The 55411-nt window shown below is 61.0% G+C and carries 55 protein-coding genes and 1 tRNA gene (1 of these 56 cut by a window edge); 24 read left to right on the top strand and 32 right to left on the bottom strand.

Annotated features, from left to right (window positions below; all coding sequences use genetic code 11):
- On the bottom strand, nt 1-1288 hold the 5' portion of the coding sequence (locus Q1A91_RS20435) for a CoA-acylating methylmalonate-semialdehyde dehydrogenase (protein WP_299882068.1). Its footprint begins 212 nt before the window's first position; 1288 of the gene's 1500 nt are visible here — the first part of the coding sequence; it begins with the start codon at nt 1286-1288; its stop codon lies off the left edge, out of view.
- Between the two features lie 117 nt (nt 1289-1405).
- Between Q1A91_RS20435 and Q1A91_RS20430 the strand changes: the two genes are divergently transcribed.
- The 3 genes from Q1A91_RS20430 (at nt 1406) to coaD (ending at nt 3362) form a co-directional block, all read left to right on the top strand.
- The gene (locus tag Q1A91_RS20430; RefSeq protein ID WP_299882066.1) at nt 1406-2299 is read left to right on the top strand and encodes a LysR family transcriptional regulator; all 894 of its coding nucleotides are present in this window, start codon (nt 1406-1408) and stop codon (nt 2297-2299) included.
- A gap of 58 nt (nt 2300-2357) precedes the next feature.
- A complete protein-coding gene (locus Q1A91_RS20425) occupies nt 2358-2792 on the top strand; it encodes a CBS domain-containing protein (protein WP_299882065.1) in 435 nt (144 codons plus the stop codon).
- Nucleotides 2793-2870: 78 nt separating this feature from the next.
- Entirely contained in the window at nt 2871-3362 is a 492-nt protein-coding gene (gene coaD / locus Q1A91_RS20420; RefSeq protein ID WP_299882063.1) for a pantetheine-phosphate adenylyltransferase, read from the top strand.
- Between the two features lie 60 nt (nt 3363-3422).
- Here the strand turns inward: coaD and gap (Q1A91_RS20415) are convergent, their stop codons facing one another.
- The 3 genes from gap (Q1A91_RS20415) to gap (Q1A91_RS20405) form a co-directional block, all read right to left on the bottom strand.
- Nucleotides 3423-4430: a type I glyceraldehyde-3-phosphate dehydrogenase gene (gap, locus tag Q1A91_RS20415; protein WP_299882061.1), complete on the bottom strand. Its 1008-nt coding sequence runs from the start codon at nt 4428-4430 to the stop codon at nt 3423-3425.
- Between the two features lie 110 nt (nt 4431-4540).
- Nucleotides 4541-4684, bottom strand: a complete 144-nt coding sequence (locus tag Q1A91_RS20410) for a hypothetical protein (RefSeq protein WP_299882058.1) — start codon at nt 4682-4684, stop codon at nt 4541-4543.
- 62 nt (nt 4685-4746) lie between these two features.
- Complete coding sequence (gap, locus tag Q1A91_RS20405; RefSeq protein WP_299882056.1) at nt 4747-5748, bottom strand: type I glyceraldehyde-3-phosphate dehydrogenase; 1002 nt, start codon at nt 5746-5748, stop codon at nt 4747-4749.
- Nucleotides 5749-5971: 223 nt separating this feature from the next.
- Between gap (Q1A91_RS20405) and Q1A91_RS20400 the strand changes: the two genes are divergently transcribed.
- Complete coding sequence (locus tag Q1A91_RS20400; protein ID WP_299882054.1) at nt 5972-6943, top strand: DUF808 domain-containing protein; 972 nt, start codon at nt 5972-5974, stop codon at nt 6941-6943.
- Here Q1A91_RS20400 and Q1A91_RS20395 read toward each other — a convergent pair.
- Together Q1A91_RS20395 and tkt are read right to left on the bottom strand one after the other, a co-directional pair.
- Complete coding sequence (locus Q1A91_RS20395; protein ID WP_299882052.1) at nt 6928-7116, bottom strand: hypothetical protein; 189 nt, start codon at nt 7114-7116, stop codon at nt 6928-6930. The two genes, Q1A91_RS20400 and Q1A91_RS20395, sit on opposite strands and share 16 nt — an antisense overlap.
- Nucleotides 7117-7371: 255 nt before the next feature.
- The gene (tkt, locus tag Q1A91_RS20390; protein ID WP_299882051.1) at nt 7372-9387 is read right to left on the bottom strand and encodes a transketolase; all 2016 of its coding nucleotides are present in this window, start codon (nt 9385-9387) and stop codon (nt 7372-7374) included.
- 249 nt (nt 9388-9636) lie between these two features.
- Here tkt and Q1A91_RS20385 point away from each other — a divergent pair, with 249 nt between their 5' ends.
- The 4 genes from Q1A91_RS20385 to Q1A91_RS20370 all read left to right on the top strand — a co-directional run bounded on the left by Q1A91_RS20385 (nt 9637) and on the right by Q1A91_RS20370 (nt 11243).
- On the top strand, nt 9637-10140 hold the full coding sequence (locus Q1A91_RS20385) for a hypothetical protein (protein ID WP_299882048.1): 504 nt from the start codon (nt 9637-9639) through the stop codon (nt 10138-10140).
- Entirely contained in the window at nt 10140-10541 is a 402-nt protein-coding gene (locus Q1A91_RS20380; protein WP_299882047.1) for a cell division protein ZapA, read from the top strand. Before Q1A91_RS20385 ends, Q1A91_RS20380 begins: the two co-directional genes overlap by 1 nt.
- An 88-nt stretch (nt 10542-10629) precedes the next feature.
- A complete protein-coding gene (locus Q1A91_RS20375) occupies nt 10630-10815 on the top strand; it encodes a hypothetical protein (protein ID WP_299882045.1) in 186 nt (61 codons plus the stop codon).
- Nucleotides 10812-11243: a response regulator gene (locus Q1A91_RS20370; protein ID WP_299882044.1), complete on the top strand. Its 432-nt coding sequence runs from the start codon at nt 10812-10814 to the stop codon at nt 11241-11243. Before Q1A91_RS20375 ends, Q1A91_RS20370 begins: the two co-directional genes overlap by 4 nt.
- A 96-nt stretch (nt 11244-11339) precedes the next feature.
- Here Q1A91_RS20370 and grxD read toward each other — a convergent pair whose 3' ends face one another.
- Genes grxD through Q1A91_RS20355 form a run of 3 tightly spaced genes read right to left on the bottom strand, consistent with a single transcriptional unit; the run spans nt 11340 to nt 12284 of the window.
- Complete coding sequence (gene grxD, locus Q1A91_RS20365; protein WP_299882042.1) at nt 11340-11702, bottom strand: Grx4 family monothiol glutaredoxin; 363 nt, start codon at nt 11700-11702, stop codon at nt 11340-11342.
- Complete coding sequence (locus Q1A91_RS20360) at nt 11699-12043, bottom strand: hypothetical protein (RefSeq protein ID WP_299882040.1); 345 nt, start codon at nt 12041-12043, stop codon at nt 11699-11701. Before Q1A91_RS20360 ends, grxD begins: the two co-directional genes overlap by 4 nt.
- A gap of 4 nt (nt 12044-12047) precedes the next feature.
- A complete protein-coding gene (locus Q1A91_RS20355; protein WP_299882036.1) occupies nt 12048-12284 on the bottom strand; it encodes a BolA/IbaG family iron-sulfur metabolism protein in 237 nt (78 codons plus the stop codon).
- 155 nt (nt 12285-12439) lie between these two features.
- Here Q1A91_RS20355 and Q1A91_RS20350 point away from each other — a divergent pair, with 155 nt between their 5' ends.
- The 3 genes from Q1A91_RS20350 to Q1A91_RS20340 all read left to right on the top strand — a co-directional run bounded on the left by Q1A91_RS20350 (nt 12440) and on the right by Q1A91_RS20340 (nt 16432).
- Complete coding sequence (locus Q1A91_RS20350) at nt 12440-13408, top strand: XdhC family protein (RefSeq protein WP_299882034.1); 969 nt, start codon at nt 12440-12442, stop codon at nt 13406-13408.
- Complete coding sequence (locus Q1A91_RS20345; protein ID WP_299882032.1) at nt 13405-14388, top strand: molybdopterin-binding protein; 984 nt, start codon at nt 13405-13407, stop codon at nt 14386-14388. Before Q1A91_RS20350 ends, Q1A91_RS20345 begins: the two co-directional genes overlap by 4 nt.
- A gap of 160 nt (nt 14389-14548) precedes the next feature.
- A complete protein-coding gene (locus Q1A91_RS20340; protein WP_299882030.1) occupies nt 14549-16432 on the top strand; it encodes an OmpA family protein in 1884 nt (627 codons plus the stop codon).
- A 74-nt stretch (nt 16433-16506) separates the two neighbouring features.
- Here the strand turns inward: Q1A91_RS20340 and infC are convergent, their stop codons facing one another.
- Nucleotides 16507-17055, bottom strand: a complete 549-nt coding sequence (gene infC, locus Q1A91_RS20335) for a translation initiation factor IF-3 (RefSeq protein ID WP_367278701.1) — start codon at nt 17053-17055, stop codon at nt 16507-16509.
- Nucleotides 17056-17274: 219 nt separating this feature from the next.
- Between infC and Q1A91_RS20330 the strand changes: the two genes are divergently transcribed.
- Nucleotides 17275-18162 carry a translation initiation factor 3 gene (locus Q1A91_RS20330; protein WP_299882028.1) on the top strand — a complete coding sequence of 296 codons (888 nt, stop codon included), beginning with the start codon at nt 17275-17277 and terminating at the stop codon, nt 18160-18162.
- Between the two features lie 89 nt (nt 18163-18251).
- On the opposite strand, the gene Q1A91_RS20325 is transcribed toward Q1A91_RS20330, so the two are convergent.
- The 6 genes from Q1A91_RS20325 to cysG form a co-directional block, all read right to left on the bottom strand.
- Nucleotides 18252-19094 carry a ferredoxin--NADP reductase gene (locus Q1A91_RS20325; RefSeq protein ID WP_299882026.1) on the bottom strand — a complete coding sequence of 281 codons (843 nt, stop codon included), beginning with the start codon at nt 19092-19094 and terminating at the stop codon, nt 18252-18254.
- 88 nt (nt 19095-19182) lie between these two features.
- Nucleotides 19183-19593, bottom strand: a complete 411-nt coding sequence (locus Q1A91_RS20320; RefSeq protein WP_299882024.1) for a DUF934 domain-containing protein — start codon at nt 19591-19593, stop codon at nt 19183-19185.
- Entirely contained in the window at nt 19590-20384 is a 795-nt protein-coding gene (locus tag Q1A91_RS20315) for a phosphoadenylyl-sulfate reductase (RefSeq protein ID WP_299882022.1), read from the bottom strand. The genes Q1A91_RS20320 and Q1A91_RS20315 overlap by 4 nt, the downstream gene beginning before the upstream one ends.
- Nucleotides 20374-22038, bottom strand: a complete 1665-nt coding sequence (locus Q1A91_RS20310) for a nitrite/sulfite reductase (protein WP_299882020.1) — start codon at nt 22036-22038, stop codon at nt 20374-20376. Before Q1A91_RS20310 ends, Q1A91_RS20315 begins: the two co-directional genes overlap by 11 nt.
- A complete protein-coding gene (locus tag Q1A91_RS20305; protein WP_299882018.1) occupies nt 22038-22349 on the bottom strand; it encodes a DUF2849 domain-containing protein in 312 nt (103 codons plus the stop codon). Before Q1A91_RS20305 ends, Q1A91_RS20310 begins: the two co-directional genes overlap by 1 nt.
- Nucleotides 22349-23746: a siroheme synthase CysG gene (gene cysG / locus Q1A91_RS20300; RefSeq protein WP_299882016.1), complete on the bottom strand. Its 1398-nt coding sequence runs from the start codon at nt 23744-23746 to the stop codon at nt 22349-22351. Before cysG ends, Q1A91_RS20305 begins: the two co-directional genes overlap by 1 nt.
- Nucleotides 23747-23890: 144 nt before the next feature.
- Here cysG and Q1A91_RS20295 point away from each other — a divergent pair, with 144 nt between their 5' ends.
- Entirely contained in the window at nt 23891-24352 is a 462-nt protein-coding gene (locus Q1A91_RS20295; RefSeq protein WP_299882014.1) for an Lrp/AsnC family transcriptional regulator, read from the top strand.
- Nucleotides 24353-24585: 233 nt separating this feature from the next.
- On the opposite strand, the gene Q1A91_RS20290 is transcribed toward Q1A91_RS20295, so the two are convergent.
- A complete protein-coding gene (locus tag Q1A91_RS20290; RefSeq protein ID WP_299882012.1) occupies nt 24586-25767 on the bottom strand; it encodes a cytochrome P450 in 1182 nt (393 codons plus the stop codon).
- Here Q1A91_RS20290 and Q1A91_RS20285 point away from each other — a divergent pair.
- Nucleotides 25766-27520 carry an ATP-binding protein gene (locus Q1A91_RS20285; RefSeq protein WP_299882011.1) on the top strand — a complete coding sequence of 585 codons (1755 nt, stop codon included), beginning with the start codon at nt 25766-25768 and terminating at the stop codon, nt 27518-27520. The genes Q1A91_RS20290 and Q1A91_RS20285 overlap by 2 nt on opposite strands.
- On the top strand, nt 27517-28746 hold the full coding sequence (locus Q1A91_RS20280) for a sigma-54 dependent transcriptional regulator (RefSeq protein ID WP_299882009.1): 1230 nt from the start codon (nt 27517-27519) through the stop codon (nt 28744-28746). The genes Q1A91_RS20285 and Q1A91_RS20280 overlap by 4 nt, the downstream gene beginning before the upstream one ends.
- An 89-nt stretch (nt 28747-28835) precedes the next feature.
- Here the strand turns inward: Q1A91_RS20280 and Q1A91_RS20275 are convergent, their stop codons facing one another.
- The 8 genes from Q1A91_RS20275 to Q1A91_RS20240 form a co-directional block, all read right to left on the bottom strand.
- Nucleotides 28836-30407: an ABC transporter substrate-binding protein gene (locus Q1A91_RS20275; RefSeq protein ID WP_299882007.1), complete on the bottom strand. Its 1572-nt coding sequence runs from the start codon at nt 30405-30407 to the stop codon at nt 28836-28838.
- Between the two features lie 19 nt (nt 30408-30426).
- Nucleotides 30427-31521 carry a DUF917 domain-containing protein gene (locus tag Q1A91_RS20270; RefSeq protein ID WP_299882005.1) on the bottom strand — a complete coding sequence of 365 codons (1095 nt, stop codon included), beginning with the start codon at nt 31519-31521 and terminating at the stop codon, nt 30427-30429.
- Nucleotides 31521-32612, bottom strand: a complete 1092-nt coding sequence (locus tag Q1A91_RS20265; RefSeq protein ID WP_299882003.1) for a DUF917 domain-containing protein — start codon at nt 32610-32612, stop codon at nt 31521-31523. The genes Q1A91_RS20270 and Q1A91_RS20265 overlap by 1 nt, the downstream gene beginning before the upstream one ends.
- A complete protein-coding gene (locus Q1A91_RS20260; protein ID WP_299882001.1) occupies nt 32605-34149 on the bottom strand; it encodes a hydantoinase/oxoprolinase family protein in 1545 nt (514 codons plus the stop codon). Before Q1A91_RS20260 ends, Q1A91_RS20265 begins: the two co-directional genes overlap by 8 nt.
- Nucleotides 34150-35850, bottom strand: coding sequence for an ABC transporter ATP-binding protein (locus tag Q1A91_RS20255; RefSeq protein ID WP_299881999.1), 1701 nt, complete (start codon nt 35848-35850; stop codon nt 34150-34152).
- The gene (locus Q1A91_RS20250) at nt 35847-36728 is read right to left on the bottom strand and encodes an ABC transporter permease (protein ID WP_299881997.1); all 882 of its coding nucleotides are present in this window, start codon (nt 36726-36728) and stop codon (nt 35847-35849) included. Before Q1A91_RS20250 ends, Q1A91_RS20255 begins: the two co-directional genes overlap by 4 nt.
- Nucleotides 36725-37747, bottom strand: coding sequence for an ABC transporter permease (locus tag Q1A91_RS20245; protein ID WP_299881995.1), 1023 nt, complete (start codon nt 37745-37747; stop codon nt 36725-36727). Before Q1A91_RS20245 ends, Q1A91_RS20250 begins: the two co-directional genes overlap by 4 nt.
- Before the next feature lie 80 nt (nt 37748-37827).
- Complete coding sequence (locus Q1A91_RS20240) at nt 37828-39315, bottom strand: LuxR family transcriptional regulator (RefSeq protein ID WP_299881993.1); 1488 nt, start codon at nt 39313-39315, stop codon at nt 37828-37830.
- Between the two features lie 339 nt (nt 39316-39654).
- On the opposite strand from Q1A91_RS20240, the gene Q1A91_RS20235 reads away from it, so the two are divergent.
- The 3 genes from Q1A91_RS20235 (at nt 39655) to Q1A91_RS20225 (ending at nt 42782) form a co-directional block, all read left to right on the top strand.
- Nucleotides 39655-40653: a DctP family TRAP transporter solute-binding subunit gene (locus Q1A91_RS20235; protein ID WP_299881990.1), complete on the top strand. Its 999-nt coding sequence runs from the start codon at nt 39655-39657 to the stop codon at nt 40651-40653.
- A gap of 71 nt (nt 40654-40724) precedes the next feature.
- Nucleotides 40725-41405, top strand: a complete 681-nt coding sequence (locus Q1A91_RS20230; RefSeq protein ID WP_299881988.1) for a TRAP transporter small permease — start codon at nt 40725-40727, stop codon at nt 41403-41405.
- Between the two features lie 3 nt (nt 41406-41408).
- Nucleotides 41409-42782: a TRAP transporter large permease gene (locus tag Q1A91_RS20225; RefSeq protein ID WP_299881986.1), complete on the top strand. Its 1374-nt coding sequence runs from the start codon at nt 41409-41411 to the stop codon at nt 42780-42782.
- A 100-nt stretch (nt 42783-42882) separates the two neighbouring features.
- On the opposite strand, the gene Q1A91_RS20220 is transcribed toward Q1A91_RS20225, so the two are convergent.
- The 4 genes from Q1A91_RS20220 to Q1A91_RS20205 all read right to left on the bottom strand — a co-directional run bounded on the left by Q1A91_RS20220 (nt 42883) and on the right by Q1A91_RS20205 (nt 45010).
- On the bottom strand, nt 42883-43212 hold the full coding sequence (locus Q1A91_RS20220; RefSeq protein ID WP_299881984.1) for a TfoX/Sxy family protein: 330 nt from the start codon (nt 43210-43212) through the stop codon (nt 42883-42885).
- On the bottom strand, nt 43209-43571 hold the full coding sequence (locus tag Q1A91_RS20215) for an iron-sulfur cluster assembly accessory protein (RefSeq protein WP_299881982.1): 363 nt from the start codon (nt 43569-43571) through the stop codon (nt 43209-43211). The genes Q1A91_RS20220 and Q1A91_RS20215 overlap by 4 nt, the downstream gene beginning before the upstream one ends.
- Nucleotides 43572-43703: 132 nt before the next feature.
- Nucleotides 43704-44066 (bottom strand): SUF system Fe-S cluster assembly protein, encoded by a 363-nt coding sequence (locus Q1A91_RS20210; protein ID WP_299881980.1) that lies wholly within the window; start codon nt 44064-44066, stop codon nt 43704-43706.
- Between the two features lie 95 nt (nt 44067-44161).
- Nucleotides 44162-45010 (bottom strand): hydratase, encoded by an 849-nt coding sequence (locus Q1A91_RS20205; protein ID WP_299881978.1) that lies wholly within the window; start codon nt 45008-45010, stop codon nt 44162-44164.
- Nucleotides 45011-45131: 121 nt separating this feature from the next.
- Between Q1A91_RS20205 and Q1A91_RS20200 the strand changes: the two genes are divergently transcribed.
- Entirely contained in the window at nt 45132-45956 is an 825-nt protein-coding gene (locus Q1A91_RS20200; protein ID WP_299881976.1) for a nucleotidyltransferase domain-containing protein, read from the top strand.
- Nucleotides 45957-46121: 165 nt separating this feature from the next.
- Here Q1A91_RS20200 and rimK read toward each other — a convergent pair whose 3' ends face one another.
- The 3 genes from rimK to Q1A91_RS20185 all read right to left on the bottom strand — a co-directional run bounded on the left by rimK (nt 46122) and on the right by Q1A91_RS20185 (nt 48740).
- On the bottom strand, nt 46122-47501 hold the full coding sequence (gene rimK / locus Q1A91_RS20195; protein ID WP_299881974.1) for a 30S ribosomal protein S6--L-glutamate ligase: 1380 nt from the start codon (nt 47499-47501) through the stop codon (nt 46122-46124).
- Nucleotides 47502-47571: 70 nt separating this feature from the next.
- Nucleotides 47572-47847, bottom strand: coding sequence for a hypothetical protein (locus Q1A91_RS20190; protein ID WP_299881972.1), 276 nt, complete (start codon nt 47845-47847; stop codon nt 47572-47574).
- Nucleotides 47847-48740: an SPFH domain-containing protein gene (locus Q1A91_RS20185; protein WP_299881970.1), complete on the bottom strand. Its 894-nt coding sequence runs from the start codon at nt 48738-48740 to the stop codon at nt 47847-47849. Before Q1A91_RS20185 ends, Q1A91_RS20190 begins: the two co-directional genes overlap by 1 nt.
- Before the next feature lie 137 nt (nt 48741-48877).
- Here Q1A91_RS20185 and tgt point away from each other — a divergent pair, with 137 nt between their 5' ends.
- The 5 genes from tgt (at nt 48878) to Q1A91_RS20160 (ending at nt 55128) form a co-directional block, all read left to right on the top strand.
- Entirely contained in the window at nt 48878-50005 is a 1128-nt protein-coding gene (gene tgt / locus Q1A91_RS20180) for a tRNA guanosine(34) transglycosylase Tgt (RefSeq protein WP_299881968.1), read from the top strand.
- A 236-nt stretch (nt 50006-50241) separates the two neighbouring features.
- Nucleotides 50242-52653 carry an endopeptidase La gene (lon, locus tag Q1A91_RS20175; RefSeq protein ID WP_299881966.1) on the top strand — a complete coding sequence of 804 codons (2412 nt, stop codon included), beginning with the start codon at nt 50242-50244 and terminating at the stop codon, nt 52651-52653.
- A 192-nt stretch (nt 52654-52845) separates the two neighbouring features.
- Complete coding sequence (locus Q1A91_RS20170; RefSeq protein ID WP_299881964.1) at nt 52846-53280, top strand: HU family DNA-binding protein; 435 nt, start codon at nt 52846-52848, stop codon at nt 53278-53280.
- Between the two features lie 79 nt (nt 53281-53359).
- A tRNA-Val gene (locus Q1A91_RS20165) sits at nt 53360-53434 on the top strand.
- Nucleotides 53435-53526: 92 nt separating this feature from the next.
- On the top strand, nt 53527-55128 hold the full coding sequence (locus Q1A91_RS20160) for a DUF6538 domain-containing protein (RefSeq protein ID WP_299881962.1): 1602 nt from the start codon (nt 53527-53529) through the stop codon (nt 55126-55128).
- Nucleotides 55129-55411: the final 283 nt, after the last annotated feature.

The following is a 55411-nucleotide window of genomic DNA, read 5'->3' as shown; positions in this document are numbered from 1 at the left end:
GGTTGGCGAAATCACGGGCGGCGTCGCCGTCACGGGTGAAGATCGCGGTGCCGTTGCCATATTCGTGGTCCATGGCAAGGCCAATCGCCTCCTCGTAGCTTTGCGCGCGCACGCAGGTCAGGACGGGGCCAAAGATCTCGTGCTTGTAGATGTCCATGTCCTTGGTGGCGCGGTCAAACAGATGCGGGCCGACGAAATAGCCGTCCTCATAGCCTTGCAGTTTGAAATCACGGCCATCAACGACCAGTTCCGCACCCTGATCGACCCCGGTCTGCACCAGACGTTCGATGTTGGCCTTGGCCGCTGCGGTTACAACAGGGCCGTAATCCACGTCATTGCCGGAGGTATAGGGGCCGACTTTCAGGCTTTCGATGCGCGGAACCAGTTCCTTGATCAGCCGGTCGGCTGTCTCGTCACCCACGGGCACCGCAACGGAGATCGCCATGCAGCGTTCCCCTGCCGCGCCATATCCCGCACCCACCAGCGCATCCGCCGCCTGCGCCATATCAGCGTCGGGCATGATGATCATGTGGTTCTTGGCACCGCCGAAACACTGGACCCGTTTGCCCTGCGCACAGCCTGTGCCGTAGATGTATTCGGCGATCGGGGTGGAGCCGACAAAACCGATGGATTGGATCACCTCATCATAGAGGATCGCATCCACCGCTTCCTTGTCGCCGTTCACGACTTGCAGGATGCCGGGGGGCAGACCGGCTTCTTCCATCAGTTCAGCCAGCATCAGGGGCACGGAAGGGTCACGCTCGCTTGGTTTGAGGATGAAGGCGTTGCCACAGGCAATGGCGGGGGCAAACATCCACATCGGGATCATGGCAGGGAAGTTGAAGGGCGTGATGCCTGCGGTGACACCCAGCGCCTGGCGCATGGAGTACATGTCGATGCCGGGGCCTGCGCTGTCGGTGTAGTCGCCTTTCAGCAGTTCGGGCGCGCCGATGCAGTATTCGACCACTTCCAGCCCGCGCTGCACGTCGCCTGCGGCATCCGGCAGGGTCTTGCCATGCTCACGGCTCAAGGCTTCGGCCAGTTTGTCCATGTTGTCGTTCAGCAGACCGACGAATTTCATCATCACCCGCGCGCGGCGCTGCGGGTTGGTCGCAGCCCATGCAGGTTGCGCGGCCTGGGCGTAGGCGACGGCCTGTTTGACCTCGTCAACTGAAGCCAGCGGGCATTTGGCCTGCACTTCGCCGGTGGCCGGATTCATCACATCGGCAAAGCGGCCGGAGGTCCCTTTGACGTGTGCGCCGTTCATGTAGTGGGTCAGTTCTTGCATCACTCTCTCCCTATGATTTGGCGCACGATAGCCTTGCAAAAACCCCGCAGGTAGGGGCAAGAAGTCAAAATGGTTTTGCATTTTTGCAAAGCATCAAAGGTATTGTACGGGGATGCCATGCAGAATTGGGATGATCTGAGGCTGTTTCTGGCCGTCGCGCGCGAACAAAGCCTGTCGGGTGCGGGCAAGGTGCTCAAGCTTGATCCGGCCACGTTGAGCCGGAGGGTGGCCCGGCTGGAGGCGGGGCTGGAAACGGTTTTGTTTGTGAAATCCCCGCAAGGCTACGCGCTGACCGACGCCGGTGCGCAACTGCTGGAGCGGGCGGAAGCGGCTGAACAGGCGATGCGGCTGGCGGTGTCGGGGGTTGCTGCGCCGTCCGATACGCTCAGCGGTTTGATCCGGATCGGTGCGCCGGATGGCTGCGCCAACTTCCTGCTGCCGCAGGTCTGTGCCCAGATTGGCGCGGCGCACCCCGATCTGGAGATACAGGTCGTTGCCCTGCCACGGGTGTTCAACCTGTCCCGGCGCGAAGCGGACATGGCGGTTGCGGTATCTGCGCCGACGGCGGGGCAACTGCTGGTGCAGAAGATAACGGAGTATCATCTGCATCTTGCGGCATCTGACGCCTATCTTGCCCGACATGCACCGATTTCCACCACGCAGGACCTCGAAGGGCATCGGCTGGTCGGATACATCCCTGACATGATCTTTGACCGGGAACTGGATTATCTGTCGGATCTTGGTCTGGGGCGCGTGGCGCTCAGCTCGAACTCAGTGGCGGTGCAGGCGCAGATGCTGCGGCAGGGGGCGGGGATCGGCGTGGTGCATGACTTTTCGCTGCCCTTCATTCCCGGTGTCCAGCGGGTATTGCCGCAGGAGGTCTGCCTCAGCCGGGCGTTCTATTTGATCCGCCATCAGGGCGATCAGCAGAACCTGCGCCTGCGCCGCTTTGCAGAAATCCTGTCGGCGGCGATCCGGGCTGAAGTTGCGCGTTTGGAAGCAAAGACTTGACAGAACTCACCCTTGCGCCGACGCTGATACAAGGTGGGGTGGAAAGAAAGGACTGGCCATGCTGGTGTCGCAAATTCTCAAATCAAAAGCGTCCGATCAGGTTTATACATCGCAACCAACGATGTTGATCTCGGAAGCGGCCAACATCCTGTCTGAGAAACGGATCGGGACGCTGGTTATTTCCCGTGACGGCAAGAGCCCCGATGGCATCCTGTCAGAGCGCGACATCGTGCGGGAACTGGGCGCGCGGGGGGCAGGGTGCCTGACCGACACGGTGGAAAAGCTGATGACGACCAAGCTGGTGACCTGTTCCGAAGAGGATCGGGCTGATGCGGTGTTGCAAAAGATGACCGATGGCCGGTTTCGGCACATGCCGGTGCTCAGGGACGGTGCCTTGGTCGGGCTGATCTCGCTCGGGGATGTGGTCAAGGCGCGGCTGGCAGAGCTGTCGATGGAAAAAGACGCGCTTGAAGGCATGATCATGGGCCACTAGGCCCTTTGGCTGCTTGCGCCTTGGGGCATGGCATGATTGCTTGCCCGGCACATACGGAACCAGATTCAGGACAGCCCCATGCGCGTTGGACTTTACCCAGGCACCTTTGACCCCATCACACTGGGACATATGGATATCATCCGGCGCGCGACGCGGCTGGTGGACAAGCTGGTGATCGGCGTTGCCATCAACCGCGACAAGGGCCCGCTCTTCAGTCTGGAGGAGCGTGTCGGCATGATCGAGGATGAATGTACCGCGCTCAGCGCCCAGACCGGGGTGGAGATTGTCGCCCATCCGTTCGAGAACCTGCTGATCAACTGTGCCCATGATGTGGGGGCGCATATGATCATCCGTGGCCTGCGGGCCGTTGCGGATTTTGAGTATGAATATCAGATGGTTGGGATGAACCGCCAGCTGGACGATTCAATTGAAACGGTGTTCCTGATGGCGGAGGCACAGCATCAGGCGATCGCCAGCAAGCTGGTCAAGGAGATCGCGCGGTTGGGCGGTGATGTGTCGAAGTTTGTCACACCGCGCGTCAACACAGAGGTCCGTGCGCGGTTTGATTGAGGCATTTGGGGGTAGGCCTGAGATGGGTGCAAGCACCCATCCTACGGGCGCTCGGACCCCTCACCCGCTGTCCGCCCCTGCCATGACCTGCGCCGTATCCAGCATGCGGTTCGCAAACCCCCATTCATTGTCATACCACGCCAGCACGCGGATCAGGTTGCCCTGCTGAACCGCCGTCTGGTCCAGCGCAAGGCTCGCGCTGTGGGGATCGTGGTTCAGGTCTGTTGACACCAGGGGGCGGTCGATCACTTGCAGCACGCCGTTCAGCGGCCCGGCAGCGGCGCGGGCCATTGCGGCGTTCACTTCGTCTTCCGTCGCGTCTTTTGCCGTTTCCACCACCAGATCAATGCAGGACACATTGGGCGCAGGCACCCGGATCGAGGTGCTGGTGATCACCCCTTCCAGATGCGGGAGTACCTTATCGAGCGCGCTGGCCGCACTGGTGGAGGTTGGCACCATCGACAAAGCCGCCGCCCGCGCGCGGTAGAGGTCGTCTTGCGCGCGATCATGGGTCGGCTGGGTGCCGGTGTAGCTGTGCACGGTGGTCATATGCCCGCGCTTGATCCCGAAGTTTTCATGCAGGACATGCGCCACTGGGGCCAGACAATTGGTGGTGCAGGAGGCGTTGCTGATCACGGTATCCGCAGGTGTGATCAACCTGTGGTTCACCCCGTAGACAATTGTTTTCACGTCCCCTTTGCCGGGGCCGGAGATCAGAACCTTGCCCGATCCGTTTTCGAGGTGCTGGGCGGCATCGGTGGGCCTGGTGAAATGCCCGGTGCATTCCAGCGCGATGTCCACATCGTCCCATGCCAGTTTCGCGGGATCCTGCGTTGCGCTGAGCCGGATCGGGCCACGCCCGACATCAAGGGTGCTGCCCTCCACCGTGACGGGGGCCGCAAAACGTCCGTGGACACTGTCGAACGCCAGCATATGGGCCATCGTCTCTGGCGTGGCGAGGTCATTGATCGCGACGATCTCAACCCCTTGCAGGTTGCGTTCCACCAGTGCCCGAACGACCATGCGTCCGATGCGGCCAAATCCGTTGATGCCCAATCTGAGGGTCATGTCACCCACCTTTTGATCAAATTATGATCCAAAGAACGCCCATCACATCGGTCTGTCAACGGGGGCGATGCCAGAATATAGTATCAATACAATGTTTTAGGGCAGAAAGCTCACCGCCAGAAGGCGAGCCATTCCAGCAGTTCCAGCATCTTGCGGAAGAGGAACATCAGATGGTCAGAGCCGTAGATCATCACATCCACCACCAGTATCGCGCAGATCAGCACAATCAGGGTAAAGGCAATGCGGTTGGTCACGGGGCAGGCACCATTGATAGGGACTGCCCCGATATGACAGGGCCGTGCGGGGGGTGCAAGGCTCAGCCGAGCTGGCCCATGGCCACAGCGACATCGGCCATCCGGACAGAGAATGCCCATTCATTGTCGTACCAGCCCAGCACGCGCACGGTGCGGTCGGAGACAACAATGGTCTGATCCGGCGCAAAGATGCAGCTTTCTTCGGTGTGGTTGAAGTCGATGCTGACCTTTTGCTCAGGATCGTAGCCCAACACGCGCTTCATCTCACCCTCAGCGGCGGCTTTGGCGGCGGCGTTGATCTCCTCCACGGTGACCTTGCGGCACGCCTGAAAGGTCAGATCCACGGCAGAGACGTTGGGCGTGGGCACCCGCATCGCGGTCCCGTCGAGCTTGCCCTTGAGCGCGGGCAGCACTTCGCCCAATGCCTTGGCGGCGCCGGTTGACGTGGGGATCAGCGCCATGGCGGCGGCGCGCGCGCGGTAGAGGTCGTTGTGGCGGCGGTCCAGCGTGGGCTGGTCGCCGGTGTAGCTGTGGATCGTGGTCATCAGACCGCTTTCGATGCCCACGGCCTCGTGCATGACCTTGGCCAATGGGGCGAGGCAATTGGTGGTGCAGGAGCCGTTGGAGATCATCGTGTCAGAGGCCTGCAACGTGTCGTGGTTCACGCCGTAAACGATGGTGCGGTCGATGTTCTTGCCGGGGGCGGACAGCAGCACACGTTTGGCGCCCTGTTCGATATGCACGCCTGCCTTGTTGCCGTCGTTGAACTTGCCGGTACATTCCAGCACCACGTCGCAGCCGGTCCAGTCGAGCTCTTCCAGATTGTAGGTCGACATGACTTCGATGTCGTTCTGGCCGAGGTTCATATAACCATCATCCAGCGTGATCTCACCGGGGAAGCGGCCATGCACGCTGTCGTATTTCAGCAGATGCGCGGCTGTTTCAATCGGGCCGGTCGCGTTCAGTTTCACAACCTCGATGTCATCACGCCCGGAGGCGGCGATATGGCTGAGCGTGCAGCGGCCGATGCGGCCGAAACCATTGATACCAACTTTGATCGTCATGGGATGTCCTATGGGGTTGCAGCCGGGGCCAGCGGGCCGGGGCCGGGCAGTCTTGCCGCTCTATAGCGGGGGGCATGTGGAAGGATAAGGGGGAAAACTGCGTAAAATCGGGATGTTAGCGATAAACCTTCCTGTTAGCGGTAAAGGTCCAATGAACAGGTTGGCTTGCGGTATCGGTTGGATATGCTAGCAGCGGGGTAACGAGGACCAAAAAGGACTGGGTATGAGTGGCTTGATTGCGTTGCTGGATGATGTTGCAGCGATTGCCAAGGTTGCGGCGGCGTCAGTTGATGATGTGATCGGGCAGGCGGCGAAGGCGGGCTCCAAGGCCGCGGGTGCGGTGATTGATGATGCTGCTGTGACCCCGAAATATGTTCAGGGTTTCGAGGCCAGTCGCGAACTGCCGGTGATCTGGAAGATCACCAAGGGGTCGTTGCGCAACAAACTGGTCTTCCTTTTGCCGATAGGGCTGCTGCTGGCCAATTTCGCGCCCTGGGCCATCGCACCGCTGTTGATGCTGGGCGGTGCATACCTGTGTTTTGAAGGGGCGGAGAAGGTCGCGCATGTGCTTGGCATGTCGCACGGCCACGAAGACCACCCCGGCAAGGCAGAGACCATTGACGATCCGGCCCATCTTGAAGAACAGAAAGCCGCGGGTGCAATCAAAACCGATTTCATCCTGTCGGCGGAGATCATGACAATCTCTCTGGCGGCGATCCCGCCGAGCAATTTCTGGATGGAGGCCGCCACGCTGGCGACCGTGGCCGTGATGATCACTGTTGTGGTCTACGGGTCTGTGGCGCTGATCGTGAAGATGGATGATGTCGGGCTGGCGCTGGCCAACAACGGCCGTCTTGGCCTGACCCGCGCGGCGGGGCGTGCGATCGTGCGCGGGATGCCCGGCTTTCTAAAGCTGCTGACGATTATCGGCACCGCAGCGATGCTTTGGGTGGGCGGGTCGATCATTGTGCATGGGCTTGAGGAAATGGGCTTTGGCACATTGGGCCATCTGATCCATGACGGGGCCTATGCGGTGGGGCATGCGGTGTCACCTGCGCTGGAAGGCGCAGTTGAATGGTTCTCCAAAGCCGTGATGGATGGTGTGCTTGGTCTGGGCATCGGCCTGTTGCTGATCCCGGTAGGTGAAAAAGTCATAACGCCGATCTGGCGCGCGGTTTTTCACAAAGGCGCGTGATCACGCTCTCGGGTGGTGTGGACAACGGCCATCGACAACAGCGCAAGCAACACAAGCTGGCCGGTGATGACATAAACGGCAAAAGCCACAGGGGCTGACCCGCCCATTGCAAGGCTCAATGTCGCGCAAAGCAATGCGCTGATCATGCCGACAAAAAGATATCCGATTGACATATCTACCTCCTTCTTTCCCGCGTGGGACCCTTTTGGTCTTCTCACCTATCGGGAGAGCAACTGCATCGCTCAACCATAGGGTGTCACTTCGACATTTCCAGAGAGAATATGAGGTTCGAATTAATTTTCGTTAAATTTCGCAAGACTTCGCTGATCGGCAGGTCAAACTGGAAACAAAATGGCCCTTTCGTTTCCAAAAACGAAAAAGTCCCGCCCTTTTTGCAAAGACGGGACGTTTACAGGGCGTTAACCGGATCAGAGCAGGGCGCGGGCCTTGTCTGCGATGTTCTGGGCAGTGATGCCGTATTTTTCGAACAATTCGCCTGCGGGGGCTGAGGCACCAAAGCTTTCCATGCCGACGAAATCCGCCTTGCCGTACTTGCCGCGTTCCCCCAGCAGCCAGCGGTCCCAGCCTTGCCGGACACCGGCTTCAACCCCGACACGCACGGCACCTCCGGGCAGGATCCGCTTGCGGTAGGCATCATCCTGCGCGGCAAACAGCTCCATGCATGGCATGGACACGACGCGCACGCCGATGCCATCGGCTTGCAGGATGTCGCGGGCTTCCATCGCCAGATGAACTTCTGAACCGGTGGCGATCAGGATCACCTGACGTTTGCCGTCGGCATCAGCCAGCACATACGCGCCCTTGGCAGAGAGGTTGGTGTTCTTGTGCTCTGTCCGCACGGTCGGCAGGCCCTGACGGGTCAGGGACAGCACCGATGGGGTCTCCTTGGAAGAGAACGCCAGTTCCCAGCTTTCCGCCGTCTCGATGGTGTCGGCAGGGCGGAAGACAAGCGTGTTCGGTGTTGCACGGCTGATCGCCAGATGTTCGACAGGCTGGTGGGTCGGGCCGTCTTCGCCCAAGCCGATGGAATCGTGGGTCATCACGAAGACCGTCGGGATTTTCATCAACGCGGCCAACCGCATGGAGGGCCGGGCGTAGTCGGTGAAACACATGAAGGTGCCGCCATAGGGCCGCACGCCGCCATGCAGCGCCATGCCGTTCATCGCAGCGGCCATGCCGTGCTCCCGAATGCCCCAATAGACATAGCGACCACCGCGGTTGTCCACGTCAAAGACGCCCAGATCAGACGTCTTGGTGTTGTTGGATCCCGTCAGATCGGCAGAGCCGCCAACGGTTTCGGGCAGGATCGGATTCAGGACTTCAAGCGCCTTTTCGGAACTGGCGCGGGTGGCCAGCTTTGGGGCTGCTTCCGACATCTGTTTCTTGAAAGCCTTGACCGTCGCGCTGAGTTTCTTGGGGGGATCGCCCGCCAAGGCACGGTTGAAGGTCTCACGCTTGTTGCGGGACATCTTGTCAAACCGTTCTTCCCAGGCGCGCCGCTCGGCGGTGCCACGCTTGCCGATCTCTTCCCAGGCTGTTTTGACATCTGACGGGATCTCGAACGGGCCGGTCTTGACGCCATACGCTTCTTTGGCGGCCTGCAACTGGTCAGGATCGGTCAGCGCGCCGTGGCCTTTGGAGGTGTCCTGTGCTGCGTGACCCAGGGCAATGTGGGTCTTGCAGGCGATCATCGTCGGCAGGTCGGACCCTTTCGCTTCGGTCAGGGCTGCGTCAATTTCGTCGGGGTTGTGGCCGTCAATTTCAATCGTGTGCCAGCCTGCGGCGGCAAAACGCCCAACCTGATCGGTGCGGTCAGACAGGGTGAGGGGGCCGTCGATGGTGATGTTGTTGTTGTCCCACAGCACGATCAGTTTGCTCAACTGGTGCCGACCTGCCAGCGTGATGGCCTCCTGGCTGACGCCTTCCATCAGGCAGCCGTCGCCCGCGATGACATAGGTGTGGTGGTCGACAATCTTCTTGCCGTAAGCCGCGCGCTGGATTTCCTCCGCCATGGCGAAACCGACAGAATTGGCGATGCCCTGGCCCAGCGGTCCGGTTGTCGTTTCAATCGCATCGGCAAGGAAGTTTTCCGGATGGCCAGCTGTGCGGGCGCCCATCTGGCGGAAATTCTTGATCTCTTCCAATGGGAACTGGGTGTCGCCCACCAGATGCAACAGCGCATAGATCAGCATCGAGCCGTGACCGGCTGACAGGATGAACCGGTCCCGGTCTGGCCACAGCGGGTTGGCCGCGTCGAATTTCAGGTGCCGTTCAAACAGGACCGTCGCCACATCGGCCATGCCCATCGGCATGCCGGAGTGGCCGGAATTGGCGGCTGCAACCGCATCCAGTGTCAGCGTGCGGATGGCCGTGGCCTTGGCCCAGTGGTCGGGGTGGTTTTTGCGCAGTTCGTTCAGATCCAAGGGTCACATCCTTTGCGGAGAGCTTTGCGGGATAGGCGATTTCCCCGTCCATACCAGCGATTGGACAAAGTGCAAGCCGAAGGCGGCATCGGCGATGTCTTGCTGGATCAACTTCGCCGTCCAACCTGCTGATCTAAAAGGGGCGCATTTGTCGCGCGGCTTGTTTAGGATAAAGTACACGGCGGACGCCACGCGATTCGTGCGGGGCGATCCGTGTCAAAGCTGCGTGCAGGAGTATCGGACCGGGTTATGAGTGACATCGACGAATTACAAAGCCGCATCACGGCTGCGATGGACCGTATCGCCAAAGGCGTGGATGCCGCGCGGGACAAACCGCCCGCGCCGGATCCCGAAACGGTGCGCGCGCTGGAGGATGAACGCACGGCCAATGCGCAGCTGCGCGAACGGGTCTACGCGCTCAAAACCAAGGCGGATGAGGAACTGGCGAGCCTGCGCACGCAGGTTGAGGATACAGGCGGCCGTATTGCTGCGCTGGATCTGGAGTTGCAACGCCTGCGCAAGGCAAATCAGGAGCTGACCGATGCTTGTGCTGCCCTGCGCGAAGCCAATCAGGAAGGTGTGGGGGAGCCGCATCTGATCAACACCGCCATGCTCGCGGAGCTTGAAGGGCTGCGGGCCGCCCGCGCCAGCGATATTGCAGAAGCGGACGCCATTCTTGCCGCCCTGGAACCGCTGGTGAAAGAAGCGGCAGATGCGCCCTCTGAACCCACCCCCGCGAAGGAGAGCGACTGATGCCCGAGGTTCGGATTACAATCGGTGGCCGCCAGTTCGAAGTGGCCTGTCAGGATGGCGAGGAAGGGTATCTGCACTCAGCCGCGAAGATGCTGGATGACGAAGCGCAGGTGCTCTCGGATCAGGTTGGTCGCATGCCCGAAGCGCGGATGCTGCTGATGGCAGGCCTTCTGTTGGCCGACAAGGCAGCCTCTGTCGAGGATCGCATAAACGAAGTGCGCTCCCAGCTTGCGGAGCGGGAGGCGGAGCTTGCAGGGCTGCGCAATGCGGGCCCCGAAGCGGAGCGGGTCGAAGTGCCGGTTGTGCCGCAGGAGGTCAAGGACACCCTGGCAGAACTGGCGGCACGGGCCGAGGCTTTGGCCGCGCAGGTCGAGGAAAACGCGGACGGTGATGCAGGCTGATCCCAGCGTTTAGACGTTTCTTAAGCTGTTGCACCTATGGTCCTTGCCGGACGGCTCATAACTGGGCGTAGCCGGGAGGGTCAGTCATATGGTGCAGGTATTGAGGTTTTTGGTCGCGTTGGGCGACAGCGTGTTGGCGCAATTCAAGCGGCTCGTGGATCTGATCGAAGGGGCCACGGTGCCCGATGATCTCATCCCGTTGCGTCAGACGACGGCGGCACGGCGCGGTTCTGACGTGCAGCGATCAGCGGGACAAGACGGTCCTTTCTCATGAACATGCGCGCACAGCCACCCAAGACGCGGATCAAGCGCCTGATGATGATCGATGACAATGAGATTGATCAGATGATGTACCGCAGGGTGATCAAACGATCGGGCATGGTGGACGAAGTTGTCGGCTTCCTCTGGGCGTCAGAGGCGTTGGAATATCTGATGGACCCTGCCTCTCCGCCAGTTGATCTGATCCTGCTGGATGTGAACATGCCGCGCATGGATGGGTTTGAATTCCTGCAAGCGGCCTCGGACGCGGTTGGGCCGGATTTCGCGCCAGTGGTGGTGATGCTGACCACGTCGCTCAACCCGCGGGACTATGACCGGGCGATGAAGTATGACGCGGTACGGGAGTTTTTGCACAAACCCCTGTGCCTTGAGCATATCACCCATCTTGCCACGCTGCTGGACGAACGCGCGACCTCTACCTGACAGCGGGCCGCGCCATGCAAAATGCCGGGTGCATCGCATCCCGGCATTTCCGTTGTCTATCGCGCTGGCCAATGCCAGTGCGGCTGTCCAATCAGATCAGGCGTTGGCTTCGCGGATCTTGTCCGCGGCGTCCTTGTCGAAGGTCACGCCGTTCTCTTCCAGCAGCGTGTCAAGCTCACCCGAGATGGTCATTTCCGTGATGATGTCGCAGCCGCCGACAAATTCGCCCTTCACATAGAGCTGCGGAATGGTCGGCCAGTCGGAGAATTCCTTGATCCCCTGTCGGATGGTTTCATCGGCCAGCACATTCACATCGGAAAAATCCACGCCCATGTAGTTGAGCACCCCAGCCACGCGGGAGGAGAACCCGCATTGCGGCATTTCCTTGGTGCCTTTCATGAAAAGCACCACATCATTGGCGGTAATCTGTTCTTTGATCTGGGTTGTTGCGTCGGTCATGTTTTGTCCTTGTTGCGTTGGAATGCGGCATGGAAACGCCGGGCATAGGTTTCGTCATCAGCCAGCGGCTGAACATCGGTGCCGGCGCTTTCCAGGCTGGAAATGCCCCGTCCACGGGTCAGGCTCGTGTGTGCCCGCTCAAGACTTTCGTTGCGGCGTTGCGTGCGTTGCACGGCTTCAAGGTCCAGCGCCTCTGTGCCCAGGGGGCGCGGGCCAGCCTGCATGCGTTCAGGCTGGCGGGAAGACAGCGACCGGTAGGTGCCTGCCTGCGCGCGGTACTGGGCAATGGAGATACCCACTACAGCGACAAGCGCAATGCCGATGATCCAGCCCCAGAACATGGGCCTATTCCGGCGCGCGGGTGGTCAGGGCCAGCGCGTGCAACTCGCCATTGCTGCCGTCCATCTTGCCTTTGAGCGCGGCATAGACGGCGCGTTGTTGCTGCACCCGGTTCATGCCTTTGAAGGAGGCATCGACAACCATGGCAGCCATGTGCACGCCATCGTTGCCTTCGACGGTGATTTCAGCCTCCGGAAAGGCGACGCGGATCAGCTCTTCGATCTCGCTGGCTTGCATGGGCATGGCGGGCTCCGCTTGGTTGTGTTGCTTTGGCTCAGATGTAGTGGGGCTGGCAGGTCTGTGCAAGCGATAGCGGCGCATTGTCTGCGGGCTTTGATGTTGAGGCTTGGTGCTGCGCACTCTACGCTGTGCGCAGGCGGGCCAGTGGGAGGAAACGCATGCAACAGATTGATCAGGCACCGGAACAGGCATTGGCTTGGGCTGATGCCGGGCAGGGTGCAGCGCTGGCGACGGTGATTGAAACCTGGGGGTCTGCGCCGCGCCGGGTTGGCGCGCAACTGGTTGTGGCGGGCGACGGCGCGATGGAGGGCTCCGTCTCTGGCGGCTGTGTCGAGGGCGCGGTGGTGCTGGAGGCGCGGGATGTGATCGAAAACGGCGGCACACGGGTGCTGGAATACGGGGTAAGTGACGGGGATGCTTTTGCGGTTGGTCTGGCCTGTGGTGGTACCATCCGCGTGTTGGTCGAACCCATCGGCGATGGCGGCATGCCGGTAGAGATGTTGCGGGAACTGGTCGCGGCCCGCGCCGCCCGCACGCAGATCGCTTATGAAGTGGCGCTGGACGGCAGCGCGCGGGCATTGGTGCGTGAGGGCCACGCGGACCGGTTTCGCATGGACCGTTCCGGCGTGACCGAAGACGGCGCGACCTTCGTGGCCATTCACAACCCGCCCTTGCGGTTGGTTGTCGTTGGCGGTGTGCACATCGCGCAGCATCTGGTCAGCATGGCGCAGGGTGCGGGCTTTGATCCGCTGGTGATTGACCCGCGCGAAGCCTTTGGCGCAGCGGCCCGCTTCCCGCAGGCCCGCGTGATCAACGACTGGCCTGATGACGCCATCAACGAAGTGGGCATTGATGCGCGGACGGCTTTGGTCCTGCTGACCCATGACCCCAAGCTGGATGATCCCGCGCTTGAGATCGCCTTGCGCTCGGACGTCTTTTATATCGGGGCGCTTGGCAGCAAGCGTACTCATGCAGCCCGTGTTGAGCGTTTGACAGGGGCGGGATTCTCCGAAGCGCAGATCGCGCGCATCCATGGCCCGGTTGGCCTTGATATCGGGGCGGCAGGTCCGGCAGAGATCGCCGTGTCGATCCTTGCCCAGATGATCCAGACATTGCGCAAACCATGAAGTTCGGTCCGGTGCCCTTGGCGGAAGCGGAAGGCGCGGTTCTGGCCCATTCGGTGGCTGTCGCCAGCGGTCGGTTGCGCAAGGGCCGCGTCCTGACCACGCAGGACATTGCTGCCTTGCAGGAAGCGGCATTGGATGTGGTGATCGTCGCGCGACTGGAACCGGGAGACGTGGATGAGAACACCGCCGCCCAACGGCTGGCGGAAGCGGTTGCGGGGCCGGGACTGCGGCTGAGCACGGCGTTTACGGGCCGGGTCAATCTGCTGGCCGAAGGGCCGGGTGTCAGCGTGTTGGATGTGGCGGCGCTGGAAGCGGTGAACGCGATTGATCCGATGATCACCATTGCGACGGTTCCGCCCTATCAGCAGATGCGCGATGGCGGGATGGTCGCAACGATCAAGATGATTTCCTACGCAGTGGCGGGGGCGCATCTGGAGGCAGCCTGCACGGCCGCCGGACAAGGCGCGATCCGGCTGGCAGCGCCGCAACTCAAAACCGCGACGCTGATTGTAACAGACATCCCCAAGGGCCCTGGTGACAAGGGCCGGATGGCCATCGCGGCGCGGCTGGAGGCGTTGAACGCGACGCTGGAAAAGACCGTGGTCGTGCCCCATGAGGCTGGCGCTCTGGATGCAGCGTTGCGGGCGGCAGGTACCGATCTGGTGCTGATCCTGACCGGGTCGGCGACCTCCGACATTGATGATGTCGCGCCTTCGGCAGTGCGCGCGGCGGGCGGCGTGGTCCACCGGTTCGGGATGCCGGTTGATCCCGGCAATCTGCTGTTTCTGGCGGATCTCAATGGGGTGCCCGTGATTGGCCTGCCGGGCTGCGCCCGTGCGCCCGCGTTGAACGGGGCCGATTGGGTGTTGTCGCGCATTCTATGCGGTTTACCGGTAAGTGCCGGTGATATTGCCGGGATGGGCGTGGGCGGGTTGCTCAAGGAGATCCCGACGCGGCCGCAACCCCGTCGACCACGGTGAAGGGGCGGGGCTTTGCAGGGTCGGCGGAAAGCTGCCAGATGAGGGGGCGTTTCGGCAAGCGGAAGCGGGCTGTTATTGAATAACGGAACCTGTTCCACCCAGATGCGTTCAACTGTGTACCCGCGCCAGTTGGCGTGTGGCTAAGATAAAGGACGTATCGATGAAAAAGGTTCTGCATTCCACCACGGCACTGGGCGTCAGCATTGCCCTTGCGATGCCTGGCCCGATTATGGCTCAAACCGAGGTTCCCGGCTGCGCTGCACCGGGAGAGGAAGCTGTGTTTCCCTGCGTGCTGAATGGCGAAACGGTAGAAAGCGCGGAAGGGCTTGCCTTGTTGCAGGATGCCTTGACGGATGAGGCCGCAGCAGAGGCGCAAGCGCAAGCGGCTGAGGAAGCGGCAGCGGCGGAGCAGGCTGCGGCAGAAGCGCAAGCGGCTGAGGAAGCGGCAGCGGCGGAGCAGGCTGCGGCAGAAGCGCAAGCGGCTGAGGAAGCAGCGGCGGCGGAGCAAGCTGCGGCGGAAGCGCAGGCGGCCGAGGAAGCGGCAGCGGCGGAGCAGGCTGCGGCAGAAGCGCAGGCGGCAGAGGAAGCGGCAGCGGCGGAGCAGGCTGCGGCGGAAGCGCAGGCGGCCGAGGAAGCGGCAGCGGCGGAGCAGGCCGAGGAGGCCCCAACCGAAGACGCGGAAGCGGCACCTCAAGCGGAGGAGGCTCCCGCAACTGCTGACGCCACGCCAACTGACGAAAGCGTAACAGAGCAAGCGGCAACCGAGCAGCCAACCGCTGAAACCACGGAAGAAACCGCCGCCGCAGAAGCAGCAGCGGCAGAACAGGCCGCGGCAGAAGCGCAGGCGGCTGAAGATGCAGCAGCCGCGCAGAAAGCGGCAGAGCAGGAAGCGGAGCGCGCTGAGCGCAAGGCGGCCCGCAAGGCAGAGCGCAAAGCCGCGCGGCAGGAAGAACGCCGCGCAGAGCGCCGCGCCGCCCGCAAGGCAGAACGCGAAGCCATTGCCGCCGCTGCCGCCGAAGTGGCCAGCGGAGAGGCGCAGTCGGATGTCGTGACAGAAGAAGTGACGGCGGACGAAGTCCGGTCCTCTGACGAGGAATTTGAGACAACCGTCACCGGGCAGGATGCCGCACCAGCCACGGCCGAGGCCGCACCCCAAAAGGACGACGGACTGAGCAAGCTGGAAAAGGCGCTGCTGCTGGGGCTTGGCGCAGTGGTTGTGGGGTCCGTGTTGAAGAATGGCGATCGGGTGGTCAGCAATTCCGGTGACCGGATCGTGGTCGAAGACCCCGATGGCGCGCTTCGGGTGCTCAAGGACGAGGACGCATTGATCCGCCGTGCTGGCGACGAAGTGCGCACGGAGACGTTCTCGGACGGGTCAAGCCGCAGCTTTGTAACCCGGCCCGATGGGTCGCGGGTGGTGACCATCCGGGGCCGCGATGGATCGGTCCTGCGGCGGATCAACATCGATCCGCAGGGCAATGAATACGTCCTCTTTGACGATCTGGTTGAAGAAGAAGCGGTTGTTGTCTCCGAACTGCCGCCGGTTGAGATGCGCAGCGCGGTTGTGGGGGACGCAGATGAAGCGGCTCTGCGCGCGGCCCTTCAGGCGGAACTGAATGCAGAGCGGGACCGGACTTTCTCTCTGCGTCAGGTGCGTGAGATTCGTGAGGTCCGGTCTCTGGTGCCGGAGCTGGAACTGGATGCTGTGCGATTTGAAACCGGTTCGGCTGCCATCCGGCCCGAACAGGCCCGTGCGCTTGCCCGGATCGGGACCACGCTGCGTGATCTGGTGCAGGAAGACCCCAGCACCGTGATCCTTGTCGAAGGGCACACGGATGCTGTGGGCAGTGCGACCTACAATCTCGCGCTGTCGGATCGCCGTGCCGAAACCGTGGCGCTGGCGCTGGCGGAGTATTTCCGGGTGCCTGCGGAGAACATGGTGACCCAGGGCTACGGCGAAAGTGCGTTGAAAGTGATCACAGACGCGGATGAGCCCGCCAACCGGCGCGCCGTGGTGCGCAACATCACGGGCCTGCTGCGGTAGGACTTTTAAAGGGATGAAGCGAGAAAGCCCCCGACGCTGTGCGGGGGCTTTTTTGTTGTGACGGATCGTCCGCGCTATTTGTTGGGCAGGGGGCCGATCAGCATGACCATCTGGCGGCCTTCCATCTTCGGGAAGTTCTCAACCTTGCCATGCTCCTTGGTGTCTTCCGCCACACGCTCCAGCAATTCGCGGCCCAGGTTCTGGTGGGCCATCTCACGGCCCCGGAAACGCAGGGTAACCTTCACCTTGTCGCCGTTCTCCAGAAACTTGAAGACGTTGCGCATCTTGACATCATAGTCATTGGTATCGGTGTTGGGCCGGAACTTGACCTCTTTGATCTCAATGATCTTTTGCTTTTTGCGCGCTTCGGCCTCGCGCTTCTGGGTCTCGTATTTGAACTTGCCGAAATCCATGATCTTGCACACGGGCGGATTGGCATTGGGCGAGATTTCAACCAGGTCCAGCCCGGCGTCCTCTGCCATGTCCATGGCACGGGCGGGGGTGACAACGCCGACGTTTTCGCCTTCGGCGCCGATCAGGCGGATTTCGTTGGAACGGATAGCACTATTGACGCGCGGGCCGGTATCCCGGGTTGGCGGCGCGTTGTGAGGTCTGCGAGCGATGATGGTCGTCCTTTGATGGTTTCGAAAACAGGAAGTTTCAAAATACCCTCCAAAGCCTGTTTCTTCAAGCGGCTAAATACGGCTGTATGCCGCTTATCAGCGGAAATTCCCCTTGAAGAACGCCCCCTGGGAGCGCATTTGCAGCACCACAAAGGCCCTTGCGCCAAACGGCGTTCAGCAGGGCCGCAAACCCACACGACTGGGAATAAGGGGAAGACGATGAAGAATCTGATTTGGATCATTGTGGCCGCGGTGGTGGCGGTTGGCGGATACATGCTGTTCACCGGCAAATCCCCAACCGAACTGGCGACGGATGCAACACAGGCTGCTGACAGTGCAGCGGATGCGACTACTGAAGCGGCAAGTGACGCGGCCACGGCCGTGACAGAGGCGGCTGAAGAAGCGGTTGAAGCGGCGACGGATACAGTGACGGAGGCTGCGGAAGTGGCACAGGATGCGGTCGATACCGCAACTGAAGCCGCAGAAGATGCAGCCGACGCGGTGACCGAAGCTGCTGAAAGTGCAGCCGATGCCGTTGAGGGCGCGGTGGATGACGCAGCGGATACGGCTGCCGAGGCTGTCGATGCAGCGACAGACACCGCAACACAGGCCGCCGAAAGCGCTGTTGACGCAGCAACGGACACCGCTGAGGCTGCGGCAGAGGCCGCAACGGACGCGGTGGATACCGCGACAGAAGCCGCTGAAAGCGCTGTTGACGCAGCAACGGACACCGCAGAAGCGGCAACCGACGCGGCGGATACTGCGACAGAAGCCGCAGAGAGTGCCGTTGACGCAGCGACAGATGCCGCAGACACCGCAACCGACACGACCGAGGCTGCAACCGAAGCGGTTGATGATGCCGCAGAGGCCGCAGCAGAAGGCACCGAAGAGGTCGCCGCCGCATCGGCAGAGACAGGCGACACGGCGCTGTCCGAGTTGCTGACGGTTGATGGCTTCAACCTCGACAAAGTCAGCGAGATGATCGAGGGCTCAGAGCTTGGTGCATTGCAGAAAACCACGCTGACCCAAGGCATCAAGGCCGCGCAGGACAACCCGGACCTGCTGAAAGCGGCGCTGGATGCGGTGCGTGAGGCAATGGGTCTCTGATCCGCAAGGATGACCATGAAGACAGAATGAAAAGGCCGCGTCCCACAGGGGGCGCGGCCTTTTTATTGTGGTGCCGGAGGTCTTCCAGGTCAGCCGACAAAGGCTTTCTCAACGACGAAGTGTTTGGGATCTGAATTTGCCCCTTCCTCAAGCCCGTGGGATTCAAGGATCCGCTTGAGGTCGGTGTTCAGCCCCAGCGAGCCGCAGATCATCGCGCGGTCGGTGTCCGCGCTGATGCCGTCAATGCCCAGATCCTTGAACAGCGTGCCGTCCTCCAGCAGTGTGGTGATACGACCCATCTTCGGGCTCTCTTCGCGGGTGGTGGTGGGGTAATAGCGGATCTTGTCGAGGTTTTCCTGCCCCAGCAGTTCCAGCATCATCTCATCCTTTTTCAAGTCTTCGATGAGCCGCCGACCGTATTCCAGTTCCGCCACATCACGGCAGGTGTGGGTCATGATGATTTCGTCGTAGTTTTCATAGGTTTCTGGCTCCCGCAACAGCGACGCGAAGGGCGCAAAGCCGGTGCCTGTGGCGAAAAACCAGATCCGTTTGCCGGGCAGCAGCGCGTCATGCACCAGGGTGCCTACGGGTTTGGGGCGCAGGATGATTTCATCCCCCACCTCGATGTGCTGGAGTTTGGAGGTCAGCGGGCCGTCCTGCACCTTGATGGAATAGAATTCCAGTTCCTCATCCCAGGCGGGGGAGGCGATGGAATAGGCGCGCAGGAGTGGTTTTTGCTTGCCTGTCTCAGGATGGGGGTCGCCCATCAGGCCGATCATCACGAATTCGCCGGAACGGAAACGCAGGGAGGCCGGGCGGGTGACACGGAAGGAGAACAGGCGATCCGTCCAGTGTTTGACGGATGTCACGATTTGCGCATCTGGCAAAGCGGGGGTAGCGGCGGTTTTGTTCACGGGTGTAAGCTCAGTCATATCGTTTGTACACAAGCGATCCTTGTGTTTCAGCCTTACGTCAAGTTTCAGGGAAAATCAATCTGTGCTGGCGTCGCAGCGGGTGGGATCAGCCCACCGTGCCGCGCAACCTGTTTTGGTAGTCATGGTCCTGCCAGTTGGCGCGGAACTGCCATTGCGCGGCGGGCTGGCGGGCGGCGATGTCGTCATTGACCTCCACCTCATCAAACCCGGCACGGCGCGCCATCGCATATTGATCGGCCAGCACATGGCCCTTGGCGCGCAGGCGGCCTGCATAGCCCCGCAGGCGCAGGGCGCGGGCGATGGTGAAACCGCGCCCATCCGCGGAGGTCGGAAAGTCAATGCGGATCATTTCCAGCCCCTCGCTGAGCTTGATGTCCTCGGGCTGGGTGTCCGAGGGCAGGTCGAGCGCGCGGCAGTCGTTCGCGGCACCCGCCTCGCAATAGCCGTGGGTCCAGTCGTCGGCGACAAAGCCTGTGTCGGTGATGAGTTGTGTCATGTCAGTGCTCCTGAACGGATCATTTTTCCATTCTCGAAATGGATGCCGCATTCGTCTTTTTTGGTGTTGCGCCAACGGCCTGCACGGGGATCTTCACCCGGTTTGACCGGGGAGGTGCAGGGCATGCAGCCGATGGAGGGATAGCCTTTGCCCACCAGCGGATGCCGTGGCAGGCGGTTTTCGGCCATGTAGTCCTGCACGTCCTGCGCGCTCCAATAGGCAAGCGGGTTGACCTTGATCCGGGGGCGCGCCTCATCGCCGCGCTCTTCGGTTTCAAAGTGCGCAAGCGCGGCCCGGCTGCCGGATTGAAAGCGCTTGCGCCCGGTGATCCAGCCGTCAAAGCCATGGAGCGCTGTTTGCAGAGGCTGGGTCTTGCGCAAGGCGCAACAGGCGTCGGGGTCGCGTTGGTGGAGTGTGGTGTCCGGGTCCGTTTGCGCGATGTTGCCGCTGCGCAGGATGGTTACGTTGCGCAGGCCCAGTCGTTCGGTCAGTTCCTGTTGGTAGACGAGGGTTTCGGCAAACAGCAGTTCGGTGTCGATAAAGAGGACCGGCAGGTCTTTGTCCACCATCGACGTCAGATGCAGCAACACCACCGATTCCGCGCCAAAGCTGGAGACCAGCGTGAGGCGTGGGACGGTTGTGAGGGCGGCACGGAGCACATCGGTGGCGGCGTGGTGGCGCAGCTCCGTGTTCAGCTTTGTGACCTGACGGGACAGCGCCTGATGGCTGACCGGCCCTTCGGGGAGGTCTTTTGAACCATTTGGAAGGGGCGTGTGGCGTTCAGGCAGCATTGGCTTGCGCTTCGGGGTAGAGGGCGGATTTGAAAGGGGCGAGACCGAGGCGGCGGTAGGTTTGCAGGAAGGTCTCTCCGGGGTCATTGCGCAGGTCGAGATAGGCCATGACAAGGCGTTCGACGGCCGGAATGATGTCGTCTGCGGCGAAACCGGGGCCTGCGCGTTCGCCGATGGTCGCGTCTTCGGTTCCGTCGCCTCCCAGGGTGATCTGGTAGTTTTCCACGCCTGCGCGGTCGAGGCCGAGGATGCCGATGTGGCCCACGTGATGATGGCCACATGCGTTGATGCAGCCGGATATCTTGATCTTCAGCGGGCCGATGTCGTGTTCCAGCTTGAGCGCGTCGAAATGGGTGGCGATCTCCTGTGCGATGGGGATGGAGCGGGCGGTGGCCAGCGCGCAGTAATCCATGCCGGGGCAGGCGATGATGTCTGAGATCAACCCGATGTTGGCCGTGCCGAGGCCTGCGGCTTTGAGGGCTGCGTAGATGGAGGGGAGGTCCTCTTTGTGGACATGGGGCAGGATCACGTTTTGCTCATGGCTGATGCGCAGCTCATCATGGCCGTAGCGTTTGGCGAGGCCTGCCATGATCCGCATCTGGCGTGAAGAGGCGTCGCCCGGTGTCTTGCCGTGTGCTTTCAGGGAAATCGAGACAATGGCGTAACCGGGCGCGGCATGTTCCGCGAGGTTCGTGTCTGACCAGCTGCGGAACGCAGGGTCGTGCTGACGCGCCTGGTGGTAGGCGGTTTCCGGGGCGGTTTTGAACTGGGGTTTGGCGAAGTCCGACGTGATGCGGGCCAGCATCTGCTGATCCACGCCGCCGAAGTGGGGGCGGATGAGCTTGTAACGGGCGTCAACGCGGGCGCGGATATCCTCGATGCCGTTTTCATGCACGGTGATCTTGATGCGCGCCTTGTATTTGTTGTCACGGCGGCCCAGCAGGTTGTAGACAGAGACGATGGCTTCCAGCGTGGGCATCAGGTCTGCGTCGGCGACAAAATCATAGAGGGTCTTGCCGATCATCGGCGTGCGGCCCAAACCACCGCCAACGATCACGCGGTAGCCGCGTGTGCCGTCCTGTTCGACGATTTGCAGGCCGATGTCGTGGGCTTTGATCACCGCACGGTCGTGGGGCGATCCGCTGACAGCGACCTTGAACTTGCGCGGCAGGAACTGGAATTCCGGGTGGTCGGTGGACCATTGGCGGATGAGTTCGGCCACGGGGCGTGGATCGGCGATTTCGTCCGCCGCGGCTCCGGCGAAATGGTCGGCTGTGACGTTGCGGATCGTGTTGCCGGAAGTCTGGATGGCGTGCATGTTCACCTCTGCCAGCGCGTCCAGCATGTCGGGCACGTCGCGCAACTCGGGCCAGTTGTACTGGATGTTCTGGCGCGTTGTGAAATGGCCATAGCCCTTGTCCCATTTGTCCGCGATCATCGCCAATTGCTCCATCTGGGCGCTGTTGAGCGTGCCGTAGGGGATGGCCACGCGCAGCATGTAGGCGTGCAGTTGCAGATAGAGGCCGTTCATCAGGCGGAGGGGTTTGAATTCGTCCTCGGTGAGCGATCCGTCGATGCGGCGTTCGACCTGCGCGCGGAATTGGGCGTTGCGTTCTTTCAGGAAGGCGGCGTCGAAATCGGTGTAATGGTACATCAGAATTGCTCCTGCTTGGCGCGTTCTTGTTTGCCGTGGGCGTAGTTGGAGGGGCCGGTTGCGCGGAAATCCTCACGGAAATGGGTGGGGACCGGGGTGCCGTCTTCGATGTCGACATCGGCGAGGTAGACCCCCACGACATGGCCGGTCTGGGCGGAGGCTTCGATTAGGCGCAGGTCGGCGTGGGCTTCATCGGTGAGGACTTCGGCGTCTTTCAGATCGCGGGACCAGCCTGCTTCGGTGAGGTAGATCACGTCGCCTTCGAGCAATGCGTTGGCGGTGACAACTTTGGGTGAGAACGGTTTGGACATCACAGGGCCTCCTTCAGGGATGGCAGTTCAGGGGCGGCGGCGAGGGCGGCGCGCGGGGCGAGGCCGAGGAAGGTCAGGGCCGGGCCGGAGAGGGCGGCGGCAGCCAGATCGTCCGGCAGGCGCGCAAGACTGGTGGAAAGGATGCGCTGATCCGCGCGGGAGGCGTTTTCGATGATCGTGACAGGTGTGCTGCGATCCGCACCGTGCATCAGCAGGCGACCTTGCACGAAACGCGCGGACTTCTTGCCCATATAGATCGCGGCGACCTCATTGGGGCGGGCCAGCGCCGACCAGTCGTGATCGGCGAAGCCTTTCATGTCGTGACCTGTCAGGAAGCGCACGGAGGCGTTGCGGCCCCGGCGGGTGAGACTTTGGCCGATGGTGGCGACGGCGGCGGAGGCGGAGGTGATGCCGGGCACGATGTGCCAGCCGATCTGGTGGGCGTCCACGGCGTCGATTTCTTCGTCGAGGCGGCCGAATACAGTGGCGTCGCCGGATTTGAGGCGGACGACCTGCGCGCCGGATGCCGCGTGTTCGACCAGAAGGGCGTTGATATGCTCTTGGGGCGTGGAGGGGCCGAAGCCTTCCTTGCCGACATCGATCATCAGCGCTTCGCGGCGGGCGAGTTCGAGGATTTCGGGGGTGATCAGGCGGTCATAGATCACCACGTCGGCTTCATCCAGCGCCTTGCGGGCCTTGAGGGTCAACAGTTCCGGATCACCGGGACCGCCGCCGACAAAAGCCACGTGACCGTCGCGGGCTTTGCGGGTGAGGTGATCGTCCAGCAAGGCGTTGAGCGTTTCCGGGATTGTCTCTTCGCCTGCGCTCATCGCCTTGGGGCCGGCGTTGAAATAATAGTCACGCCAGAAGTCGCGGCGGGGACGGCCGAAGGGCAGGGCTTCGGCCATCTTGCGGAAGCCTTTGCCGATGCGGGCGAGAGTGCCCAGTGTGGTGGGCAGGCGTTCTTCCAGATCGGCTTTGAGGGCGCGGGCCAACACGGGGGCCGCGCCTTCGGTGCCGATGGCCACGGTGACGGGGTCACGGTCGACAATGGCGGGGGTGATGAATTCACTGTCGCCAAGGTTGTCGACCACATTGACAAGGGCGCCTTCGCGACGGGCGATGGCAGCGGTGCGTTTGTCTTCGGCGGTGTCTTCGTCCGCGGCATAGAACAGGGCCGCGCAGAGGATGTCGCCGGGCTCCATGGCGCGTTTGTGCAGGGTCAGGCGCCCCTCGGCGGCCCAGGTGATGATCTGGGCGTCGGGGTCAGCGGCAAAGACGGTGATCCGTGCGCGGGTTTTTAGCAGCAGGCGCAGCTTGGCCAGGGCAGCGTCGCCACCGCCCGACAGGACGATGCGGCGGCCTTCCGTGGCCAGGAAGATGGGAAAATGATCCATGGGTCTGCCTTTGGTTGCGCATAACGTGACTTGCAATATAGGAAATTTTCCCATTTAAGCGCCATACCTGCTGGCCAATAAGGACATGTGTTCCAATGCGGCGGTAAAGTGGAACGGGTATTCGCCCTTGAGAGGAATATTGGAATGTCAGTCCGGATAGATGAAACAGATCGGAAAATCCTGAGAGAGCTCCAGCGCGATGCCAGCCAGTCTCTGGACGATATTGCCCGCGCGGTGGGGTCTTCCAAGACGCCGGTGTGGAACCGGATTCGCAAGCTGCGCGAAGGCGGGGTGATTGGTCAGCAGACCGTGGTGCTGGACGCCGAAGCGCTTGGATTTGAAGCATGTTTCTTCGTGTTGATCCGCACGTCGTCCCATGAAGCGGCCTGGCAGCAGGCGTTCTTGAAAGCCTTGAAGGACAGGCCCGAGGTGCAGGAGGCGCACCGGCTGGCAGGGGATATTGACTACATCCTCAAAGTGCGGGTGCAGAATGCACGGGCCTATGATGCCTTCTATCAGGCGCTGATTTCAGAGGTGCGGGTGCATAATGTGACAGCCCTGCTGTCGATGGAGGAGATCAAGTCGACCGTGGCGCTGCCGCTTTGACGTGATCCGAAGGCCGCGCCTGAGGGCGCGATGACATGTTTGGCGTTTGTGGCTTGCGTGAGCCCTTCGCGGCGGAAGGTCTGTGTGTGCTGAGGGCGAATGCCCGTGCTGAGAAGCGATTCAGGGACAGGTTTGCCCTGAATGCGCCTGTCCGAGGGTGATGTGAGTCGTGACCGTGTAAAGGACAAGCCGGGCAAGCCCGGTCGCTTTGCGATCCTTGACACGGCCAAGACTCACGGTGTGACCATCAGGCGGTCGAGTTTGTGGAAATGGTAGCTGTTGGCGTAACGCGGCGGTTCCGTCAGGTGCAGGTCGGGATATGCTGCAAACAAGGCGGGCAGGGCGATTTGCAATTCCAGCCGGGCCAAGGGCGCCCCGACGCAGAAATGCAGGCCTGCGCCGAAGGTGGTGTTGGGTTTGATCGCGCGGTTCGGGTTGAAGGTGTTCGGGTCTTCGAACAGCGCGGGGTCGCGGTTGGCCGCGCCGAGGATCAGGGCGATTTCCTGCCCTTTTTCAAGGCTGTGCGGCCCGATGTTGATGTCCTCATAGGCAATGCGTGTGAACATGTGCAGGGGCGCGTCGTAGCGCAGGATTTCCTCAACGGTGCCAGCGATCCGTTCCGGTGCAAGGGCGCTGAGCGCTGTGCCCTGTTCCAGCAGGCATTTCACGCCGTTGCCGATGCTGTGCACTGTCGCTTCATGTCCTGCATTCAGCAGCAGGATGCAGGTGCCGATCAGCTCATCAGGGGTGAGCTTTTCGCCCTCTTCCTCTGCGGCGATCAGCTGGGTGATCAGATCGTCGCGGGGATCAGAGCGGCGTTTGTCGATGTAGCTGCGCAGGAAGGCGATGAATTCGGCAGCGGCGGTGTTGGCGCGGTCCTCAGTGGTGCGGTCCCGGCCTGCTTGATACATTGCCACCATATCGCGGGACCAGCGCAGCAGGTCCCCTGACATCTCTTCGGGCACGCCCAACAGGCGGGCGATGATGCGCACGGGGACCTGGGTGCAATAGGCGGGGATCAGGTCGAAGGGGCCATCGCGCCGAGTGTCCAGCAGATCGGCACAGACCTCGGTAATGTCACCCGACAGGCCCGCAATGCGGCGCGACGTGAAAGCCCGCAGGACAAGGCCGCGCAGGCGGGTGTGGCGGGGCGGTTCCATATCCAGCATGGAGTGGGTTTCGGCCAGGGCCCAATCGGACAGATGGGCGGGGTACGGGGTTTGCAGGGCCGCAGGCTTCTCCCGGCCCAGCCGCCGGTCCCGCAGCAGTGCATTCACCGTGGCTGCGTCAAAGGCGGCGGCCATGCCACAGTCCGCCCAGAACAGCACGGGACCACGGGCGCGGGCCGCGTCATAGGCGGGATAGGGGTTCTGGACGAAATCGGGGTCCTGGGGCGAAAGATGCAGCGTTTCCATGGGCCAACAGGATCAACTGGCGCTGGCCTTTGCAAGAGGGGTCGTGCAGTTTGGCACGATGAGAGGTGGATTGGTTCAGCGACTTGCCGTGGTGACGGCGTTTCTTGCCGTGGTCCTGGCCCTGTCGGGCGGGGTCTGGCGCTATGGCTTCAATCAGGCGCTCGACCAGCTGGAGGCGCGGGGAGAGGCGGATCTGGCGCTGGCAGGCGACCGGCTGGTGGGGCAATTGCAACGCTACCGGGATCTGGCCGTCACCATGGCCGATCATCCCGGTGTTGTTGCGGCTCTTCATGGTGCTTCGGCTGAGGACACGCGCGATCTGTTGCTGGAAGTGGCGGATAAATCCGCAACGCTGGATGTGCTGGTGCTGGACAGTGCAGGCCGGATACGTGCGGCGGCACAGGATGCGCCGCCTCGGGATCTGAGCGCGCAACCGCATGTCAGGCGGGCGCTGCGTGGTGCGCTTGGCTGGGGACACGGGCCTGCCATGCCATTGACAGAGCGCGCATTTTACCACGCCGCCCCGATGTTTGGACCTGATGGCCGGGTGCAGGGTGCGGTTGTGGTGGTCACGGACCTGAATGGCATTGACTACAATTGGCGCGGCACCAATCCGCCGGCGTTCTTCACTGATCTCAACGGTGTGGTCTATATCTCCAACCGGTCGGAGATCCTGTTGTGGCAGCGCCCGGTCGGGGATCCGGGGCTGCGTCCGCCTGATGGGCAGGAACCGTCCTTCAGGATCACACGCATCGGGGGTCATGAGATCTGGACCGTCGGGTGGGGGCCTTATCTGCCACGCGAGGGGCTGCATCTGACGCAGGATCTGCCGGTGATTGGCATGATGGGTGAGGTGTTGCTGGATGTCACGCAGGCGCGCGCTTTTGCCTGGGCGCAGGCGGCGGCGGTGGCGGCCCTGTGTCTGGCATTCGGGTCGCTGTTGTTTCTGGCGTCCGAAAGGCGGCGCGCGCTGGCGGAGGCGAACCAGCAGTTGGAAGCGCGGGTGGCAGAACGGACCGCCGCACTCAGACGGGCGCAGGATGATCTGGTGCAGGCCGGCAAGCTGAGCGCGCTGGGGCAGATGTCTGCGGGCATCAGCCATGAGTTGAACCAGCCGTTGATGGCCATCCGGTCCTTTGCGGAAAACGCAGTTGAATTCATGGCGCGGGGCAAACCGGAGCGGGCGGAAGAAAACCTGACGCGCATTTCTGACATGGCGCGGCGGATGGGGCGGATCATCCAGAACCTGCGGGCCTTTGCGCGGCAGGAAACCGGGCCGCAGGAACGGGTCGAATTGGGGGCAGTGCTGGCTGCGACATTCGATCTGACCAAGGGACGCATGGCAGAGGCAGGGGTGACGCTGCGCTATGTGCCACCCGGCCATGACGTCTGGGTACAGGGCGGCGAAGTGCGGCTGGGGCAGGTGTTTGTGAACCTGATCACCAACGCGGTTGATGCGATGGCCTCCAGCACCCACAAACACCTGTCTGTCACGGTTGAGGAGACCGACAGCGTCGCGGTGCGGATCGAAGACACCGGGCCGGGTATTGAGATGCCGGACAAGGTGTTTGACCCCTTCTACACGACAAAAACCGTGGGAGAGACGGGCGGCATGGGATTGGGTCTGTCGATCAGCTATGGCATCGTGCAGAGCTTTGGCGGTCAGATCAAAGGCAGCAATCTGCCGCAGGGCGGCGCGCAGTTTACCGTGACGCTCGAACGGGCGGTGGCAGAGGTGGAGGAAGCAGCATGAGCAACCGGGTGCTGTTGGTGGATGACGACGCGGCCGTGCGCGAAGCGCTGTCACAGACGCTAGAACTTGCGGATATCTCAGCCGTGGCCGCTGGGTCATTTGTGGTGGCCAAGGATCACATCACGCCGGATTTTGAAGGGGTTGTGCTGTCTGACATCCGGATGCCGGGGCGTGATGGGTTTCACTTGCTGGAATACGCGCAACAACAGGATGCGGATCTGCCGGTGATCCTGCTGACCGGTGAGGGCGACATCCCGATGGCGGTCAAGGCGATGGGGCAGGGTGCTTTTGGGTTTCTGGAAAAACCCTGCGCGCCGGGGGATCTCATCTCCCTGCTGGAGCGGGCGCTGAAGACGCGGGCGATGGTGCTGGAGAACCGGCGGCTGCGGCATCTGGTGGAGACGGGCGATCCGGCGGCGCGGATGCTCTTTGGCTCGTCCGATCTGGCCGAAGCGCTGCGCAAGCGGGTGCGGTTGGTGGCGCAGGCCGAGGGGGCTGCGTTGGTGACGGGCGCACCGGGCACGGGGATCTCCAAAGTGGCGGAAGTGGTGCATCTCAGCTCCGCCCGGTCCAAGGCACCTTTTGTGAAACGCGCAGCCGCCGGGCTGACCGCGCAGGGCTTGCAGGACGCGCTGCATGAGGGGGAGGGCGGCAGCCTGTTCATTGATGAGGTGACGCAGTTGTCACCACAGCTGCAACTGACGCTTGCCGAAGCGGTGGAGCAGAACACGCCGACGCGGCTGATTGCCGGCAGCACCCGCAAGCTGGCGCAGGAGGTGGAGGAGGGGCGGTTTCACGCGGACCTCTATTACCGGCTCGACGTGCTGACGGTACGCATACCGTCGCTGTCCGAACGCCCCGAAGACATCCCCGTGATGTTCCGCCGCTATGTCGATCAGGCGGCAGAACAGGCCGGGCTGACGCCGCCTGACGTGACACCGCAGACCATCGCGGGCCTGATGGCGCGTGACTGGCCGGGCAATGCGCGGGCGCTGATGTCAGTGGCGATGCGGTTCGTGATGGGGATGCCGGAGGATATGACGCCGGACACAGGGCTGGGCCTGGCCGAACAGATGGGGCAGGTGGAGCAATCCCTGCTCGAAGCGGCACTGCGGCGTGCAGGCGGGCAAGCCTCCGCTGCGGCTGAGGCGCTGAAACTGCCGCGCAAGACGCTGTACGACAAGCTGACGCGCTACGGGATCAGACCGGAGGATTTTCGGCAGTAGCCTGCGGGGCAGGCGGAGCCAATTGTCTGCCAGCCTGTGCAGGCCATTCAGGCGCTTCACGTCGAAAGCGCCTGAATGAAGGGTCAGTGTTACTCGCAAACCCATTTCATGGTGTGGAAGTTGTACTCAAAGCTCTGCATGGGCACCCATGTGAACCCCTGAAGACAGTTGTGGAACGCCTGTTTGCTGCGCTGCGTCAGCAGAAAGACACCCACCTGATCTTCAACCAGCTTGCGTTGCAGGTCCTTGTAGATCGCGTTTTGCTCTGTCACATCTGCCGTGGCACGGGCGGCATCGATCATCGCATCCACTTCGTCGCTCAGCACCCATTCCATTGACGCCCAGGTCCCTGCCGCACGGCTGTGATACTGGGGGAAAAAGAACGTGTCGGGCGATGGATAGGTCGCACCATAGAACACCTGGTTGATGGCGGGCGTTGTTGCCACGTCGCCGGCAAGTTCCGTCATCCGGTTCCATGGTTCAGGTTTCAGGATGGTGTTGAAACCGATCGTGTCGAGGATGGACTTCATCAGCAAACCGATTTCTTCCTCAAAGGCGAGGCCGGCGACATACATGATCTCCACATCAATCGGCCCTTGGCCCGCATACTTGGAGGCGTCAACGTATTCTTTCGCCTTTTCAAGGTCGAAGACAGGCATGGGGATGTCATCGGCAAAGGCATCGGCAAAGATCGGCGCCATCGGACCCGACAGCGGCTCCCCCGGCAGGATCAGCTCGCGAATGGTTTCATAGTCGGTGGCATAGGCGATGGCCTTGCGGATGTTCAGATCATCCGTCGGGGCGCGGTTGTTGTTGAGCTTGAAGTAGAAGTTCACCGCCGTCGCATATTCCTCGATCCGGTAGTCTTCGAGCGCGCCGATGCTGTCAAAGGTCTCCTGCGCCTGACTGTCTGCGGACATCGACAGGGTGCCGGCAGCGGCAAGCGCCTTTACGGTCGCCTCTTCGTTGGTGATGACAAAACGGACCTCGTCGATGCTTTGATCATTCCAGCCCAGATGATAGCCCTCATAGGCCTTGATGGTCATCCCCGCACCACGCTCCCAATTGTCGAGCATATAGGCACCCGCCCCAATGGAATTGTTGGCGATATAATCCTGCGCCCAGGGGTCATCATCGGTCGCATTCTCGGACGCAAGGTCAGCGTTCACCACGAACAGGATCGGCGTTGTGGTCAGGAATGGCGCATAGGTTTTCTCAAGCTGGAACTGCACCGTGCGCGCATCCACTTCGGTGACCGACCCCACGCTGAGGATGCCTTCAAAGAGGTAAGCCGGGCCTTCGTTGATCGACAGCAGACGGTCGACGGTCCACACGACGTCCTTGGCTTCAATGGCGCTTCCATCCTGGAAGGTGGCCCCTTCTTTCAGAGTGAAGGTCCATGTCAGACCGTCGTCGGACGCGGTCCAGCTTTCGGCCAGCAGCGGCTGGATCGCACCGCTGCCATCCAGCGTTGTCAGCGCCTCATAGAGGTTCACGCCGGCCATGTACTCGGTGTAATCGTTGATCTTTGCCGGATCGACGGTGCCGAAGATCTGTGTGGCATTCACCGTGATGACATTGTCGGCCGAAGCCGCGCCCGCACCCAGCAGCAGGGCCGATGCGGCCACCGCGCCCAGGACTTTGGATTTCAAGGATTGCATTGTAAGGTCCTCCATTCTGTCAGTTTTTTGCGTTGATTTCTTCGATGGGATGATAGGGAATGTCGTAGCCAAAGTACTTTGGTCCGACCAATTCCAGCCCGTGATCCGAACGCCATTTCGGATCGCTGGGCAGGCCAAACACAATCACGCGGTAGCCATAGGCCATCTGTTCTGTGGTGATCGGTTGCCCGGTTTCCAGATCAAGCAGGCAGATCAGATCAGGCGTGATCGCGGCGGGGGTGCCGTTTTCCTCTGCCAGCAGGAACTCGTTCTGGAATTTCAGTGTCAGGCTGCGGCCCTGATAGGCCTCCAGCCCTTCGATGATCGCCTGCCCCCGCGCAAAGCCACCTTCGGTGCGCCTGTCCACATCCGTGACGCGCCCTTCGAACAGGCGCATGCCGCCCAAGTCAGCAGCCAGCCTGTCGGCAGGGTTGCGGTTGGCGGTCTGCTCTGCGGTGATGATCCGCCCGATGTTGGTGATCAGCGACAGGGAATCGCGCAATATCGCGCGTTTCGCCTGCGCGCCGGTCATCGGGTAGAGCGCAATCAGCCCGGCACCGCCCATTTCAACGGTGATGACGCGGGCGAATTTCTCGGTCGACAGGTTGTCGACCGTGTTCAGGACCAGCGCATTGCCCTTTTCGTCCGCCATGGCCATGGGGCAGGCATGGACGTCAAACATGGTCATCGACACCATTTGCAACTCGGGAAAGGCGCGTCCCATGCCGTCCCCGTCCACGATGGGCAGGCGCGCTGATGCGGCAACTGCAATGGGGATGGTCGAATTCAACCCACCCGCTTCGATGCAGAAAATGGCATCCGCCTTGCGGCCCAGCACCGCTTCGAGAGAGCGCAGCGCCGATATCGCCTCATCCCCACGGGGGAGCTTTTCCAGCATGACTGTGGGCGCGCCCATCATGGCGACGGGTACGATCAGCGCGTCATCATCCAGCGCATCCACGTCGACCACCGCAACAGGGCCGTTTTCGTCAATGGCCTGTTCGGCCATCAGCTTGCCGATATAGGGGTCACCGCCGCCCCCGGTGCCAAGGAAGGCACCGCCAAGGGCAACATCAGCCATATCTGCGCGCGTGATCTCCTTGATCTTTTCCATCATGACGTCTCCATCGGGGTGAAAGTGATGTCGTGGTATCCAAAGGCCGCAGGGCCCACGACCGCGAGCGCCTCGGGGGAGCGCATGAGCGCATGGGCGGGCAGGCCCAGCACCGCGATCCGTTGGCCATAGCGCAGCATTTCGGTCGTGATCGGCAGGCCTGTGTCACTGTCGAGCACGACAACCAGATCGGGTGTGCAGACCTCAACAGCGCCGTTGCGGCGAAAGACCAGAAACTCGTTCTGCAAGTCGATCTTTCCGGTATCCCCCGCAAAATCGCCAAACCCTTCCAGCGCCAGATGCCCCACGGCAAACCCGCCTTTGAGATGCCGCTCCAGATCGACGATCTTGGCGGTCATCAGCAGTTTGCCGCGTTCCTGATTGATCACGGTCTGCACCGGATCGGCGTTGGTCTGATGCGCGTTCAGCACCGCACGGCCAAGGTTCAGGGCCTGTGTGATGGTGCCCGGAATGGCCGCGCGTTTCACAAAATCACCGCGCATCGGCTGAGTGGCGAGACCTGCGGCGGCCCCCATGGTCACCACAACCGACCGCGCAATGCGTTCCAGCCAGATGTCGTCCGGCGTGTCGCGGATCACCACGATGGAGCCTTTTTCATCCGCCATGGCCGCCGGCGCCTCGCGATGGCCATAGATCGACCAGGTGCACATCTGCATCTCGGGGAAGGCCCGGCCCATGCCATCCCCGTCAACAACGGGCAATCCGGCCTGTGCCGCGGTCAGCATCGGCTCCATCGAATTGGCCCCGCCAATCTCGACCGAGATCAGGGCGTCGATGGGTTTGCCCACTTCACGTTCCACCGCGCGCAGGGCCCGCAGGCATTCTTCGCCTTCCTCGATCTTTTCGACACCGACCACCGGCGCGCCAATGCCGCCCAGCGACACAACCAGCGCATCATCAGGCAGTTCATCCAGCGGGATGACCGGGATGCGGTTGCCTTTTTTGAGTTCCTCACGGCAGCGCAGCTTGCCGATGTACGGATTGCCGCCGCCGCCCGTGCCAAGGATGGCGGCCCCGATCTCTATCGCGTCCAGATCTGCATCTGTGACTTCTCTCAACGGCTCAGTCATTCATGTCACCCACGACCTTGAGACGGATGCGTGTTGCATTGCCGGGCAGATAGGCCAGCGGCACGTCCTCCTGATCCAGCAGCTCAATGCTCTCAGGCCTGGCACCGGCGGCGATGGCCTTGTCGGTTGCTTCCTTTCGGGCTTCCTGCAACGCCTCTTCGCGCGATTTGGCTTCAAGAGAGAAGATGCGGTCCACCTCACCGGAAATCTGACCGATGGCCGCCCCCACCGCATTGGCCACTGAGAAGTGTTCGGGCCGGATCACAGGCAAATCGCCGACTTGCTCCGGCACAAGGATCGACCCGCCGCCAACTGCCAGCACCGGGATCGGATCGGGAAAGACGCGCATCCGTTCGACCGCATTCAGCAGCATGGTATCGGTATGTGCCTTCACGGCTTGCATGTGGTCGGGTGAGAGACCGGAGAGCTTCGATGGGTCACCGAATTCCGCAAGATCAAGCCCCACAGCGATATCCGAGGTGGTCAGCGTGTTACCGCCAAAGATAAGTGCCTCCTGCGTCAGCTTGTAGCCGACAGACTGCGGCCCCACCTTCAGGTCCGCTCCTTCACCACTCACAATCGTGCCGCCGCCAAGACCGATGGCGAAGACATCCGGCATCCGGAAATTCGTGCGTACCCCGCCGACATCAACCGTTGTGCTGGCCGGGCGCGGAAATCCTTTGACCAGCGCGCCGACATCCGTCGTGGTGCCACCCACATCCACCACAATCGCGTCCGTCTTGCCCGACAGAAACGCCGCCCCGCGCATGGAATTGGTCGGGCCGGAGGCGAAGGTCAGCACCGGGTAGGACTGCACAAAGTCGCGGTTCATCAACGTGCCGTCGTTCTGGGTGATGAAGTAGGGACAGGTCACGCCGACTTTCTCCAGCGCGCGCCCAAAGGCATCGACTGTGCGTTCGGACAGCGCTCTGAGCGAGGCGTTCATGATCGCGGCATTCTCACGCTCAAGGATGCCCAGACGGCCAATTTCGCTCGACAGGGTGAAACTCGCGTCGGGCAGGCGTTTGGCAAGCTGCGCCATGGCAGCGCGTTCCATCTCATCACTGACGGGGGAGAAGACGGAAGTGATGGCAATTGTGTCGATCCCGGCGTCACCGATCTCTGCGGCAATGGTGTCCAACTCAGCCATGTCGAGGTTTGAAATCACGCGCCCGTCGAATTCGTTGCCGCCTTTCGCCATCCACGAATGGCCGCCCACGGCGTCGCGCATGTCATCCGGCCAGTCGACCATCGGCGGCAGACATTGCGCCGCAGGCAGGCACAGGCGGACGGCGGCGGTGCGGGCGATATGACGGCGTTCGACCACCGCATTGGTGAAATGGGTCGTGCCGATCATCACCGCCGTGACCCCGGACTTCTCAATCCCGGCATCACTGATTGCGCGTTCGACCGCGTCCACCACACCGCTCATCACATCCTCGGTTGTTGGGGATTTGACACCGGAGAGGATCTTGCCCCCGTGCATCACGACGGCATCCGTATTCGTACCGCCTACATCGACGCCAATTCGAAACATCTAGGTGTCCTCCAATTCTGTTGAGGTGGCGAGCACGGCGGCCCGCTCCTCCTTGCTTACTTTGGGTTTGCGCGCGTCTTCTTCGGGAGAGATCACGGGGATCGCCGACAGCAGGGCGCGGGTATAGGGGTGCTGGGGTGTGTCGAAAATCTCGGCCACGGGGCCGGTTTCCACGACTTCGCCACGCAGCATGACCGCAACGCGGTTGCAGAAGTTGCGCATCAGGCTGAGGTCATGGCTGATGAACACATAGGTGAGGTCAAACTCGCGGCGCAGGTCATGCAGAAGGTCGATCACCGTGGATTGCACCAGCACATCCAGGGCTGAGGTCGGTTCATCCAGCACGAGGATCTTGGGGTTCACCGACAGCGCACGCGCAATGGCGACGCGCTGCTTTTGCCCGCCTGACAGCTCATGCGGATACATGGCGGCGTAGTTCTGCGGCAGTTCCACCAGATCAAGCAGTTCGGAGATGCGGCGCTTGGTTGCGGTCTTGTCAAACCCCGTGAACTTGAGCGGCACGGCCAGTTGATCGCCCACCGTCCGCCGTGGGTTCAGCGATGATCCGGGGTTCTGGTAGACGATCTGGATCAGCTTGCGGAAATCCTGCGTGCCCGCGAACCCGTCCAGAAGCCGTCCGTCGATCTGCACGGCGCCCAGGGAGGGCTTTGTCAGCCCCATGATGATCTTGGCCAGTGTTGTCTTGCCGGACCCGCTTTCGCCGGCGATGCCAAAGATGTCACCCTGTTGCACCGTCAGCGACACGTTCGACACCGCCCGGAAGTTGCCGGTCACACGGTTGAGCCAGCCGCTGCGCGTCTCGAAGGTCTTGGTGACGGCATTGACGTTGATGATCGGATGCGTGCCTTCATGCCGGGTGGTCTTGACGCCAGCGCCATAGAGCGGCGGCACGGCGGCCATCAACTGACGAGTATAGGCGTGTTTGGGGGCGTCAAAAATCTCATCGCGGGTCCCGGTTTCAACGATATGGCCACGCTCCATCACATAGACGCGGTCAGCCATTTCACGCACAACCCCCAGGTTGTGGGTGATCAGCAGCAGCGACAGCCCTTCCTCTGCAACCAGACGGTTCAGCAGGGCGAGGATTTCGTCCTGCGTTGTGACATCAAGCGCCGTGCCCGGTTCATCCGCGATCAGCAGGCGGGGCTTGTTCAGCAAGGCCATGCCGATCAACACGCGCTGGCGCATGCCGCCCGACAGCATCATCGGGTAGCTGTCCAGAACGCGGTTACCGTCGGTAAGCTGCACCTTCTTCAGAGTTTCGATCATATGGGCCCGACGCTCTGTACGTGCGCGTGAGATCCCCAAACGCATGTCACCGTAGCGGATCACATCGTCCATCTGCCGCCCGATGGTCAGCACCGGGTTGAAGGACAGCATCGGGTCTTGCAGCACAATCGAGATGCCCGTGCCCTTCAGCCGGTTGCGGTCCTGCTTGTTCAGATCAAGCAGGGACTGGCCATTGTAATGGATACTGCCCTGTTCGACCTTGCCGGGGGGCATGGGCAGCGTGCCGATGATCGTGCGCATGGTCACCGTCTTGCCGGACCCTGACTGCCCGATTAGGGAGACACGTTCCCCCTCGTTGACGTGCAGGTCGACGTTGTGCAGCACGCGCCGGTGTTGCCCGTAGGCGTCAAACCCGATGCACAGGTCGCGGATATCCAAAAGCCGGCTCACAGCTCGACATCCAGCATGTCGCGCAACCCGTCGCCCAGCAGGTTGAAACCAAGGATGGCGTAGAGGATGGCAAGACCCGGCATCACCGCCTGCCACCACATCTCCGGCAGGTATTCCGATCCGGTGGCAACCATGGTGCCAAGGTCCGGCGTGGGGGGCTGCACACCCAGTCCGAGGAATGACAATGACGCGCCGAACAGGATCACAAACCCCGCATCAAGGGAGATTTTGACCGCCACGGCAGAAAAGCAGTTGGGCAGCAATTCGCGAAACAGGATGTGCATGTGCGACGCCCCGGCCACGCGGGCGGCTTCGACATAATCCTCGTTCATCTGGCCTTTCACGATCCGGTAGATCAGCCGGGTGTGCCATGTCCACCACAGCAGGGTGATCGCAATCATCGCGTTGATCAGGTTCGGGGACAGAACGGCAGTGATCGCCAGCGCCATGGCCAGCGGCGGCAGCGCCAGCATGATGTCGGTGAACCGCATGATGATGGTTTCCGTCCACCCGCCAAAGTAGCCCGCACATAGGCCCAGCACGATCCCGAAGGGCACGGCGACACCCAGCACCCACACAACCAGCCCGAGCGAGACCCGGTAGCCAAAGATCACGCGGCTGAATACGTCACGCCCGACATTGTCGGTGCCCATCAGGTTCTGCCAGTTGGGCGGGCTGTGGCGGTTGCGGAAATCAACAAAGGACCCCGCGCTTTCGGGCGATGGGGCGATCCATGGCGCGAATATCGCCGCAAGGATCACGCTGATCACGATCAGCGCGCCGATCACCGCCAGCGGGTTGCGGCGGAACCGGTAAAGCGCCATCTGGCGCGCGCTCAGCCCATGGGCGGGGGCGGCAGGATCGTCCATCACGCTCATGACCCGCGTCCCGCGCGGATCCGGTGCCGAGGGTCGAGGATGCCGAGCAAGAGGTCGATGGCCAGATTTGCGACGACGAAGAACACACCGGAGACGAGAACGACCCCGATCACCGCGTTGAGGTCCTTTTGCAGGATCGTCCGCACGCCATAGCTGGCAATGCCGGGCCAGGAGAAGACGAATTCGACAATAAAGGCGTTGCCGATCAGCGACGCGAATTCCAGCCCGAGAATGGTCAGCGGCGCCACAGAGGCGACGCGCAACATATAGCGGAAGGTCACCACACGCTCCGGTATGCCATAGGCGCGGGAGGCTTCGACAAAATCGCGGGAGGAAACCTCAATCATCGCAGTGCGGGTGATGCGCATCACCTGTCCAATTCCCGCCGCGGCCAGGGCAATGGCCGGAAGAAACAGATGCCTGAGCGCGTCGATCACCACATCGAACCGCCCCGCAATCAGCCCGTCGATGGTCAACAGGCCCGTGATTTCTGCGGAAAAGCCGATGCCGGGGTCGATCCGGCCGGTGACGGGGAAAAAGCCGAGGTAATGTGCCGCGATCAGTTGCAGGATAATCGCCAGAACAAAGCCGGGCGTCACCACACCCAGAAGGGAAATCACCCGCAGCACGCTATCAATCCAGGTATTGCGGTAGATGGCCGCGATCACGCCAAGCGGGATCGAGATCAGAATTTGCAGAACCACCGTGAACAGCACCAGTTCGAACGTGGCGGGCAGGGCGCCCATGATGTCATCCATGACCGGGCGCGAGGTCAAAAGTGACTTGCCCAGATCGCCTTGCACCAGCCCGCTCAGATAGGTCCAGAGCTGCACCGGATAGGGATCGTTGAGCCCCATCTCGTTTTGCAGCTTCGTAACCTGCTCTGCTGTTGCCAAAGGCCCCAGCGCGATCCGTGCCGGATCACCGGGCACGATCCGTGCGATCACGAAGATCAGAACGGCCAGCCCCAAAAGGACAAAAAGGAGCGTAAACGCGCGTTTAAAAAGATATGTGAACATCAAGATTTCCCCAGAGGAACCTTGGACGAGGGATGCAGAGACGGGCATCCTCAAATCGGTCGAATATCAATGTAAAAGGTCTAGGAAATCGCAAATAGGTCGATATTCGACATTAAATCAATCAGATGGCTGCGCTTTGTGACGCCCGCCAATCGGTACACAGAGGTCAGGTGATACTTCACCGTTGCCTCCGAAGTGCCCAGTTGTCGGGCGATTTGCTTATTGGATGAGCCCGATTGAAGTGCGGCAGCGACTCGGTACTGGCGGCTGTTGAAGCCAAGTGCCTGAAGTTTCTCCGGCACCACATAGCTTTGCTCGACCGACCGCACGATCTGTTTGGCCAGACGCGACAGGGCAGCATTGCCGCGCAGGAACTGGGCGGATGTCAAATGCCCGCTTGCGCCCAGAAACACATCGCGGTGTTCGTAAAAGGGCGCGATCTGCCTTTCTTCCAGCGCCAGCCGCATCGCGCGTTCGATGTACTGACGTCGCAGTTTGCCGCGCGCGCGCTGCGCATCCTGAAGTGCCGCGACAATGGCTCCGCGCGGTGTTGTCGGCGGGGGTGGTTCGTTCAGGCGCAATGCGGCCTGCAATTCCGCGCGGATGATCTGCCCCACGGAACTTTGGATCGGCGCATTGCTCAGCGCCTCCAACTGCCGTTCTGCCTCATTGGGGTGCCACTCAAGATGGGACACCTGCGCCTCCAGCACATCGATGGTCAGCGGCGCGCCGCTGTGGCGGCGGGCATAATCGGCCTGATAGGTCTCAAGCTCATTCTGCGCGGCTTGTCGTCCTTCCAGAAAATAGGTGCTCATCACACCGATGCGGGCCAGTTGGTAGAACAGTTCAGACCAACTGTCGCCGGTCAGCAGGCTGTTGCGCAGATGCGGCGCGCGCTGGCGGACCCGTTCGAGATTGCCGCGCTCATACTCAATGGCAAGGCGGATGACCTCGATCACTTCCGCCTCGTTTCCATATCGCGCGCCTGACACGTCAAGGCAGCGTTCCGCCGTGCGCAACCCGCGTGCCGCGCGCCGGAGCCGCCCGTCCACGACATCAAGATCGGCCAGATGGATGTGGATGAAATGCTCCAGATAGGCATGACCGTCTTCGCGGTAGCAGGAAATCGCCTGTTGCCCGGCCACGCGGGCATCCTCCAGCCGCAACAGGCGCACGAACATCGCCATCATGGCGTTGTAATACAGCCCTTGCAGCAGAGCGTTCGAGATCGGCAACTCCCGTTCCAATCGCCGCCAGGAGCCGAGTTTCTCGTCACTGACCGGTTCTCCCAGATGCAGGGCAAGCAGCAGGTCGAGCAATTCAAACTGGTAGGTCTTCTCAAACGCCAGATTTACGGCCTGGAGGTAGGATTTCGCCCGCGATGCCTGTCCGCGCTTGAGGAGGTGCATAACCAGCCCGCCCAGCACTGCCTCGTCCTGCCGCCAGGCATCAGGGGGCAGGGTGTCGAGCAGTTGCGCAAGCCGGGCGTAGCCATGGCGAAACGGGTAAAGCGACCCTCCGCCACGGATAAGCTCCTCCCGCGCGTGTGATACGTCAGGTTTCTGCATGTCCACAGTAGAGGGGCTGGTGCAGGGTAATTCAAGATGGATGGCGCCGGATTGCGCGCGGGGCCTGCGCTGATCTGCGCGGCTGGGTGACTGAAGGTCTTGTGCGGAATTTCGCACATTCGTCTGCGGGGCTTGTGCGGAATTTCGCACAGTGAGGGGGACGGCATGGATCTTCGCACATGAGCTTTGGGCAGTACGTATCTGTTTCTATTCACATAAATCCTTCGCGCGCTCTCATCCTTCCATCTTCTTGTGACAGTGCCGCCGCTTCTGTTTGATAGCGTGCAAGGCATCTTGGGTGATGCCGCCAACGATTCCATATCTCTGGGAGGAGACCTCATGAAATTTCTGACTGCGGCCGCATTGGCCCTGACCGTATCCGCTGGCGCTGTTGCTGCGGCTTGTGACGACGGCGAAGTTGTCATCAAGTTCAGCCATGTGACCAACACCGATAAACACCCCAAAGGCATTGCCGCGACGCTGTTGGAAACCCGCGTCAACGAAGAGATGAACGGCAAGGCCTGCATGGAAGTGTTCCCGAACTCCACGCTTTATAACGACGATCAGGTGCTGGAAGCCTTGCTTCAGGGCGACGTGCAGCTGGCCGCCCCGTCGCTGTCGAAGTTTGAGCAGTTCACCAAGCAGTTCCGCATCTTCGATCTGCCGTTCATGTTCAAGGACATCGACGCTGTGGATGCCTTCCAAAGCTCTGAAACCGGTCAGGCGATGAAGGAAAGCATGACCCGCCGGGGCCTGCTGGGTCTGGCATTCTGGCACAATGGCATGAAGCAGATGTCGGCCAATGTGCCGCTGATCTCGCCCTCTGACGCATCGGGCCTGAAGTTCCGCGTGCAGAACTCTGACGTGCTGAAAGCGCAGATGGCCGCGATGGGCGGCTCTCCGCAGCCGATGGCGTTCTCTGAGGTGTACGGCGCGTTGCAAACCGGCGTTGTCGATGGGCAGGAGAACACTTGGTCCAACATCTATGGCCGCAAGTTCTTTGAAGTGCAGGACGGCGTGACTGAAACCAACCACGGCATCATCGATTACATGCTGGTGACCTCCACCGACTGGCTGGACGGGCTGGACGCGGATGTGCGTGACCAGTTGTTGACAATCGTGGCTGAGGTGACAGAGGCGCGGAACTCCGAATCCACCAAGGTGAACGCGGAGGCCAAACAGGCAATCATCGATGCCGGCGGCGTGGTCCGTCAACTGACAGCAGAGCAGCGTCAGGAATGGGTCGATGTCATGAAACCCGTCTGGGACCAGTTCCTGGATGATGTGGGTCAGGACAACATCGACGCCGCACAGGCGATCAACAACTCATCTTCATGATGTAGCTGATGAAAACAGCCCTCGCCCCAACAATGGGGCGGGGGTTTCTTTTGACGTCGGGGGAGGCGCGCATGGCACACCACGAGGAGCACCAAAGCGGCATCGGCCGCATCGTCAGCGAGATCGAGGAGACGGCCATTGCCCTGATCCTGGGTCTGATGACGATCATCACGTTCATCAACGTGGTGCTGCGCTACGGGTTCAACACCGGAATCATCTGGGGGCTGGAGATGACGACGTTCCTGTTCGCCTGGCTGGTGCTGTTCGGCATGAGCTATGCGGTGAAGGTGACGGCGCATCTGGGGGTGGACGCAGTGATCAACCTGTTTTCCGAAGGGCCGCGTAAGGTTCTGGCGCTGCTGGCCGGTGCGGTCTGCGTGATCTACGCGCTGCTGATCCTGAAGGGCGCATGGGATTACTGGGCGCCGTTTGCGGCACTTGATGCGACGTCTGGCCGCTGGTTCCCGACGGGGTTCGAAAATTCGCGTGATCAGGCCTGGTATGAGGTGATCGACACGCCGATCCCCGAGTGGCTGCGGTTCATTGAGCCGATCATGAACCAGGGGGAAGCCTATGAAAAACTGCCGCGCTTCATTCCCTATGCGATGCTGCCCTTCGGCGCGGCGCTGTTGTTGCTGCGGTTTGTGCAGGCCTTTGTGAAGGTCGCGCAGGGGCGGCAGAAGACCCTGATTGTCAGCCACGAGGCAGAAGATGCCGTGGAAGACGTCAAACATATGAACGCGGGGAACTAAGCCATGGAAGTTGTTGTTCTTTTCTCCATGGTGGTGGGGTTGATGCTGATCGGGGTGCCGATTGCGATCTCCCTTGGCCTGTCGTCGATCATCTTTCTGCTGGCACTGTCGGATACCTCGCTGGCGTCGATCGCGCAGACATTCTTTCAGGCGATGGCCGGGCATTATACGCTGCTGGCGATCCCGTTTTTCATTCTGGCGTCGAGTTTCATGTCCACGGGCGGTGTGGCGCGCAGGATCATCCGGTTTTCCATCGCCCTTGTCGGGCATTTGCCCGGCGGATTGGCGATTGCGGGGGTCTTTGCCTGTATGCTCTTCGCCGCGTTGAGCGGCTCATCGCCCGCGACGGTGGTGGCCATTGGGTCCATCGTGATCGTGGGCATGCGGGAAGTGGGCTATACCAAGGATTTTGCGGCGGGTGTGATCGCTGTGGCGGGCACCTTGGGCATCCTGATCCCGCCGTCGATTGTGATGGTGGTCTATGCTTCTGCCACGGATGTGTCAGTGGGGCGGATGTTCCTTGCGGGCGTCATTCCGGGCCTGCTGGCGGGGCTCATGCTGATGGTGACGATCTATATCATCGCGCGGGTGCGTGACCTGCCCAAGGGCGATTGGCTGGGCTGGGGCGAGGTGCGTCGCTCGGGCATCGAAGCGGGCTGGGGGTTGTTCCTGATCGTGATCATTCTGGGCGGCATCTATGGCGGTATCTTTACGCCCACGGAAGCCGCTGCGGTGGCGGCTGTCTATGCCTTTTTCATTGCCACCTTTGTCTACCGCGACATGGGACCGCTGCATGTGGCGGAGGGGCGCAATCTGTCACTGTGGGAGAAACCCAAGGCGCTTGTGACCGTGTTCTTCCACCGCGACACGCGCGATACGCTGTTTGAAGCGGGCAAGCTGACGGTGACCTTGATGTTCATCATCGCCAATGCGCTGATCCTCAAACACGTGCTGACAGACGAGCAGATCCCGCAGCAGATCTCTGCCGCGATGCTGGATGCGGGCTTTGGACCGATCATGTTCCTGGTGATTGTGAATGTGATCCTGCTGATCGGCGGGCAGTTCATGGAGCCGTCCGGCTTGCTGGTGATCGTGGCACCGCTGGTGTTCCCGATTGCGATTGAGCTGGGCATTGATCCCATTCATCTGGGCATCATCATGGTGGTGAACATGGAGATCGGGATGATCACCCCGCCGGTGGGGCTGAACCTCTTTGTGACGTCGGGCGTGGCGAATATGCCGATGATGAATGTGGTCCGCGCGGCGCTGCCGTTTCTGGCGGTGCTCTTCGTCTTCCTGATTATGGTGACCTATATTCCCTTCCTCAGCACATGGTTGCCGACGATGATGATGGGGCCGGAGATCATAACGAAGTAGGGTTTTCGTGTTGAGAGGTTCCGCCGCCACGCAGGGCGGCGGGATGAGGGCTGTTTGCCCTCATACTCCCAAGGTTTTTAGACCCATTTGGAAGGGGCGGTCAGCGCAGTGCGTTCAAGGCCTGTCGCGCCAGATCGCGGGCTTCCTCAGGATCGTCGAGCGCGCTGTCGGGCAGGGTCCAGTAGGGCATCGCGCTTTGGGTGCCGTTTTTGCGGGTGTAGGACCAGATTTCGGCGCCAATGGATGCCATGTGATCGGCAAAGGGGCCTTGCTGCGCCTTGATCAGGATTTGCCCGTCCGAGCGCATGACAGCAAAAATCACGCCTTCGGAATAGAGGCCGAGGCCGCCGAACATCTTTCGGGTGCTGAGATCCGGGAGGGCGCTGAAAAGATCGCGGGCAAAGGCGATGTCTTCAGCGGCGAGGCTCACTTGGCGGCGAGGCTCTCGTCAAATTTGATCGATTCCCCGCAGCCGCAGGCTTCGGTCACATTGGGGTTGTTGAAGCGGAAGCCGGATTCCAGCAGGGAGGTTTCATAGTCGATTTCCGTGCCGAAGAGGAACATCTGCGCCATCGGGGCAATCATCACCCGCGCGCCGTCCTGTTCGACGGTTTCGTCGTTGGGGTCCGCTTCGTCCACGTAATCCATGGTGTATTCCATGCCCGCGCAGCCGCCTTTCTTGACGCCGATGCGCAGCCCTGCGTGGCCCGCCTGCGTCATCAGCTTGCTGATCTGTGCGGCGGCTTTGGGGGTGATCGTGACGGCTTGCTTGCCGGGAATGCCAAACATGGTGCGTTCTCCTGTTGCGGCCAAGATAGTGTGTCGGCTGGATTTTCTCAAGAACCTCAGCTGCGGCAAAATCGAAAAGGCCGCTGTGTGATCTGCTGTCCTGGAGCCGTTGGGGCGACGCGGCGAGGGGGCTTACATGAACCCCAATTCAAGCCGGGCCTCGTCGGACATCATGTCCATGCCCCAGGGCGGCTCCCACACCAGTTCGACGTTGACCTGTTTGACGCCCGGAAGCGGTTCCACCGCATCCGCGACCCAGCCGGGCATTTCACCTGCGACCGGGCAGCCGGGGGCGGTGAGGGACATTTTGATGTCGACCGCGTTCTCGGCGTTGATGTCGATCGTGTAGATCAGGCCCAGTTCATAGATATTTACAGGGATTTCAGGGTCATAGACAGACCGGCAGGCCTCTACGATCTGCTCGTAAAGCGGATGATCGGTGGAGGAAGGGGCGATCAGCGGCGCGCCTTCCATCGGGGGTGTTTGCTGGGTCATGCCATTCTCGTTCTGGTTCCTGACTGTTTATATAGGATTTGTGGCGGCAGCGTCCATAGGGCATGCTCAAGAACCCCCGATCTGTTCTGGGTGCGTCAGTCGCTGAATGTTACTGAAACTGTGGGGTCACCGGGCAGGCCCTGATAGGTCACGCTGGCGCCGCCTTTCATCTTTGCCGCAGGGGTCAGGGGGCCGAAGGAGCCGACGGAGACCAGATCGCCTTCCTGAAGGGCGATGCCTTTGCTGACAAGCCAGAGCACCGCATTGGCCGGATGACCCAGCACTGCCTTGCCCGGGGCGGTGGTTACGTCCTCGCCCGCGCCATTGGTCAGGGTCACGGACATGCTGCTCAGGGCGTCGGTCATCGCAGCGGCATCGGTGACCGGGATGCCAGCGCCCAGCACACCCAGTTTCGGGGCCACGCCAATGGCTGTGAGGGTGACGGCGTTGATGGGCTCCCCTTTGGCAAGGGTCATGTCGGGAAGCTCGATGAAGGGATGCACGCTGCTGATGGCCGAGAGCACATCCAGCGGCGTCTGGGCGCTGTTGATGTCGGTGCTGCCGACTTTCAGCACCAGATCGGATTCCACCATCGGGATGGCGCCGAAAGCGACGGGCACGGTTGCGCCGTCCTCCACCATCATGTTTTCATAGAGCACGCCCTGCACCGGTTCGCTCACCCCAAAGCGGTCCTGCGCGGGTTTGCTGGTCAGGCCTGCCTTGTAGCCGATCACCCGGCCCATCGTCGGGGCCATGGCGGCGACCAGTTTGTCCTGGGTGCAGAGGGCATCGTCCATGCTGCCGCCTGCCGCCAGTGCTTTGGCCGGGGTGTTGGTGCTGGCTGCGGCCACGAAGGCGGCGATTTCAGCCTCTGTGGCGCATTTGGCGAAGGCTCCGGTAGGCAGTGCCAGAGTGGCGGTCAGACAAAGGATGAAGCGGTGCATGAGGCGTCTCCTGCTGGGTGGGGGTCGGCGAAGTGTAGCAAAGGGTCAGGTGAAATCAACGTGGATCCTGTGCCGGGGTTTGCGGATGGGCGTTCGGGAGACTACCTGAAAGGGGGAACGGATGAAGGGCGGACCAATGGACCACGGGCAGGTGATTGAGACGATTGCAGCGGCGGTGAAGGATGTGCCGGGGATCCGCGCGCTGTTTCTGAGCGGGAGCTATGGCACGGGTCTGGCAGATGCCTATAGCGACATTGATTTTGTGCTGGTGGCGGATGCGGGCGCGACGGATGCGGTGGCGGAGGTCTGGCGCAAGGCAGTGGCGCAGACCGGAGAGATCGTTCTGTGGTGGGACCGGACTACGGTGCCCGTGTTGATCAATGCCATCACGCGGGACTGGACGCGGACAGATGTGGTGATCCTCAAGCCGGATCAGATGGGTGCGCAGACGCAGGCCGGGTTGAAACCGGTGTTTGACCCCGATGGGCTCTATCAGGGATTGACTGCGCAGGCTGCCGCCGCCGGGCCGGCGCCCCGCAAGCTGCGCTACCAGATTGAAGAGTTCATCAGAATTCTGGGTCTGCTGCATCTGGCCGTGGGCCGGGAGGAGTATATCAACGGCGTGCTGGGGGTCTTTCATCTGCGCAACCTGCTGGTGGATCTGCTGATTGAGGAAACGGCGGCACCGCATCGGGGCGGTGTGTTGCATCTCAACCGGTTGATCACGGCGGAACAGAAGGCGCTGATGGTGTCGATGCCGCCACCCGTGGCGGAGCGGGAGGCGATGATTGCCGGGCATCTGGCTTATGCGGCGGCGTATCTGCCACGGGCGCGGGTTTTGGCTGCGCGTCGCGAGGTGGTCTGGCCGGAGGCGTTTGAGGAGGCGACCTGGGCGAAGCTGGAGGAGACGTTGGGCCTATCGTGTCCCTATGGGCGGCCCGGTTGAGGTTGATCTGGAGGACGCGCTGAAGCGCGACGCGATTTTATTTTTGAATGAGGGGCGCCGCCCTTGTGCTTGAACCAATGGCGCATCACTGTTGGCCCCCTCAAACGCCCCAGGTTTTTTGACCCATTTGGAAGACGGGTGGGAGGGCAAGGTTGAGGGGAGGGGTCAGCTTTTGCGTTTGCGCAGGGGCTGGGGTTTTACCCGCGCTTCGATCTGATCATAGATCTTGCCGACGATATCCTTGCCTGTGGCGGTTTCGATGCCCTCGAAACCGGGAGAGGAGTTGACCTCGAGCACTTTGGGGCCGGTTTCCGAACGCAGCAAATCCACGCCAGCCTTGCCCAAGCCAAAGGCGCGGGCGGCGCGGACGGCGGTGTCGCGTTCCTCTTTGGTGATGCGCACGACTTTGGCCGACCCGCCCCGGTGCAGGTTGGAGCGGAAATCACCATCGGCCCCGGTGCGTTTCATCGCGGCGACAACCTTGCCTGCGACCACCAGACAGCGGATGTCTTCGCCTGCGGCTTCCTTGACGAAATCCTGCACCAGAAAGTTTGCTTTGAGGCCCCGGAAGGCGTCGATCACGGATTCGGCGGCCTTTTTGGTTTCGGCCAGCACCACGCCTTTGCCTTGGGTGGATTCCAGCAGTTTCACAATCAGCGGGGCGGTGCCCACAAGCGCCATCAGGTTTGACGTGTCTTTGGGGGAGGCTGCAAAGGCCGTGGTGGGCATGCCGATGCGCTTGCCCGCCAGCACCTGATGGGCGTGCAGTTTGTCGCGGCTGGCGAGGATACCGGCAGAGCCGTTCACGCAATAGGTGCCGATGGTTTCAAACTGGCGGATCACCGCACAGCCGTAGGGCGTGACCGACGCGCCGATGCGGGGGATCACCGCGTCATAGCGGGGCAGGCGTTTGCCGTCGTAGTGCACTTCGGGGGCCATGGTGTTGATTGCCATGTAGCAGCGGGTGGTGTCGATGACTTCGACGGTGTGGCCACGGTCTTCGCCCACTTCGACAAGGCGGCGGGTAGAATAGTTGTCTTCGCGGCTGAGCACGGCGATGCGCAGGGCGCGCTGTGGGGCAGCGCGGCGCAGGGAAGCCGTGTGGTAGACGTCATAGCTCAGTTCAGGCTGCATTTTGCGTTCAGTGGCGGAGATGGTGATGTGATCCCCCAGCGCCTGACGGCCCAGCAGCATCCGGCTGTTCATGCCTGCGCGGTTGGTGAGGGTGACTTCGATGGGCCAGCTTTGCCCGCCCACGTCCAGCAGGGTGGAAATCACAAAACGTTGTTCGCTTTCACCGTTGGACGAGGTGACCTCGCGCCGGTCCACCAGCGGCGCCGAGCAGGTGATGGAAATGTCTTCGCGGCCCGCAATCGGATGCACGTTGAAGCGCACCTTGGGTTTGGCGGCGGGGCCGAAGATTTCGATGTCATGTGCATGCAGGGCAGAGGTGCGGGCACCTGTGTCCACCTTGGCTTTGAGTGCAGGCAGCCCCAGGTCGGGCAGGGCAATCCATTCTTCCCATCCGAATGTCAGTTCTTCCATGGCCTGCTCCCGTTGTTCAGGACCTTGGGGTAGCAGGCGGGGCAGGTGACCTCAAGCAATGGGTCGGGCGTCAGTTTTCGTTGATGTCGCGGGTGACGATACGCGCGCCGGACGACTGACGTCTGAACACCTGCCGCAGCACAATCCATGCAATCAGCGACAGGATCGCAAAAAGCGCCAGCATGACCGGCACCGACAGACCCGGCACAACAAAAACCACCGCAGCCATGACCAGCGCACCCAGGGCGAACCCGAGGAAGATGAAACCGGGCGCAAGCAATTCAATCAAGCCAACCACCAGCGCGATGCAGATCCACATCCACCAAAGGGAAAGATAATCCGCCATCACTCACGTCCCCGCAGCAGCTTGAAGGCATCGCCAAAAGCATCAAGCACCTGCGCGGGCACCACAACGGTCTGATTGCCGTTGCCTGCACCCATCGCGCTCAGCGCCTCGACCTGTTTCAGGGCGATCTGGTATTGCGCCGCTTCCAGCCCGTTTTCGTCGATGGCGACCGCGACGACCTGCGTGGCATAGGCTTCGGCTTCGGCCAGCACCCGGCGCGCCTTGGCGGCTTGCTCTGACGCATAAAGTTCCGCATCCGCCGCAAGTTCGACCGCGCGTTTGGAGCCTTCGGCCTCCGTCACCTGCGCGCGGCGTGCGCGTTCGGCGTTGAGCTGCTGCATCATCGCCGCACGGGTTGCGGCATCAAGGTTCACATCGAGGATTTCCGCGCGGGTTACTTCGATGCCCCAACTATCCACGGCATCCTCAACCGTGGTCTTGATGGTCATGATCAGGGAAGACCGGTTCGCCTGTACCTCATCCAGATCCATCTTGCCGATTTCCGCCCGCACGATGCCGGCGACTGTGGTGGCAATCGCTGAATCCACATCGCGGATGCGGTAGACGGTCTTTTCCGGCTCCGTGATGCGGTAGAAGACGGAGGTGTCGACCTGCACCAACACGTTGTCGCGGGTGATCGCGTCCTGACTGGCGGTGGGCAGCTGGCGCTCCAGGATGGAGATCTTATGCGCCACCCGGTCGATGAACGGCACGATCATGTTGATCCCCGGCCCAAGCACCGACCGCAGGCGGCCAAACCGCTCAATCACGTGTTGTTCGGATTGCGGCACGATTTTTACCGCTTTGACAATGACCACCACAACGAGAGCCGCCAACAGCAGAAAGGCGACGTTGTCTTGCAGGATGCCGAGGATAAGTTCTTCGATGCTCACAAATAAGTCCCTAAATCTATTGGCGCTTTGCCCTCCCATTTGGTGAGGCTTTGCCCTCCCATTTGGTGAGAAAACTGCCCAATTGCAAGTTCTGAGTGCATGGGCTAGGCCCGCATCCAACCAAGAAAGAGCACGGTATGACCCGCATTTCCTTTGATCTGAACGCCACCGATGGCCGCGCCCGCGCCGGGGTGATCCACACGACCCGTGGCGACATCCGCACGCCTGCTTTCATGCCTGTGGGCACCGCGGCGACGGTCAAGGCGATGATGCCGGATAGTGTGGCTTCCACCGGTGCGGACATCCTACTGGGCAACACCTATCATCTGATGCTGCGCCCCACGGCCGAACGGATCGACTGGCTGGGGGGGCTGCACAAATTCATGAACTGGGACAAGCCGATCCTCACGGATTCAGGCGGCTTTCAGGTGATGAGCCTTGCCGATCTGCGCAAGCTGACCGAGCGGGGGGTCACCTTCAAAAGCCACATTGATGGGTCCAAACACGAAATCACCCCCGAAAGATCCATGGAAATTCAGGCGCTTCTGGGCTCTGACATCGTGATGTGTTTCGACGAATGCCCCGCGCTGCCTGCGGACCGGGACCGGATTGCCAACAGCATGGAATTGTCCATGCGGTGGGCTGCGCGTTCCAAACAGGCGTTTGGCGACCGCCCCGGCCATGCACTTTTCGGCATTCAGCAAGGCGGGCTGGAGGAAGACCTGCGCCGGGCATCGGCGGAGGCGCTGCGGGAGATCGAGTTTGACGGCTATGCGGTGGGGGGCCTCGCCGTGGGCGAAGGGCAGGCGGCAATGTTCGGCTGTCTGGATTACGCGCCAGAGCAACTGCCCACAGACAAGCCGCGCTACCTGATGGGCGTGGGCAAACCGGATGACATCGTGGGCGCCGTGGCGCGGGGCATCGACATGATGGATTGCGTGCTGCCGTCCCGCTCTGGCCGGACGGGGCAGGTGTTTACACGTTTAGGCGTTCTGAACATCAAAAACGCGCGGCACATGGATGACCCGCGCCCGCTGGATGAAAACTGTACCTGTCCCGCCTGTCGCAACTATTCCCGCGCCTATCTGCACCATGTGTTCCGAAGTCAGGAGATCATCAGCTCGATGCTGCTGACATGGCATAACCTTCAATACTATCAGGACATTATGGCGGGTATGCGTGATGCAATCGCCGCAGGCACCTTTGCTGCCTGGCAGGCCGATTTCCACGCCACCCGCGCGCAGGGCGATATTGATCCGCTTTAGGTGGCCAGACGTAGACTTCCGGAGTATCTGTCTGGCCCTCAAAGCTGCGTCAATTTCGCATAAACCTAGACAAGACGATGGGTTGCAAGCGGCCCGACCTTAGCCGATGATGCGCACAACAGCCCGTGAAGGGCATTGAAACAGGCGGGGGTGGGTGCCATATCCCCCAAACAGGAGACGTCGGCGGTTGCCTGCTCAAGGGGCCCCATCGTCTTGCTAAATATAAGGAAAAGAGCATGTTAGAGCCTTTGAACGCGTCCTACCCTGTATTGCCTCTGCGCGATATCGTGGTCTTCCCCCATATGATTGTGCCGCTGTTTGTGGGACGCGAAAAGTCGGTCCGCGCCTTGGAAGAGGTGATGGCGGATGACAAACAGATCCTGTTGTCCAGCCAGGTCGACCCCGGTGAAGACGATCCCACTTCCGATGGCATCTTCAAGGCCGGCGTGCTGGCCAATGTGCTGCAACTGCTGAAACTGCCCGATGGCACTGTAAAAGTCCTTGTCGAAGGGCAGGCGCGGGTGCGCATCACCGACTATCTTGAGAACGACAATTTCTTTGAAGCGCGCGCGGAGTATCTCACCGAAATGCCCGGTGACGCCGCCACGACCGAAGCGCTGCTGCGCTCCGTCGCGGATGAGTTCGAACGCTATGCCAAAGTCAAGAAAAACGTGCCGGATGAGGCGCTTGCAGCCGTGGGTGAAACCTCTGAGCCCGCGCGTCTGGCGGACCTCGTTGCCGGTCACCTTGGCATTGAAGTGGACCAGAAGCAGGACCTTCTGGAAACGCTGTCCGTGTCTGAGCGGCTGGAAAAAGTCTACGGCCTGATGCAGGGCGAAATGTCTGTCTTGCAGGTTGAGAAAAAGATCAAAACCCGCGTGAAGTCCCAGATGGAGCGGACCCAGCGCGAGTATTACCTCAACGAACAGATGAAAGCGATCCAGCAGGAGCTGGGCGATGGCGAGGACGGCAAGAACGAAGTTGCTGAACTTGAAGAGAAAATCGCCGAAACCAAGCTGAGCAAGGAAGCCCGCGAAAAGGCGGATGCGGAACTGAAAAAGCTCAAGAACATGAGCCCGATGTCCGCCGAAGCAACCGTGGTGCGCAACTATCTTGACTGGATGCTGTCGATCCCGTGGGGCAAGAAATCCCGCGTGAAAAAGAACCTCGGCAAGGCGCAGGAGATCCTTGATAACGACCACTACGGTCTTGAAAAGGTGAAAGAACGCATCGTCGAATACCTCGCGGTGCAACAACGCTCCTCCAAGCTCAAAGGCCCGATCATGTGTCTTGTGGGCCCTCCCGGCGTGGGTAAAACCTCGCTTGGCAAATCCGTGGCCAAGGCAACGGGGCGTGAATTCATCCGCATCTCCCTTGGCGGCGTGCGTGACGAATCTGAGATCCGCGGCCACCGCCGGACCTACATCGGCTCCATGCCCGGCAAGATCATTCAGGCGCTGAAAAAGGCGAAGACAACAAATCCGCTGATTTTGTTGGATGAGATTGACAAGATGGGGCAGGATTTCCGGGGCGATCCGGCGTCTGCCATGCTCGAAGTGCTTGATCCGGAACAGAACTCCACTTTCGTGGATCACTATCTGGAGGTCGAATACGACCTGTCGAACGTGATGTTCCTGACCACGTCCAACAGCTACAACATGCCGGGGCCATTGCTCGACCGGATGGAGATCATTCCGCTGGCGGGCTATACCGAGGATGAAAAGCGCGAGATCGCCAAGCAGCACCTGGTGCCCAAGCAGATCAAGAACCATGGCCTCAAGGCCAAGGAGTTCGAGATCGAGGACAGCGCGCTTACCGGCATGATCCGGTACTACACCCGTGAGGCGGGCGTGCGGAACCTGGAGCGTGAGATCGCCAAAGTGGCGCGGAAGTCGCTGACCAAGATCATTAAGAAAGAAGCCGACAGCGTGACCGTTGACGGTGACAACCTTGATGATTTCCTGGGCGTGCGCAAACACCGCTACGGTCTGGCCGAAAAAGAAGATCAGATCGGCGTGGTCACGGGCCTTGCCTATACTTCCGTCGGGGGGGAGCTGCTTCAGATCGAAGCGCTGCGCCTGCCGGGCAAAGGCCGGATGAAGACCACCGGCAAGCTCGGCGATGTGATGAAGGAAAGCATCGACGCGGCCAGCTCCTATGTGCGCTCCATCTCGCCCAAGATCGGGGTGAAGCCGCCGAAGTTCGATGCGCTGGACATCCACGTGCACGTGCCCGATGGCGCAACGCCCAAGGATGGCCCCTCCGCTGGTCTGGCGATGGTGACTTCTATCGTGTCAGTGTTGACACAGATCCCGGTGCGCAAGGACATCGCGATGACCGGTGAAGTCAGCCTGCGCGGCAACGCCATGCCCATCGGTGGCTTGAAGGAAAAGCTGCTCGCCGCTCTGCGCGGTGGCATCACCACGGTGCTGATCCCGCAGGACAACGAAAAAGACCTGCCGGAGATTCCGGACAACGTGAAAGAGGGGCTGACCATCATCCCCGTCAGCCATGTGTCCGAAGTGCTGGAGCAGGCATTGACCGCAGTTCCCGAAGCCATCGAATGGGATCAGGAAGCGGAAGATGCAGCGGCGGCAGCCACACTTGCCGCGAAATCCGGGGCAGGGGACGCCGCAACAGCGCATTGATCTGCCCAGAGGTCTAAAATGGAAAAGCCCCCGGTATGTCGGGGGCTTTTTTTATGTACCCACAACAGGTTGTGGTCAAACCGATGCTGTTGCGTCGGTGTGATCTGTGAAATGCCACTCCCTGAACTGGCGTTTTACCCGGTTCTGCGGTAGGGTTTGGCAAAACCATAACAAAAACCAGTGAGGGTTAAGATGAGCACCACCGCCAGCAAAAAACCAAAAGCGGCCGCGGCCCCAAAGGCAGCGCCCCGGTCCAGCGCACCCAAAGCAAAGACCGTCGCCGCCAAACCCGCGCCCAAGATTGCGCCAGTCAGCCCGGTAACAGGCAGTGCCCCAAAACCCGCCCCGTCGGCACAGCCCGCCGTGGTCGACGCGCCCAAGTCAGTGATCCTTGGGCCCGAACTGCGCAAGAAAGAACTGATCGACGACGTTGTCGCGCGGTCGGGCATCAAGAAAAAGGATGCAAAACCCGTTGTCGAAGCGACGCTCGCGGCACTCGGCGACGCGCTTGCGGAAAAGCGCGAGTTGGTTCTGCCGCCGCTGGGCAAACTCAAGGTGCGGCGCGAGAAGGACATGCCCAACGCGCGTGTTTTTACAGCCAAGATCAGGCAGTCCAAGGCGCATTGAGGACCATGTCCGGCAGGCCACGCTTTTTTGCCGCCGCCCTCTTGCAGGTATGGCGCCTATTGGCTAAATCGAACGGCACGGGTGATTAGCTCAGTGGTAGAGCGCTTCGTTCACATCGAAGATGTCAGGAGTTCAAATCTCTTATCACCCACCATACTATCTCATTGGTATAGGTAAGCTCTTGTAATTTATAGAGTACGTAGCGCACCAACTGTTACACAGAGGTGCTACACAATGGGGTTATCAATGCCGAAGCCAGTCAAGCGCGGGAGTACTTTTCATGTCCGTGTGCGTGTTCCCGCCGATCTAGTTGAGCGGCTGAGAGGAACTTCGTTGTCCGTTCCAATTGGGACACGGAAAAAAACCGTTACTCTTCGTGATCATTTCGAGACATCTTTACAGACGAAAGATGCGGTTGAGGCCAAGGCTAGATTGATCGCGGTCCTCGCTGCCCTTCAACAACACTATGAGGCTGTGCGTACTGGTCCAAAGCCGCTGGATCACAAGACCTCGCTGGCAATCGCAGGAGAAATACGTGCGCGTTGGGTTGAAGCCTTTGATAACAATCCGGGTCCAGTCGATAGATGGACGCGGGTGCAGCAACTGGACAAGCAGGCCGTTCACGGGGGCAAGTCTCCCCTGAGTGTCCCAGACGAAAGAATCAGAGCACACGCTTTGGAAGAACGGTATGGGCCTGTCGTTGATGCGTTCCTTACGGCAGAGCATCGAAATGTCGACGCCGCGTCGCGGACCAAGCTTCTTAGTCATGTCGCAGATGCTATGTCGAACATGGCAGAGATCAACCTAATGAAGGCTCGTGGCGACTACTCCGACACTGGTCAGTCCAGCAAATACCCACCCTATCGAGGGGCCAGTGTGGAGCGGGCGGAAGCAAAATCGAAGAACAGCATCTCAGAACTTACCTTTGGGGAGGTCATTCGACGGCAAGTGGATGAAAGACGTGGAGTTCCCCACGTTGCTGAGACGCGCGTTGGCACGATTGAAAAGTTCGAGAAAGCAGTGAGAGAGTTTTCAACCCACCGAGGAAGTGACCTAATATCAACGGTTACTGCACGGGAAGCCGACGCATGGAAACGAAAGATGCTCGCTGAGGGTAAGTTGGCAGCAAACACAATTGGCCAGCGCATACAAAACGTGCGAACGGTTATCTCTTGGGCGCGAAGGCAAGAGCTCGGAGACCTGTTTCCAGTATCAAATCCGCTTGCGCTCGTAGAAGTTCCCGAAGCCGAGCCCGTTCCAGAAGGTGAAAGGGCCTTCAAGCTGTCCGAGGCTGAGTTGGTCCTTAAGGCGGCACGTAGGGAAGAGAAGGCAGATTTGCGTTGGATTTCGTGGGTCTGTGCATACTCAGGCGCAAGAGTGAACGAGATAGCTCAACTGTCACCATCCTCGTTCTTTCAGGTTTCGGGTATTTGGTTCATGCGTCTCACCACTATGGGTGGGCGAAAACTCAAAAACCGCTTCAGCGAGAGAACAGTTCCGATCCATGACGACCTCATTCACGAAGGGTTTCTGTCATTTGCAGTCTCAGAGGCCGAGGAATCTGAACGTAGGCTTTTCTCGAAACGTGCCGCCAATAATGTCAGTGATTGGGTTAGAGGTCCCCTAGGTCTTGATCGCCCTCTCCTTCGCCCAACTCACGGCTGGAGACACCTCTTTGAAGATCGAGCAACTGGGTCGGGCATGTCGGATGCCGCAAAGCTCTACATCACCGGGCGGTCATCCGGTGGTTCCGCAGATATCTATGGGAAGAGCGAAGCGATGCTACCCGGTCTTTCTAAGGAAATGACGAACTTCCCTTCCTACTTCAAAAGTGCGCAACCAAACTAGCTCAGCGATCCGCATCTCCCGTTGTCGCCAGTGAGTTGGTTGTAACGGATTACCCTCAATGTTTGATCGTTGTGTTGGGTCAGGGTGCAGTCTTTGTAATTCCCGGAAAGCTAAGAATTCCACGACGTCTCGCTTACGGTATCTACGATTTTTTCGATGTCTGGAGCCAAAGCCCAGTATCACGATGTCCAGTACTGATGGTGGGGTGATCCTCCCCCACTGAATTGGTCCTCCGCTATGTTTAGGAAAACGGAGGAGACACATGGCCAACAAGCGACCAAAG

Source organism: uncultured Sulfitobacter sp. (assembly GCF_947500075.1).
GTDB lineage: Bacteria > Pseudomonadota > Alphaproteobacteria > Rhodobacterales > Rhodobacteraceae > Sulfitobacter.
This window is presented reverse-complemented; position numbering and strand designations above follow the sequence as displayed.

Coding starts and splice junctions, on each gene's coding strand:
- Q1A91_RS20430 (WP_299882066.1), top strand. CDS start 1,406: ATGCAGAATTGGGATGATCTGAGGCTGTTTCTGGCCGTCGCGCGCGAA.
- Q1A91_RS20425 (WP_299882065.1), top strand. CDS start 2,358: ATGCTGGTGTCGCAAATTCTCAAATCAAAAGCGTCCGATCAGGTTTAT.
- coaD (WP_299882063.1), top strand. CDS start 2,871: ATGCGCGTTGGACTTTACCCAGGCACCTTTGACCCCATCACACTGGGA.
- gap (WP_299882061.1), bottom strand. CDS start 4,430: ATGACCCTCAGATTGGGCATCAACGGATTTGGCCGCATCGGACGCATG.
- gap (WP_299882056.1), bottom strand. CDS start 5,748: ATGACGATCAAAGTTGGTATCAATGGTTTCGGCCGCATCGGCCGCTGC.
- Q1A91_RS20400 (WP_299882054.1), top strand. CDS start 5,972: ATGAGTGGCTTGATTGCGTTGCTGGATGATGTTGCAGCGATTGCCAAG.
- Q1A91_RS20395 (WP_299882052.1), bottom strand. CDS start 7,116: ATGTCAATCGGATATCTTTTTGTCGGCATGATCAGCGCATTGCTTTGC.
- Q1A91_RS20385 (WP_299882048.1), top strand. CDS start 9,637: ATGAGTGACATCGACGAATTACAAAGCCGCATCACGGCTGCGATGGAC.
- Q1A91_RS20380 (WP_299882047.1), top strand. CDS start 10,140: ATGCCCGAGGTTCGGATTACAATCGGTGGCCGCCAGTTCGAAGTGGCC.
- Q1A91_RS20375 (WP_299882045.1), top strand. CDS start 10,630: ATGGTGCAGGTATTGAGGTTTTTGGTCGCGTTGGGCGACAGCGTGTTG.
- Q1A91_RS20370 (WP_299882044.1), top strand. CDS start 10,812: ATGAACATGCGCGCACAGCCACCCAAGACGCGGATCAAGCGCCTGATG.
- grxD (WP_299882042.1), bottom strand. CDS start 11,702: ATGACCGACGCAACAACCCAGATCAAAGAACAGATTACCGCCAATGAT.
- Q1A91_RS20360 (WP_299882040.1), bottom strand. CDS start 12,043: ATGTTCTGGGGCTGGATCATCGGCATTGCGCTTGTCGCTGTAGTGGGT.
- Q1A91_RS20355 (WP_299882036.1), bottom strand. CDS start 12,284: ATGCCCATGCAAGCCAGCGAGATCGAAGAGCTGATCCGCGTCGCCTTT.
- Q1A91_RS20350 (WP_299882034.1), top strand. CDS start 12,440: ATGCAACAGATTGATCAGGCACCGGAACAGGCATTGGCTTGGGCTGAT.
- Q1A91_RS20345 (WP_299882032.1), top strand. CDS start 13,405: ATGAAGTTCGGTCCGGTGCCCTTGGCGGAAGCGGAAGGCGCGGTTCTG.
- Q1A91_RS20340 (WP_299882030.1), top strand. CDS start 14,549: ATGAAAAAGGTTCTGCATTCCACCACGGCACTGGGCGTCAGCATTGCC.
- Q1A91_RS20330 (WP_299882028.1), top strand. CDS start 17,275: ATGAAGAATCTGATTTGGATCATTGTGGCCGCGGTGGTGGCGGTTGGC.
- Q1A91_RS20325 (WP_299882026.1), bottom strand. CDS start 19,094: ATGACTGAGCTTACACCCGTGAACAAAACCGCCGCTACCCCCGCTTTG.
- Q1A91_RS20320 (WP_299882024.1), bottom strand. CDS start 19,593: ATGACACAACTCATCACCGACACAGGCTTTGTCGCCGACGACTGGACC.
- Q1A91_RS20315 (WP_299882022.1), bottom strand. CDS start 20,384: ATGCTGCCTGAACGCCACACGCCCCTTCCAAATGGTTCAAAAGACCTC.
- Q1A91_RS20310 (WP_299882020.1), bottom strand. CDS start 22,038: ATGTACCATTACACCGATTTCGACGCCGCCTTCCTGAAAGAACGCAAC.
- Q1A91_RS20305 (WP_299882018.1), bottom strand. CDS start 22,349: ATGTCCAAACCGTTCTCACCCAAAGTTGTCACCGCCAACGCATTGCTC.
- cysG (WP_299882016.1), bottom strand. CDS start 23,746: ATGGATCATTTTCCCATCTTCCTGGCCACGGAAGGCCGCCGCATCGTC.
- Q1A91_RS20295 (WP_299882014.1), top strand. CDS start 23,891: ATGTCAGTCCGGATAGATGAAACAGATCGGAAAATCCTGAGAGAGCTC.
- Q1A91_RS20285 (WP_299882011.1), top strand. CDS start 25,766: ATGGGCCAACAGGATCAACTGGCGCTGGCCTTTGCAAGAGGGGTCGTG.
- Q1A91_RS20290 (WP_299882012.1), bottom strand. CDS start 25,767: ATGGAAACGCTGCATCTTTCGCCCCAGGACCCCGATTTCGTCCAGAAC.
- Q1A91_RS20280 (WP_299882009.1), top strand. CDS start 27,517: ATGAGCAACCGGGTGCTGTTGGTGGATGACGACGCGGCCGTGCGCGAA.
- Q1A91_RS20275 (WP_299882007.1), bottom strand. CDS start 30,407: ATGCAATCCTTGAAATCCAAAGTCCTGGGCGCGGTGGCCGCATCGGCC.
- Q1A91_RS20270 (WP_299882005.1), bottom strand. CDS start 31,521: ATGGAAAAGATCAAGGAGATCACGCGCGCAGATATGGCTGATGTTGCC.
- Q1A91_RS20265 (WP_299882003.1), bottom strand. CDS start 32,612: ATGACTGAGCCGTTGAGAGAAGTCACAGATGCAGATCTGGACGCGATA.
- Q1A91_RS20260 (WP_299882001.1), bottom strand. CDS start 34,149: ATGTTTCGAATTGGCGTCGATGTAGGCGGTACGAATACGGATGCCGTC.
- Q1A91_RS20250 (WP_299881997.1), bottom strand. CDS start 36,728: ATGAGCGTGATGGACGATCCTGCCGCCCCCGCCCATGGGCTGAGCGCG.
- Q1A91_RS20245 (WP_299881995.1), bottom strand. CDS start 37,747: ATGTTCACATATCTTTTTAAACGCGCGTTTACGCTCCTTTTTGTCCTT.
- Q1A91_RS20240 (WP_299881993.1), bottom strand. CDS start 39,315: ATGCAGAAACCTGACGTATCACACGCGCGGGAGGAGCTTATCCGTGGC.
- Q1A91_RS20235 (WP_299881990.1), top strand. CDS start 39,655: ATGAAATTTCTGACTGCGGCCGCATTGGCCCTGACCGTATCCGCTGGC.
- Q1A91_RS20230 (WP_299881988.1), top strand. CDS start 40,725: ATGGCACACCACGAGGAGCACCAAAGCGGCATCGGCCGCATCGTCAGC.
- Q1A91_RS20225 (WP_299881986.1), top strand. CDS start 41,409: ATGGAAGTTGTTGTTCTTTTCTCCATGGTGGTGGGGTTGATGCTGATC.
- Q1A91_RS20215 (WP_299881982.1), bottom strand. CDS start 43,571: ATGTTTGGCATTCCCGGCAAGCAAGCCGTCACGATCACCCCCAAAGCC.
- Q1A91_RS20210 (WP_299881980.1), bottom strand. CDS start 44,066: ATGACCCAGCAAACACCCCCGATGGAAGGCGCGCCGCTGATCGCCCCT.
- Q1A91_RS20205 (WP_299881978.1), bottom strand. CDS start 45,010: ATGCACCGCTTCATCCTTTGTCTGACCGCCACTCTGGCACTGCCTACC.
- Q1A91_RS20200 (WP_299881976.1), top strand. CDS start 45,132: ATGAAGGGCGGACCAATGGACCACGGGCAGGTGATTGAGACGATTGCA.
- rimK (WP_299881974.1), bottom strand. CDS start 47,501: ATGGAAGAACTGACATTCGGATGGGAAGAATGGATTGCCCTGCCCGAC.
- Q1A91_RS20190 (WP_299881972.1), bottom strand. CDS start 47,847: ATGGCGGATTATCTTTCCCTTTGGTGGATGTGGATCTGCATCGCGCTG.
- tgt (WP_299881968.1), top strand. CDS start 48,878: ATGACCCGCATTTCCTTTGATCTGAACGCCACCGATGGCCGCGCCCGC.
- lon (WP_299881966.1), top strand. CDS start 50,242: ATGTTAGAGCCTTTGAACGCGTCCTACCCTGTATTGCCTCTGCGCGAT.
- Q1A91_RS20170 (WP_299881964.1), top strand. CDS start 52,846: ATGAGCACCACCGCCAGCAAAAAACCAAAAGCGGCCGCGGCCCCAAAG.
- Q1A91_RS20160 (WP_299881962.1), top strand. CDS start 53,527: ATGCCGAAGCCAGTCAAGCGCGGGAGTACTTTTCATGTCCGTGTGCGT.